Below are 55895 nucleotides of genomic sequence, written 5' to 3'. Positions count from 1 at the left end.
CAGTTCGGGATTGCCGAAGGCATTGCCCAGGGCGCTCATCAGTCCGACGGTGCCGTAGTACATCAGCAGCACCCAGAGCAGTTCCGGCACGCCACGGACCAGGGTCGAATAAGTGCCCCCCAGCCATTGCAGCGGTTTGTACGGTGAAGTCTTGGCCAATGCGCCGAGCAGCCCGAGCACCAGTCCCAGACACAGGGCACAGAGCGCAAGCTTGACGGTCATCAGCGCGCCGGCGGCAAGCGCCGGGCCGAATCCGAAGAGATCAATATTCATGGGCAAGGCAGGCTTTGCTTGGGGACGACCGGCACCTTGCGTCGAGGTGCCGGCCATCGGGGCAGGTCAGAGGATGCTGAACGGGAAATACTTGTCGTTGATCTTCTTGTAGGTGCCGTCGGCGATGATTTCCTTCAGCGCGGCGTTCAGCTTCTCGCGCAGCGGGTCTTTCTTGCGTACGGCGATACCGATCTTGTCGCTTTCTTCCACCGGGTCGCCCTTGAATTCATAAGCCTTTCCGGCGTCGCTTTTCAGCCATTCGTAGTTGACGTACTTGTCGGCGAGGATGCCGTCCAGGCGACCGGCCTGCAGGTCGAGATAGGCGTTTTCCTGGGTGTCGTACAGCTTGATGCTGATGTCGTCACCGAAGTGGTCTTCCAGGAAGGTGCCGGCCAGGGTCGCACGTTGGGCGCCGATCACTTTGCCTTTGAGCGAGGCCTTGTCGGTCTTGAAGTCGACGTTTTTCGGGGCGATGAATTGCAGCTTGTTGGAATAGTACGGGTCGGTGAAGTCCACGGCGTTCTTGCGATCAGCGGTGATCGACATCGAGGAGATCAGGAAGTCGAACTTATTGGTGTTCAGGGCCGGAATGATGCCGTCCCAGTCCGAGGTCACGACGGTGCATTCGACTTTCATCTTGGCGCACAGGGCGTCGCCGATGTCCTTGTCGAAGCCCACGACCTGGCCGCTGGCGTCCTTGTTGTTGAACGGCGGGTAAGCGGCCTCGATGCCCATTTTCAGGGGCTCGGCGAAGGCACTGGCGCTGAAGGCCATGGAGACGGCAGCGGCCAGGAGGATTTTCTTGTAGGTCTGCATTCGGGTTGCTCCGTTAGCGGTTGCTGGACATGAATTGTTTGCAGCGTGCCGAAAGCGGGTTCTCGAAAACCTGCTGTGGCGTTCCTTGCTCTTCGACCAGGCCCTGGTGCAGGAATACTACTTCACTGGAAACCTGGCGGGCGAAGCCCATTTCATGGGTGACCAGTAGCATGGTGCGGCCTTCTTCGGCCAGGGCGCGGATCACGTTGAGGACTTCCTGGACCATCTCGGGGTCGAGGGCCGAGGTCGGCTCGTCGAACAGGATGACCTTGGGTTGCATGGCCAGCGTGCGGGCGATGGCCGCGCGTTGTTGCTGACCACCGGAAAGCTGGGCGGGGTAGGCGTGGCGCTTGTCGGCGATGCCGACCTTGGCCAGCAGGGCCTCGGCGACTTCGATGGCCTCGCTCTTGCTCTGGCCGAGGACGCGGCGCGGGGCCTCGATGATGTTGTCGAGGATGCTCATGTGCGGCCAGAGGTTGAAGTTCTGGAACACGAAGCCGATTTCGCTGCGCAGGCGGTTGATCTGCCGGCCGTCGGCGGCCACCAGTTCGCCGTTCTTCGCGGCCTTGAGCTTGAGTTCTTCACCGTTGACCAGGATCTGGCCCTGGTGCGGGTTTTCCAGCAGGTTGATGCAACGTAGGAACGTGGACTTGCCGGAACCGGAGGAACCGAGGATCGAGATCACATCACCGTCGCGGGCAGTCAGCGAGATACCCTTGAGTACCTCCAGCTCACCGTAGCGTTTGTGCAAGTTGCGGATTTCAAGCGCGGGCGTGGCCTCAGCCATGTGCGTTCCTCATTGTTCTGTTGCGCTCCTGCTGTTGGCGGCCTTCCTGGCGAGCGCCAAGCTAGCATAGGGTTCGGACGGGAGAGGGCGGTGCCGTGGCAGGTTGTCGCATCGGCACAGCTGACTGTCGCCCCATCAACAACCGAACACCCGTTTGACCCGTCTTCAGCGCGGCAGTCGCGTCAAAAAGGGCGCGATGTTGCCAGCTTTGGCCGAGGGTTGGAAGGGTAAACCGGCTCTACGGGCATTGGCTCGCCCTTAAATGGGGCGTAACGATTGTTTTTGCCTGTTTCCGGTGCGCCTGAGTGGGGAGCGATCTGGGTGGCTCGGTAACGTTCTGGCGAATTGCCATTAATCTCAATGACTTGCGATTTCCCTTCGGTCGGATGTGTGGGCCCCGGCAGCCGGGAGCTTGTAACATTTTGGCGCAAATCTTGCGTAAAAAATAAAATACGCCCCCGTTGAGTTCCTTTTACAAGGTTGCCAGTGACGAGGGGCGGAATGAATAGCTCTTCATTGCATAGGTAGTCCTCAATGAGCGGTACGCATAATTCCAACAATCTGGAGCAAGGGCTCAAGCCCCGGCATGTGACAATGTTGTCGATTGCCGGGGTGATCGGTGCCGGGCTGTTCGTCGGCTCCGGGCACGCGATTGCCGAGGCCGGTCCCGCCGTGCTGCTGGCATACGCCGCGGCCGGTACGCTGGTGGTACTGGTGATGCGCATGCTGGCCGAAATGGCCGTGGCGTCGCCGGATACCGGTTCCTTCTCGACCTACGCCGACCGTGCCATCGGGCATTGGGCCGGTTTCACCATCGGCTGGCTGTACTGGTGGTTCTGGGTCCTGGTGATCCCGCTGGAGGCCAACGCCGCGGCGACCATCCTGCATGCCTGGTTCCCCGGTGTGGCGATCTGGGCCTTTACCCTGGTCATCACCCTGCTGCTGACCGCGACCAACCTGTTCAGTGTGAAGAACTACGGCGAGTTCGAGTTCTGGTTCGCGCTGATCAAGGTGATCGCGATCATCGGCTTCGTGGTCCTCGGCCTGCTGGCTATCTTCGGCCTGTTGCCGACCAGCCAGGTCAGTGGCGTGTCGCACCTGGTGGATACCGTGGGCTTCATGCCGAACGGCATGGGCGCTGTGCTGGCGGCCATGCTGACCACCATGTTCTCGTTCATGGGGACCGAGATCGTGACCATCGCCGCGGCCGAGTCGAAAGATCCGGGCAAGCAGATCTCCAAGGCCACCAACTCGGTGATCTGGCGGATCGGCCTGTTCTACCTGGTGTCGATCTTTATCGTGGTGTCGCTGGTGCCGTGGAATGACCCGACCCTGGCGGCTGTCGGTTCCTACCAGACCGTGCTGGACCGCATGGGCATTCCGAACGCCAAGCTGATCGTCGACCTGGTAGTGCTGGTGGCGGTGACCAGTTGCCTGAATTCGGCGCTGTATACCGCTTCGCGGATGCTCTTCTCCCTAGGCAAGCGCGGTGACGCACCGGCGGTGTCCCGGCGCACCAACGCCAGCGGCACGCCTTACTGGGCGGTGATGCTGTCGACGGCGGCGGCATTCCTGGCGGTCTTCGCCAACTACGTCGCGCCGGCGGCGGTGTTCGAATTCCTGCTGGCCAGCTCTGGCGCCATTGCGTTGCTGGTGTACCTGGTGATCGCGGTATCGCAGCTGCGCATGCGTCGTCAGCGCATGGCGAAAGGCGAGAAGATCGACTTCAAGATGTGGCTGTTCCCGGGCCTGACCTGGGCGGTGATCGGGTTTATCGTCGTGGTGCTGACGGTGATGCTGTTCCAGGAAGCCCATCGCATCGAAATCCTCGCCACGGGCTTGCTCAGCGTGCTGGTGGTCGCGGCCGGCCTGCTGGTGGCGCGTCGTCGGCGGCTTGAGAAAGCCGGGCGGGTGGTGATGAGCTGATAGGGCTGGCGTGGTTTGTCAGTGGGGCTTTCGTGGGTCATGAAGGCCTCATCGCCAGCAAGCCGGCTCCCACAAGGTTGGTGTCATGCACCGGCAAGCCGGCTTCCACAAGGTTGGTGTCATGCACCGGAAAGCCTGCTCCCACAAGGCTGGTGTCATGCACCAGCAAGATTGGCGTCATGCACCAGGCTGTGGGAGCCGGCTTGCCGGCGATGATCGTGAACGATGATGCGGGGTATCCGATACCCCGACATTGCTAGTCGGCGGCTTTCTGCAGGGCTTGCGAGGCGGCGACATAGTCGGCCTGGAAGGCCGGGCTCTCGATCCAGGCCAGGGCGGCTTCTTCGCTGGCTTCGGTGGCCCACTGGCGATATTCGATCAGGGCGGACAGGATGAAATCCGTCGCCCCTTCCTCGCCTTCCTGCTCCAGTACCAGTTCCAGCAGCGGGTCTTCCAGGAAGACGCCGCACATGGCCTGCTGGCTGGTGGCTTCGGCGTTGCGCATGCGCTTGAAGAGGTCGGTCAGGTCGACCGATTCGAAATCGATCCGATCGTCGTCCACCGGCAGCGACTCGGCCGGCTCGGCGCGACGGGTACGGTTCTGCTTGGCCTTGGCTTTCGCCCGCTGCGCGCGTTTGTGTTGCTTGTTCTCGGATGCCATGGGCTCAGGTGCTTTCGGGAGGAGATAAGTGGGGAATTATCCCTGTGAACCGGCGCAATGCCAAAGCGCATTTTTCCCGGGCCCCAGGACGATAGCGGGCGCGGTTCCACCCATGACGCGGTGCCTCACGCCTCAACGCGCAACGATCTGCCCTGGCGTCTGCGTCATCAGCTCTCCTTTCCTCAGCCAGTGCAGCGCAATCGGCCAAAGCTTTTCCTGGTACTGGCTACGAAAGAACGCGAAATGCCCCACTTCGGTTTCGGCAATCTCTTCAGGGGCGATTCGCAGGTGGGTCCGTTCGCTGCTGGTGAAGTAACCCAGGAGGCGCTCTATGGCCGCTATCGTGCCGAAAGGATCGTCTGTGAGGCTGATGGCGAGGATTTTCGCCTGTACGCGGGAAAACGGCAGGGCGGCGAGCTTTCGTGCGCTGGGGCGTTTCTCGTAGGCCGCCGTCGGGGTGCTCCAGTCCGCCACCACGCCGGCGGGGGTGTCTTCCAGCCAGCCGAGGCGCTTGCCCGGGAAGTAGCCGTAGAGGCGGGTCAGCAGCGGCATCGCCACGTGCCACTTGGCGAACATCTTCCAGCGGGAGGCGGATGCGTAGTCGCGCCAGTAGGCGAATTGCGCGCCGACGGTCACCAGGTGCCGGATCAACTGTCCCGATGCCGCCAGTCCCGCGCCGCAGCCGCCGAAGCTGTGGGCGACGACATCGATCGGCTGGCCGGGGAATTCGCGACTGGCCCGCAGCAGCATCGATTCGAAATCCAGCGCGCCCCAATCGGTCCACGACGCGTCGAGTCCGCGCATGGAGGCGGGGCGCGATTCGCCGATGCCGCGATAGTCGTAGGTGATCACGTCGAAGTCATTGGCGAACAGATAGTCGGCAAAGCGCGAGTAGTAGCGGCAGCGCAACGAGGTGGCGGCGCTGATGATGACCACCGGGCGCCCGGCCTTGTGCTCGCCGTGGCGCCAGGTGAAGCCACCCAGTACAAAACCATCGACCGCGGCCTCGATAAAGGGCACGGCAATGCAGTCTGCGGGGGAAAGGGCGGATGGGCACTCGGAGGTGGTCATTGGGCAGGTTCCTTGCGTTTGCAGCGAGGCTTGCAGGCATGCCTCGTCACCGCTTTTATCAGAACCCGACGCTACCAAATTCCAGGCAATAAAAAACCCGCGCTTGGCGGGTTTTTCAGTTTTCAGATGCTTTTGACACCACCTGAAAGTAATTAGTGGTGCCCAGAGACGGAATCGAACCGCCGACACGGGGATTTTCAATCCCCTGCTCTACCGACTGAGCTATCTGGGCAACGGGGCGCATTAAAAGGGTTTTTCGAGGAGTCGTCAAGCACGATTTCAAAAAAAATTTAATTATTACCGTCGCTTACGACTCCAACCGCGAAAACACAGGGTCATTCGGCCGGTGGAACGTAGCCTTCGGCCTTGGCGTATTCCTCGCCGGAAAAGAACTTGTCCATCTCGCCCTGGATGTATTTGCGGTCTTCGGCATTCATCATGTTCAGGCGCTTTTCGTTGATCAGCAGGGTCTGGTGCTTCAACCAGTCGCCCCAGGCCTTCTGGGACACGTGATCGTAGATATCCTGGCCCTTGGCGCCCGGATACGGAGGGCGCTCCAGGCCCGGCAGTTCTTCCTGGTACTTGCGGCACATCACGGTGCGGGTCATTGCAACTCTCCTGCATTCAATACGTCGGCTGCGCGTTTGAGCAGCTTTTTCACCGGGGCGGCAAGGCCCAGGCGCGGCGGGGTGGCGAGGTTATACCAGAGCCAGTCGGCCTCGGCCACGTGATGGGCCGACTCTTCGACCCGCACCAGCCACGGCTCGATGGCCAGCTGGAAGTGGCTGAAGGTGTGCGTCAGGCTCGGCAGTTCCTGCTGGCGCCCCAGTTCCAGCGAGTGTTGCAGGGCAAGATGCGGCAGGTCGTCGAGGCCATCCAGCTCCGGCAGGCTCCACAAACCGCCCCAGAGACCGCTGGAAGGCCTGCGGTAAAGCAGGATGGCGCCTTCGCGGTTGGCCAGCAGTGGCATCAGCGTGCGCTTCTGCGGCACGCTCTTGCGCGGCTTGGGAATCGGGTAGCGGGTCTCCAGGCCATATTTGTGCGCTTCGCAGCCGCTTTCCAGCGGGCACAGCAGGCAACTGGGCTTGCTGCGGGTGCAGAGCGTCGCTCCCAGGTCCATCATCGCCTGGGTGTAGTTGTTCACCCGGGCGTGGGGCGTGAAGCGCTCGGCGTTGGCCCAGAGCTGTCTGGCGACCTTCGGCTCGCCGGGGTAGCCCTCCTGGGCGGTATAACGCGCCAGCACCCGCTTGACGTTGCCGTCGAGGATCGGTGCGCGCAGGCCCATGCTGATGCTGGCGATGGCGCCGGCGGTGGACAGGCCGATCCCCGGCAGTTCGGTGAGCTTCTCGACATCCCGCGGGAATTCGCCGCCGTGTTCGGCGACGACGATCTTCGCGGTCTTCTGCAGATTGCGCGCGCGGGTGTAGTAGCCCAGGCCGGTCCACAGGTGCAGCACTTCGTCTTCCGGTGCGGCGGCCAGGGCTTCGACCGTCGGCAGGGACGCCATGAACCGGTCGAAATAGTTCAGCACGGTGCTGACCTGGGTCTGCTGCAACATGATTTCCGAGACCCACACCCGGTATGGCGTGATGCCCTGTTGCCAGGGCAGGTCGTGGCGGCCGTGACGGTCATACCAATCCAGTACCGCCGTTGAAAACTGTTCGGCTCTCATCGCTTGAACAGCCCCTTGAGTGCGTTTTTCAGTTCCGGGCTGACCTTGTCGCCGAGCTTTTCGTCGATCTTTTCACTCAGCTTGTTGCCGGCCATGCGCGCGGCCACCTGGCCGAGGCCGTCCTTGTCGATACGGCAGGCCTTGGCCCCGAGTTCCAGGGGGCCGCGGCAGCGCAGCGGCCATTCGATCCCGGCGAAGTTCTCGCCGACCTGGCAGGCCGGGTCCGGCATGTCGCTCTTGTCGCCTTCGACGACGATACCCAGGCGGTAGTCCATGCCCAGCACGCGCAGGTCGATATCGCCATTGCCGTTGGCGGTGAGGCCGGGAATGCGCACCTTCATGTCCGGGTTGCTGGCGACGCCGTTGCGGATCGTCAGGCTGCCCTTGAGCTCCTGGAACGGGGTGTCCTTGCCACGCGGCTCGCTGCTCAGGGTCTTGCGGTTGAGCAGGGCGATGCCGGTGCAGAGCTGTTGTTCCAGGTTGGCATTGAGCAGCACGCCGTCATTGAGGACGAAGCTGGCGGTGCCGTTGAGGCTGTCGATCAGGGCTTTTTCGCTGTTGCCGGTGCCGCTCAGGTCGCTGGTGAGGGTCAGCGCGCCCTTGACCGGTGGCTTCTGTCCCTGGGCCTGCAGTACGCGCTCGACCGGCACCTTGTTCAACCGGGTCTGCAGGTTCAGGCGTGGCTGGTCGTTGCGTACGTCGAGGCTGCCCTTGGTGTCGAAACTGCCGTTGTAGAGATCGCCGCGCAGGCTGGCGAGGGTCAGCAGGCCGCCCTGGCCGGTGGCCTTGATGGCGGCGTTGTCGATCGGCAGCTTTTTCAGGATCAACTGGTCGAAGTTCAGGTCGGCGTCCACGTCCAGGCTGCGCAGGCGTTCGATGGGCAACAGTTTGTCATTGCTCCAGGCGCCCTTGGTCGGTGCGTCGGGCAGTGGCGTGGTGCCGGCGACGGCATTGGCTTCGCTGCTCATGACTTCGGCCTGGCGGACTTTCGAGGCGCTGTCGGCATCCGCCGACTTGGGCGGCAGGTAGCGATCGGCGTCGAACTTGTCGGCCTTGAGCTGGACGCGCAGGGACTGCTTGGCGAAGTCCTCGACGGCGATCCGCCCGCTGATGCTGCTGTCGTCGAGTTTCAGGTTGATGTTGTCCAGTGCGAGGCTGGTCGGCGTACCGCTCAGGCGGGTCACCAGCTCGACCTTGCTCAGGCTGCCGTCGGCCACCGGTGGCAGCGGCTGGCCGACGCTGTCGAGGAATTTCATCAGGTCGAACTGGGCAATCGACAGGCCGCCGTTGATCTGGGGCGTCTTGTCGAGGTCGTTGGCTTTCAGCTCGCCGATGGCGCGCAACTGGTTGGCCGACAGCTTGAGGTTGGTCCATTCGGCGACGTTCGCCGCCATATCCACCAGTAGTTGCCCCTGGACCGAGAAGGTCAGGCTCTTGCCCTGCAACGGGTCGCCCGAGGCTTCGCCGGTCAGGCGCATGTCGGCGAGCTGGTAGCGCTTGAGCGCGCGGTCGAAGCGCAGTTCGCCGTTGAGTTCGGTCCTGGCCCGCAGCACCGGCTGGTTGGTGCCGAAGAAGGCGGTCAGCTTGACCGAGATGTCCTTGCCTTCATGAACGGCGCCGGTACTCAGCTGGATGCTTTCCGAGGTGATCTGGCGTCCGGTCTTTTCATCGCTGAATTCGACCCGGGCGTTGTTCACGGTCAGGCTGTCGATATCCAGGCGGATCGGCTGCGAAGGTTTTTCCGCTTCGGCATTGCCGGCCACCTCGGGCGCACCCGAGGCCTGGCCGGTTGCCCCGGCCGGTGTGGCGCCCGGCAGTGGGCGACCGATGTCTTCCCAGTTGCCGTGGCCGTCCTTGTCGCGGTTGAGCATCAGGTTCAGGCCTTCGACGCGCACGTCGCTCATCTGCACTTCGCGGCGCAGCAGCGGCAGCACGCGGACCGACAGGCCGAGCATCTGCAGGTCGGCAAAGGGCTTGGTCGGATTGGCCAGGGTCGCGACGCTGGCGTCGTGCAGCTCCAGGCCCAGCCATGGGAACAGACTCCAGCCGATGTCGCCATTGAGCGTCAGCTCAATGTGGGCCTTGTCGCGGGCCATCTGGCGAATCTCGTTTTTATAGTCGTTGGGATCGAACCAGTGGGTGAGGGCGAAGCCCAGTGCCACGATGATCAGCAACAACCCGAGAAGTACCAGACCCAGGATTTTGCCGAACGCTTTCATGGGCGAGTCCTTGTAGTCAGTCGAATATGAAGTTAGCCCGCAAGTATAACGCCGCGGGGCAGATGGCAGAGCATGGATACTACCTGCAGCGTCCGCGCAGGCAAATGAAGCCTGGTTGCCGGCACCCGGTTCCCGAGATGGCCTGCCTGCGTGGCCCGACGCCCGCTGGTTAGGGGCACTGGCGAATTTTCTGTCACAGGCTGCTCTGCTGCGTCGGGGTTCAGGGTAAATTTTCGCACGCACAATTCAGATGGCTGCCAAACATCCGCCTGCCGTTCCGGGGCGCCGGCAGGCGCTCTGCACGCTTTCAATGCAGTTGGATTACAAAAGACGATATCAGTTTGGTTTTTCTGTCACGAGCAAATGGTAATCTTCCGACGTTCGTCAGCCCCTCTGCGACGTATTGTCGCGTTTCTGAGCTTTACTCGATAAAACGACCATGCCTGTGTGCACCAAAAGGTCGGAGTGAAGTGTTGCTGTCGAACCATTATTCCAATGGGGGAAACACCAATGAGCACTAGCACCACGGCTGGCAGCCTCGCCACCGAGCCAGCGTTCCTGTCAAAAGAACGCATCATCGCCAAGCCAGGCTTCAATCGCTGGCTGGTCCCACCGGCCGCCCTGGCCATCCACCTGTGCATCGGCATGGCCTACGGCTTCTCGGTGTTCTGGTTGCCGCTGTCCAAGGCCCTGGGCATTACCGCACCGGTCGCCTGCGCACCGGACATGAGCTTCATCGCACAAGTGTTCTCGTCGCAATGTGACTGGCCGATCTCGATGCTCGGCTGGATCTACACCCTGTTCTTCATCTTCCTCGGCTGCTCGGCAGCGATCTGGGGCGGCTGGCTGGAACACGCCGGGCCGCGCAAGGCCGGTGTGGTGTCTGCACTGTGCTGGTGCGGTGGCCTGCTGATTTCGGCACTGGGGGTCTATACCCACCAGATCTGGCTGATGTGGATCGGTTCCGGCGTGATCGGTGGTATCGGGCTGGGCCTGGGCTATATCTCGCCGGTGTCGACCCTGATCAAGTGGTTCCCGGACAAGCGCGGCATGGCGACCGGCATGGCGATCATGGGCTTCGGTGGTGGCGCGATGGTCGGTGCTCCGCTGGCGGCGGCGCTGATGGGCCACTTCGCTTCGCCGACCAGTGTCGGCGTATGGCAGAGCTTCGTGGTGATGGCGGTGATCTACTTCATCTTCATGATCGGTGGCGCGCTGTCGTACCGCGTACCGCCGACCGGCTGGAAGCCTGAAGGCTGGACCGCGCCGGTGAAGAAGGCGACCAACGCGATGATTACCCATCGTCACGTGCATGTGAACGTGGCCTGGAAGACCCCGCAGTTCCGCCTGGTGTGGCTGGTGCTGTGCCTGAACGTTTCCGCCGGTATCGGTATCCTCGGCATGGCTTCGCCGCTGCTGCAGGAAGTCTTCGCCGGCAAGTTGCTCGGCAACGGCCTGACCTTCGGTCAGCTGGACGCCGGTCAGTTGGGCCAGATCGCCGCCATCGCGGCCGGCTTCACCGGTCTGCTGAGCCTGTTCAACATCGGTGGCCGCTTCTTCTGGGCCTCGTTCTCCGACTATATCGGCCGCAAGGCGACCTACTTCGTGTTCTTCGCCCTGGGCTTCGCGCTCTATGCGTCGGTACCGAGCCTCGGTCACCTGGGCAGCATCGCCCTGTTCGTGGCGGCGTTCTGCGTGATCCTGTCGATGTACGGCGGCGGCTTCGCCACGGTCCCAGCCTACCTGGCGGACCTGTTCGGTACACAGATGGTCGGTGCAATCCACGGTCGCCTGCTGACCGCCTGGGCCGCGGCCGGCGTGCTCGGTCCGGTGCTGGTGAACTACCTGCGTGAGTATCAGCTGAGCATCGGCGTGGAACGCGCCGCGGCCTATGACATCACCCTGTACATCCTCGCCGGCCTGCTGGTGCTGGGTTTCATCTGCAACCTGCTGGTGCGTCCGGTGGCCGACAAGTACTTCATGACCGACGCCGAACTGGCCGCCGAACAGGCGCTGGGTCATGACAAGGGCGCCGACAGCACCACCGTGCTGGAGTGGAAAGCTTCCCCTGGCAGCAAGCCGATGGCGATCGCCGCCTGGCTGGTCGTGGGCATTCCTCTGGCGTGGGGTGTGTGGGTCACGCTGCAAAAGACTGCTGTGCTGTTCCACTGATCATCGTCTCGCAGGAGCTGGCTGGCTGGCGATGGCGGTGTGTCAGGCGACGAACAGGTCGCTTGTCCAATCGCCATCGCCAGCAAGCCGGCTCCTACACAGCGGTACAGTGCCAAGGTATTGCGATTCTCTTCGGACAACGTTTCTGCTTGTCCTGACAGGTACATCCCTGGCGGTGCTGGTTCCAGCCCGTCAGGGAGTTCACCTTCCGTGTTTCTGTTTGCCGTCCGCGCCCCTATAATGGTTGCCTTTTTCGCCCAATGATTTTGCGGAGCTGGTGATGGCCGAACGTAAGGCGTCCGTCGAGCGCGACACTCTGGAAACCCAGATCAAAGCCTCGATCAACCTGGATGGCACCGGAAAGGCCCGATTTGATATCGGAGTCCCTTTTCTTGAACACATGCTCGACCAGATCGCCCGTCACGGGCTGATCGACCTGGATATCGAGTGCAAGGGCGACCTGCATATCGACGACCACCACACCGTGGAAGACGTCGGTATCACCCTGGGCCAGGCCTTCGCCAAAGCCATCGGCGACAAGAAGGGCATCCGTCGCTACGGCCACGCCTATGTGCCGCTCGATGAAGCGCTGTCGCGCGTGGTCATCGACTTCTCCGGCCGTCCTGGCCTGCAGATGCACGTGCCCTATACCCGCGCCACCGTCGGCGGCTTCGACGTCGACCTGTTCCAGGAATTCTTCCAGGGCTTCGTCAACCACGCGCTGGTCAGCCTGCACATCGACAACCTGCGTGGCACCAACACCCACCACCAGATCGAAACCGTGTTCAAGGCCTTCGGTCGTGCCCTGCGCATGGCCGTCGAACTGGATGAGCGCATGGCCGGGCAGATGCCATCGACCAAGGGCGTCCTGTAATGCAGACGGTCGCGGTTATCGATTACGGCATGGGCAACCTGCACTCGGTGGCGAAAGCCCTCGAGCACGTCGGTGCCGGCAAGGTGCTGATCACCAGCGATGCCGCGGTGATTCGCGAAGCGGACCGGGTGGTGTTCCCCGGTGTTGGCGCGATTCGCGACTGCATGGCGGAGATTCGTCGCCTGGGCTTCGACTCGCTGGTGCGTGAAGTCAGCCAGGATCGTCCGTTCCTCGGCATCTGCGTGGGCATGCAGGCCTTGCTCGAACGCAGCGAAGAGAATGACGGCGTCGACTGCATCGGCCTGTTCCCCGGCCAGGTGAAGTTCTTCGGCAAGGACCTGCACGAGGCGGGCGAGCACCTGAAAGTGCCGCACATGGGCTGGAACGAAGTGAAGCAGGCGGTGGACCACCCGCTGTGGCACAACATCCCGGACCTGGCGCGTTTCTACTTCGTGCACAGCTACTACATCACCGCCGGCAATCCGCGGCAGGTGGTGGGCAACGGTCACTACGGCGTCGACTTCGCCGCGGCGCTGGCCGAGGGCTCGCGCTTCGCCGTGCAGTTCCACCCGGAGAAGAGCCATACCCACGGCCTGCAACTGCTGCAGAATTTCGCCGCCTGGGACGGGCGCTGGTAAATGGCCGCGAAGAAGAGCAAGCCGCCGATCCTGACCCTCACTCCCGAACAGGAGAGCGAGGCCAATCACAAGATCAAGCGCTTCATGGAAGATCGCTTCGAACTGAACCTGGGTTCGTTCGAAGCGGCTGAAATCCTCGACCTGTTTACCCGCGAAATTGCTCCGCACTATTACAACAGGGCGATTTTCGATGTGCAGACGCACCTTAAGGAAAGGTTCGAGAGCATCGAAAGCGACCTGTGGGCGCTCGAGAAAAACTGATTTCCGAGTGAAGCTGAAAAAACGACTTTAAGGTTTGCCAGATGCTGATTATTCCCGCTATCGATCTCAAAGACGGTGCCTGCGTACGTCTGCGCCAGGGCCGCATGGAAGATTCCACGGTGTTCTCCGAAGACCCGGTGAGCATGGCTGCCAAGTGGGTAGAGGGCGGCTGCCGCCGTCTGCATCTGGTCGACCTCAATGGCGCCTTCGAAGGCCAGCCGGTCAACGGCGAAGTGGTCACCGCGATCGCCAGGCGCTACCCGAACCTGCCGATCCAGATCGGCGGCGGCATCCGTTCGCTGGAAACCATCGAGCACTACGTCAAGGCGGGCGTGAGCTACGTGATCATCGGCACCAAAGCCGTGAAAGATCCGGCGTTCGTCGCTGAAGCCTGCCGTGCGTTCCCGGGCAAGATCATCGTCGGTCTGGATGCCAAGGACGGGTTCGTCGCCACCGATGGCTGGGCTGAAATCAGCACCGTGCAGGTCATCGACCTGGCCAGGCAGTTTGAAGCCGACGGCGTGTCCTCGATCGTTTATACCGACATCGCCAAGGACGGCATGATGCAGGGCTGCAACGTGCCTTTCACCGCCGCCCTGGCCGCTGCGACGAAGATTCCGGTGATCGCTTCCGGCGGCATCCACAACCTGGGTGACATCAAGTCGCTGCTCGACGCCAAGGCGCCGGGCATCATCGGCGCAATCACTGGCCGGGCGATCTACGAAGGCACTCTCGACGTCGCCGAGGCGCAAGCCTTCTGCGATTCGTACACAGGCTGAGGACTGACCATGGCGCTGGCCAAACGCATCATCCCTTGCCTGGACGTCGACAACGGTCGCGTGGTCAAGGGCGTCAAGTTCGAGAATATCCGCGATGCCGGCGACCCGGTGGAAATCGCCCGGCGCTACGATGAGCAGGGTGCCGACGAGATCACCTTCCTGGATATCACCGCCAGCGTCGATGGCCGTGACACCACGCTGCATACCGTCGAACGCATGGCCAGCCAGGTCTTCATCCCGTTGACCGTGGGCGGTGGCGTGCGCACCGTGCAGGACATCCGCAACCTGCTCAATGCCGGTGCCGACAAGGTCTCGATCAACACCGCGGCGGTGTTCAATCCCGAGTTCGTCGGCGAAGCGGCGCAGCACTTCGGTTCGCAGTGCATCGTGGTTGCCATCGATGCGAAGAAGGTTTCGCTGCCGGGCGAAACCCCGCGCTGGGAAATCTTCACCCACGGCGGCCGCAAGCCTACCGGGCTGGATGCGGTGGAGTGGGCGAAGAAGATGGAAGGCCTGGGGGCCGGCGAGATACTGCTGACCAGCATGGACCAGGACGGCATGAAGAACGGTTTCGACCTCGGCGTCACCCGCGCCATCAGCGATGCCCTGGGCATTCCGGTGATCGCCTCCGGCGGTGTCGGCAATCTCCAGCACCTGGCCGACGGGATCCTCGAAGGCCATGCCAGCGCCGTGCTCGCGGCGAGCATCTTCCACTTCGGCGAGTACACCGTGCCGGAAGCCAAGGCCTACATGGCCGCGCGCGGTATCGTGGTGCGCTGAGCCCAACAGACCGCTGGACAGCATGACGGCCCCAAGTCACTCTTGAGGCCGCTATGGATTCCGGTTACCCACTATGTCTAAACGCTTTTTCCTCGCGCTTTCCTGCCTGATCGGGCTGTTCTCGGGCGCGGCAGTCGCCGCGGACACCGCCGATGGCGGAATTGTCCTGCTGACGGAAAACTTCCCGCCCTACAACATGGCGAAAAACGGCAAGAACTTCGCCCAGGACGAGAATATCGAAGGCATCGCCGCCGATATCGTGCGCGAAACCTTCAAGCGTGCCGGCATCCCCTACAGCCTGACCCTGCGCTTCCCCTGGGAGCGGATCTACAAGCTTGCCCTGGAAAAGCCCGGTTATGGCGTATTCGTCATGGCCCGCCTGCCCGAGCGCGAAACGCTGTTCAAGTGGGTCGGTCCCATCGGTCCGGACGATTGGGTGCTGCTGGCCAAGGGTGACAGCAAGATCGCCCTGGCCGGTGTCGAGCAGGCTCACCGCTACAGGATCGGCGCCTACAAGGGCGACGCCATCGCCGAGTACCTGGAGCAGCACGGCTTCAACCCGGTGATCGCCCTGCGTGACCAGGATAACGCGAGGAAGCTGATGGACGGCCAGATCGACCTGTGGGCCTCGGGCGATCCCGCCGGGCGCTACCTGGCGCGGCAGGAGGGGGTTTCCGGGCTCAAGACGGTCCTGCGCTTCAACAGCGCGTCGCTCTACCTGGCCCTCAACAAGGACGTCCCCGATGCCGTCGTCGCCCGCTTGCAGGCCGCCCTCGACCAACTGCGCCGCGAAGGTGGCGTGGATCTGATCTTCGCTCGCTACCTGTAGGGGCGTTCAGCCGGGGATTAGTGGTACACGCCCTGCTTGCCATGGGCTTCGGTCGCCTGGTTGCCGCGCAGGGCGATCATCGACCTGATATCGATCCACTCGATGCCCTGTTCCTTGAGCCGCGGCAGCTCGCGTTCCAGGACCGCCAGGGTCTGCGGGTACGGGTGGCCGATGACCACGACCGTGCCCTGCTTGCGTGCCAGCCTGATCGCCGTTTCCAGCTGGGCGGTGATGGCCGGCTCGGTGCGCTCGTTGTCGAGGAATACGTCCCGCGAGACGCTCGCCAGGCCGATCTTCTGTGCTTCGGAGGCGGCGACGGTGCGGGCGCTGGTGCGGCTGTCGACAAAGAACTTGTTGCGTCGTTGCAGTTCGCCCATCAGCCAGGCCATGGCCACCGGTTCGGCGGTCATGCGGCTGCCTTCGTGGTTGTTCACGCCACTGGTATAGGGCACCGCCTTGAACGCCGCGGCGAGGCGCTTCTGCAACTCGTCCAGGGGCAGTTCAGGATGCCAGGCGAAGGGGCCGGTTGCCGGGTCCATGGGCATGTGCAGCATGACGATCTTGCCGGCCTTGTGCGCCTCGCGGGCAAACTCGGCGGCGTGCGGGGTGTCGGGCATGATCGATGGCGTGGCCGGGCCGGGCAGGGCAAGCACGCGACGGTCCCGGGGCAGGTTCTGCCCCAGGTCGTCGATGATCAGCGTGAGATAGGCTTTCGGCGGCTTGGGCGCGTCGACCGGCGTTGCGTGGGCAACGCCGATCAGGCAGGCGAACAGCCATCCGAACAGAGCAGGCAGTGACCAGCGCGGCATCTCAATTGCCGCGCGTGACGCTCAGGCCCTTGAGCAGGCTCAGGGCCTGCCCCAGTTGGTAGTCGTCGTCCTGCAGGCGCGCCTTGCCCTTGACCGGCTTGACGCTCGGCTTGTCGGCGCCGCCGTTGCCATTGCCCAGGTGGCCCTGCAGATCGGCTTCCTTGAAGGTTTCGTCATCCTGGGCGCCGGTGACCTTGGCCTGGCGCACTTCGATGTCCGGAACGATGCCCTGGGCCTGGATCGAGCGGCCGTTCGGCGTGAAGTACAGCGCCGTGGTGATCTTCAGCGCGCGATCATTGCTCAGCGGCAGCACGGTCTGCACCGAGCCCTTGCCGAAACTGGTGGTGCCCATCAGCACGGCACGTTTCTGGTCCTGCAGGGCGCCGGCGACGATTTCCGATGCCGAGGCGCTGCCGCCGTTGATCAGCGTCACCATCGGCACGCCTTCGCTCTCGTCGTGGCCGGTGGCCGAGAAGCGCAGCTCGGAGTTGGCGATGCGGCCCTTGGTGTAGACGATCAGGCCCTTGGTGATGAAGTGGTCGACCACTTCCACCGCCGCCTGCAGCACGCCGCCCGGGTTGTTGCGCAGGTCGAGGACGATGCCGTTGAGCTTCTTGCCGTTTTCCTTGCGCAGGGCCGCGAGGGCCTTGGAGACCTCTTCGCCGGTCTTGACCTGGAACTGGGTGATGCGGATATAGCCGTAGCCGTTTTCCAGCAACTGGCTGCGCACGCTCTTGGTGCGGATGATCGCCCGGGTCAGGGTCACGTCGAACGGCGCGCCGCCGTTGCGTACGAGGGTCAGGGTGATCTTCTGCCCGACCTTGCCGCGCATCTTGTCGACGGCTTCGGTCATGGTCTGGCCGCGGGTCGGCTGGCCGTTGATCTTGACGATCAGGTCGCCGGCTTCGATGCCGGCCTTGGATGCCGGTGTGTCATCGATCGGCGAGACGACCTTGACGATACCTTCCTCGCCGGCACCGACTTCGATGCCCAGGCCACCGAACTCGCCGCTGGTGTCTTCCTGCAACTGGGCGAAATCTTCCGGCCCCAGGTAGGCGGAGTGCGGGTCGAGGTTGCTGAGCATGCCCTTGATGGCATTCTCCAGCAGGGTCTTGTCGTCCACGGGTTCGACATAGGCGGCTTTGATCCGGTCCATGACCTCGGCGAAGGTGCGCAGCTCGTCGAGCGGCAGCGGAGCCTTGGCGGTGACGGCAGGAGCGGCCGCCGGTGCGGGCTGGGCAGGTTGCGCAGCGAACGCGTGGGGCGCGCCGATCACAAGGGCGATCGTCAGGGCCAGCGAGGTGAGGCGGGACAAATGCAGCATGTCGAACGAACTCCTAAATAAGGTACGGCGCCTATCCTTGCGCGCGACACCATTGTGCTGGATCACTCGGGTGACCCTGCTGACGTATAGCGAAATACAACGCTGGTGCGTCCTGACCGCCACTGTTGCCTACAGTAGAGATCGACTCACCGGCTTTTACCACATCGCCCGCTGATTTGAGCAGCGTCTGGTTGTGGCCGTACAAACTCAGGTAGCCGTTGCCGTGATCGAGAATCACCAGCAGGCCGGCCCCCCGCAACCAGTCGGCGAACACCACGCGACCGCCGTGCACGGCGTGCACCTGGCTGCCGGCGGCGGCGCTGATCATCACGCCGTCCCACTTGGTCCGGGCGTCATCACCACGGGTTTCTCCGAAGCGCGCAAGCAATCGACCATCAACTGGCCATGGAAGTTTGCCGCGCGCTGAAGCAAAAGGGCCGCCGAAGGATTCTCCTGCGCTGGAAACCAGGGGGCCGGGCGCCGATCTGGGCGGTTTGCGCGGGCTGTCATCGCCTTTGCTGGCCAGGGCCTCGGCCTCACGCTGGCGCTTTTTTTCCGCTTCCTGCTGGGCGAGCAGCGCTTTCTGGCGCGCCTCTTCCGCCTCGCGGGCCTGGCGTGCCAGGGTTTCTTCGATGGTTTTCAGGACTTTCGACAGATCGGCCTGGTCCTGTTCGCGGGCGGCGAGCTTCTGGTCGCGGGCCTTCACGTCTTCGTTGAGCTTGGCGAGGGCGGCCTGGCGTTCCTTGCGGACCTTGTCCAGTTCGTCGCGCTGGCTGTCGAGGCTGCTTTTCTGCACCAGCAACTGGGCCTGCTGCAGATTGATGTCGTTTTCGACATTGGCCAGCTGGCGCAGGGTTTCGTTGAAGTTCTTCAGCTGTTCCAGGCGGGCCTGGCTCAGATAGTCGTAATAGGTGAGGGTGCGGGCGAATTTTTCCGGGTTCTGCTGGTTGAGCAGCAGCTTGAGGTATTCCTGGCGACCGCTCTGGTAGGCGGCACGGGCCTGGATGGCGATCAGTCGCTGTTGTTCAGTGCGCGCGCTCTGGAGTTTTTTTTTCTCTCCATCGAGCCGCTGCAGTTCGCTTTCGCTCTTTTTCAGCTCTTTCTGCAGGGTTTCGACCTGCTTCTCCAGCTTGCCCATCTCGGTTTCGGTGCCGCGCAGGTCTTTCTGCACGCCGGACTTTTCTTCCTGCAGCTTGCCCAACAGCTTCTTCAGTTCGGCAATGTCCTGACGCGTAGCGTCCAACTGTTGTTGGGTTTGCGCGCGCTCGTCGGCGAAGGCCGGTTGGAGCAGGCAGATCAGAGCTAGGGCGATAAGGGCGCGAAGCATGGGGCGGGCGACACCTGGGAACGGGACGGCCTAGTATGCCCGCCACGCGCTGCAAAAAAAACGTCCAAAAGCGGTTGCTTTCAGGCGTTTCCGATAAAGAGGTAGGCCGACAACCCGCTGTCGGCCTGATTTTTGGCTTTTAGCGGTCCGTCAGGATCGATGTGCCGGTCATCTCTTCTGGCTGCTTCAGGCCCAGAAGCTTGAGCATGGTCGGTGCGACGTCGGCCAATACCCCGCCTTCACGGACTTTCAGCTCGCGCTTGCCGACGTAGATGAACGGTACCGGCTCGGTGGTGTGGGCGGTATGGGCCTGGCCGGTGGATTCGTCTTCCATCTGCTCGACGTTGCCATGGTCGGCGGTAATCAGTGCTTCGCCGCCGACCTTGTCCAGGGCCTCGACGATACGTCCTACACACAAATCCAGGCATTCCACGGCCTTGACGGCCGCGTCGAACACGCCGCTGTGGCCGACCATGTCGCCGTTGGCGTAGTTGACCACGATCACGTCATAGCGCTGGTGCTCGATGGCGTCGACGATCCTGTCCGTGACTTCCGGGGCGCTCATCTCCGGTTGCAGGTCGTAGGTGGCGACTTTTGGCGACGGGATCAGGATGCGTTCCTCGCCCGGGAAGGGTTCTTCCCGGCCGCCGGAGAAGAAAAAGGTCACGTGGGCGTATTTTTCGGTCTCGGCGATACGCAGCTGGGTCTTGCCGTTTTTCGCCAGGTAGTCGCCCAGCACGTTTTCCAGGCTGCCCGGGGCGAAGGCCGAAGGGGCGGGAATGCTGGCGGCGTACTGGGTCAGCATGATGAAGCCGGCCAGTTTCGGCTGGCGGGCGCGTTCGAAGTCGTTGAAGTCGTCTTCGACGAACACGCGGGTCAGTTCGCGGGCGCGGTCGGCGCGGAAGTTCATGAAGACCACGGCGTCGCCATCTTCGACCCGGACTTTTTCGCCGATGCTGGTGGCCTTGACGAATTCATCGCTTTCGCCGCGCTCGTAGGCGGCCCGCAGGCCGTCCTGGGCGGTGGCGGCCTGGAATTCGGCCTGGCCGTCGACGATCAGGTTGTAGGCCTGGGCCACGCGGTCCCAGCGGTTGTCACGGTCCATGGCGAAATAACGCCCCACCAGGCTGGCGATACGGCCCTTGCCCAGGGTGCGGAAGGTTTCATCCAGCAGCTCGATGGACGACTGCGCGCTTTTCGGCGGGGTGTCGCGACCGTCGAGGAAGGCGTGCAGGTAGATCTTCTGCGCGCCGCGCTTGAATGCCAGCTCGGCCATGGCGACCAGGTGGTCCTGGTGGCTGTGCACGCCACCGTCGGACAGCAGGCCAAGGATATGTACCGCCTTGTCGGCGGCCACGGCCTTGTCCACGGCGGCGCAGATGGTCGGGTTTTCGAAGAATTCGCCGTCACGGATGGCCTTGGTGACGCGGGTGAAGTCCTGGTACACCACCCGGCCGGCGCCGAGGTTCATGTGACCGACTTCCGAGTTGCCCATCTGCCCGTCCGGCAGGCCGACATCCATGCCGGAGCCCGAGATCAGGCCGTTGGGCATGGTCGCGGTGAGGCGGTCGAGTACCGGCTTGCTGGCCGAATAGACGGCGTTGTAGTCATGGCTCTCACTGTGACCGAAGCCATCCAGGATGATCAGGACCAAAGGTTTAGGCGTGGTAGTCATGGATGGCTCTCGCGGCGGGATTGAAAGGACATGGAAAAAAGAGTCGCAGTTTAAAGCCAAGTTCAAACGCAGTCACCGCCGGGCGGGGTTTGGCCCACCTTGACGGCTGTGTATACTGGCCGACATTTTAACGCCCTGGAACCTCCTGATGGTTGCTCACCTGATTGAATTTGCCTCTAGCCACTATTTGTTAGCCGGTGCCTTCGTGCTGCTGCTGGCATTGCTGATCGCTCATGAAATGAGCCGTGGGGGCGCGAGCCTCAGCACGGGCCAGCTGACCGCGCTGGTCAACAAAGACCAGGGCGTGGTCATCGACCTGCGTCCGAGCAAGGATTTTGCTGCCGGTCACATCGTCGGCGCGCTGAACATTCCCCAGGACAAGCTGATGGCTCGTGTCGGCGAACTGGAAAAACACAAGGCCAAGACCCTGATTCTGGTCGACGCCCAGGGCCAGCACTCCGGGACCCACGCCCGCGAACTGCTCAAGTCCGGCTTCACCGCGGCCAAGCTGTCCGGTGGTATTTCCAGCTGGAAAGCCGACAATCTGCCATTGGTGAAGTGATATGACCCAGGTTGTCGTCTACTCCAGCGATTATTGCCCGTACTGCTCGCGTGCCAAGCACCTGCTGGCGAGCAAGCAGATTGCCTTCGAAGAGATCAAGGTCGATGGCAAGCCGCAAGTGCGTGCTGAAATGGCTCACAAAGCCGGGCGTACGTCCGTGCCGCAGATCTGGATCGGCAGCAAGCACATCGGTGGTTGCGACGACCTGTTCGCTCTCGAGCGCGCCGGTAAACTGGACGCACTGCTCAACGTCTGACTCTGAAACCCTAAAGACCTGAAGATCAAGAAGGATCTGCGATGACTGACCAACAGAACACAGCTGCCGGCGACGAAGAAAGCCAACCGCAATTCTCCCTGCAGCGCATCTATGTGCGTGACCTGTCCTTCGAAGCTCCGAAAAGCCCGGCGATCTTCCGCCAGCAGTGGGAGCCAAGCGTCGGCCTGGACCTCAACACCCGCCAGAAAGCCCTGGAAGGCGACTTCCACGAAGTGGTGCTGACCCTGTCGGTTACCGTCAAGAACGGTGAAGAAGTTGCGTTTATCGCCGAAGTTCAACAGGCAGGCATCTTCCTGATCAAGAACCTCGACGCGGCTTCCATGAGCCACACCCTGGGCGCGTTCTGCCCGAACATCCTGTTCCCGTACGCCCGCGAGACCCTGGACAGCCTGGTGACCCGTGGTTCGTTCCCGGCGCTGATGCTGGCCCCGGTGAACTTCGATGCCCTGTACGCGCAAGAGCTGCAGCGCCTGCAGGAAGAAGGTTCGCAGACCGTTCAGTAATGCTGAACCTGTAGGAGCTGGCTTGCCAGCGAAGGGGCCCTCAAGAACGCCAAGAGCTTCGCGGGCAAGCCCGGCTCCCACGAGGCACCCAGGCTCTGATGGAGTGTGCAAACGCTCCAGGCTCCTGTAAAAAAAGCGCCGTCACCGGCGCTTTTTTTATTCAGGCGAAACCCAGCTGGCGCCAGCCCTCGTAGACTGCCACCGCTACCGTATTCGACAGGTTCAAGCTCCGGCAGCCTTCGCGCATCGGCAGGCGCAGGCGTTGCTCGCCGGGCAGCGCGTCCAGCACCTCGGCCGGCAGTCCACGGCTTTCCGGGCCGAAGAGAAAGGCATCGCCCTCGGCGAACCGGGCATCGTGGAACAAGCGCGAGCCCTTTGTGGTGAAGGCAAACAGCCGTGGATGGCCCAGGCTTTCCAGGCAACTGGCGAGGTCCGGGTGGGTCTTGAGCGTGGCGTACTCGTGATAGTCGAGACCGGCCCGGCGCAGGCGCTTGTCGTCCAGTTCAAAGCCGATGGGTTCGATCAAATGCAGGTGGCAGCCGCTGTTGGCGCACAGCCTGATAACGTTGCCGGTATTCGGCGGAATTTCTGGTTGAAAAAGGATGACGTGAAACATGCACGGCTCCGAAGATGAAGATGGGCAGCATTCTACCCCCGAAGAGGACCCGCGACCGAAGCTATTGCCGCGGGTGCTGGGATCCCTGGCGATTGTCGGCCTGATGGTGGGCCTGATGATCGGTCGCCTGACCGCGCCCGAGCCCTTGCTGTTGCAGCAGGTCGAGGCGGCGCCGGATACGCTGGTGCTGTGGTTCAGTGCCGAGCCGAAGATCCATGGCGAGCAGGTCGATGGCACCGTGGCGCTGTTGATCGATGCCGAGGGCAAGGCGCAGAACGGTCGCCTGACGGTGGCCGGCAGGGACGCCAACTGGCGGGTGCGCCTGAGTGACAAGGGGTTGTTGGTGACGCTGCTGGCCGCGCGTCCCCTGCAGGGCGAGTGGGCCGGTGCGGAGGTCGATGGGCGCTGGAGATTGGTGGTCAATCTCCGTGAGGAATAAAAGAGGGAATCTCCGGCCTGCCTGTACCAAAGCTCCCAAAACGGTATCGGACTCGTCGCTTCGAGCGGTGTGAGTCGCGGCTGTAAAGAAGGGGATTCCCGGCCTGCCTGTACCAAGGTCCCCAAAACGGTTTGGGATTCGTCGCTGTGAGCGGTATGAATCCCGGCTGTTAAAGAGGGAATCCCCGGCCTGCCTGTACCAAGGTTCCCGAAACGGTTTGGAACTCGTCGCTGTGAGCGGTATGAGTTCCGGGTGTAAAGAAGGGGATTCCCCGGCCTGCCTGTACCAAGGTCCCCAAAACTGGGTTGTACCAGGGGTATTGCAGGGGGCGTGCCAGCTTTTGCAAAGCGCCAATGCCTGGCTCAATAATTTCCAGGATCCAGCTGAAAGCCCCGGAATACGGGCGGTTCCCGGTGGGGCAGGCAAAAGCGGGTGACGCTGGCGCCACCCGGATTCCTGCCCGATAGCGGTTCAATGTGCATTGTCGTGGTGCATGCCTCTCCCTTGCAGGAGCCGGCTTGCGGGCGATGAGGCCAGTAAGTCCTGCATCGACCTTGCCGACGTCATCGCCAGCAAGCCGGCTCCTACAGGGGGGCACGTATCTGTCTGCCGGGCAATAAAAAACCCCCTGCAACCGGGCTGCAGGGGGTTTGGCTTGAGGCGGGGGGTCAGCCCTCGTCGCTTTCGTCGTCGTCCGCGCCATCGACCTTCATGCCCAGCTCCTTGATCTTGCGGGTCAAGGTGTTGCGGCCCCAGCCCAGCAGCACGGCGGCGTCGCGACGGCGGCCGGCGGTGTGCTTGAGGGCGGTCTCGATCATGATCCGCTCGAAACTCGGCACGGCGCTGTCCAGCAGGCTCGATTGGCCACGGGCGAGGGCCTGGTCCGCCCACTGGCGCAGGGCCTGCTCCCAGTTGGTCACCGGGGCCGAGTCCTGCGGCAGGTTCAACAGCTCCGGCGGCAGGTCGCTGATATGCACTTCGCGACCGGAGGCCATGACCGTGATCCAGCGGCAGGTGTTTTCCAACTGGCGCACGTTGCCGGGCCACGGCAGGTTCTTCAGGTATTCCTCGGTTTCCGACTTCAGCAGCTTCGGCTCGACCGACAGTTCCTGTGCCGCACGGGCGAGGAAGTGCTTGGCCAGGGTCGGGATGTCTTCGCGACGGTCCGACATCCGCGGGATATGGATGCGGATCACGTTCAGGCGATGGAACAGGTCTTCGCGGAATTTGCCGGCGTGGACCAGGGTTTCCAGGTTCTGGTGGGTCGCCGCAATGATCCGCACATCGACCTTGACCGGCGTATGGCCGCCGACCCGGTAGAACTCGCCATCGGCCAGCACCCGCAGCAGGCGGGTCTGGGTGTCGGCCGGCATATCGCCGATTTCGTCGAGGAACAGGGTTCCGCCGTCGGCCTGTTCGAAGCGTCCACGGCGCAGGTTGGCCGCGCCGGTGAAGGCGCCTTTCTCATGGCCGAACAGCTCCGACTCCATCAGGTCCTTGGGGATCGCCGCCATGTTCAGCGCGATGAACGGCGAAGCCGCGCGTGGGCTGTGGCGGTGCAGGGCGTGGGCCACCAGTTCCTTGCCGGTACCGGACTCGCCGTTGATCAGCACGGTGATATTGGAGTGGCTCAGGCGCCCGATGGCGCGAAACACTTCCTGCATCGCCGGCGCTTCGCCGATGATTTCTGGGGTTCGGGTCAGCGTCGGCGGCACGTCCAGGCCTTGCTGTTCCTGGGCGTGCTGGTTAGCGCGCTTGACCAGCGATACCGCTTCGTCGACGTCGAACGGCTTGGGCAGGTACTCGAAGGCACCGCCCTGGTACGACGCCACGGCGCTGTCGAGGTCGGAATGGGCGGTCATGATGATCACCGGCAGGCGCGGGTGCTGCTCGCGAATCCGCGCCAGCAGGTCCAGGCCACTGGCGCCGGGCATGCGGATATCGGAAATGATCACGTCCGGCTGCTGACGGGCCAGGCGGCTCATCACGCCGTCGGCACTGTCGAAGCTCTGGGTGGTCATGCCTTCCTGTTGCAGGGCTTTTTCCAGGACCCAGCGGATAGAACGGTCGTCATCGACGATCCACACGGTTTCACTACGGCTCATGTCGATGCGGCTCCTTGTTCCAGGGGCAGGAAGATCGAGAAGGTGGTATGGCCAGGATGGCTCTCACACTCGATCAGGCCCTGGTGCTGGCTGATGATGTTCTGGGTAATGGCCAGGCCCAGTCCGGTACCGTCCGGACGACCACTGACCATTGGATAGAAGATGGTTTCCTGAAGTTCGGCAGGAATGCCCGGACCGTTGTCGATGATCTCGATCTTGGTCACCAGGCGGTGGCGGACGTGGCCGATGGTGAACTGGCGGATGGCCCGGGTGCGCAGGCTGATGCGGCCCAGGCGCAACTCGTTCTGGCTGCTGATGGCCTGCATGGCGTTGCGCACGATATTGAGCACGGCCTGGATCATCTGTTCACGGTCGATCAAAACGTCGGGGATGCTCGGGTCGTAGTCGCGCACCAGGGTGATGCAGCCCTGGCTTTCCGCTTCCACCAGGCTGCTGACCCGCTCCAGGACTTCATGGACGTTGGTCATGGACAGCGATGGCAACTTGTTCGAGCCGAGCATGCGGTCCACCAGGTTTCGCAGGCGGTCGGCTTCCTCGATGATGACGTTGGTGTAGTCCTTGAGGCTTTCTTCCGGCAGTTCGCGGGCCAGCAACTGGGCGGCGCCGCGAATCCCGCCGAGGGGGTTCTTGATCTCGTGGGCCAGGCCGCGCACCAGCATCTTGGTGGTTTCCTGCTTGGACAGCTGGGCCTCTTCCTTGGTGATGCGCAGCAGGCGATCACGGGGATGGACTTCCAGCAGCAGCATGGTTTCACCCTGGCTGAGAATCGGTGTCACGGCGTAGTCGACGGTCAGGGTCTGGCCGGTCAGCGCCGTCAGCATGGCTTCGCGCTTGGTGAACGGGTGCGCCTGCTCGACGGCCTGGCGCAGGGAGTTCAGGGCCTCGGTCGATTCGGTGAACAGCTCGCTGATGAACTGACCATGGCTGCGCTGGCCGCTGATGGCGAGCAACATTTCGGCCGCCGGATTCATGTACTCAAGGCGCAGTTCGGCATTGAGCAGGATGGTCGCGGTGGTCAGGTTGTCGAGTAGCAGTCTGTGCAGGGCGTCGCTGATGGTCATGGGGACCTCTTTTGGAGCATGGCAAACGGGGCCGGTCCCGATTTGCGCGCGCGAACAAGGCGCCGATACGGGGAAAATGCAAAAACCAAACCAAGGCTCCGAAAAGAAGCGCGAATTGCCTGAAATGGGCGTTTCAGGCTCGATTGAGTGGCGTTCTGCCAGTTCCGGCGGGTACTTTCGAACCAAAATGGGCTTCGGTTCGGGTAGGTGTGCAGTTTAGTGCACCAGCATGGTGCTTTTGTGTCGCGAGGCTACAGAAACGGCAGGAAGCTGCTTTTTTCTTCCTTGGGCTTGTCCGCCAGCGGGCATTCCGGCCGCTGGCCGTAGTCGGCGAGCTGGCAGGGTTGTGCCTGGCGCTTCTGGCTGAGGGACATGCGCACCATATGGAACGGCTGGTTGGCGGTACGCTCGGCGATGCGCCCCTGTTCGTCGAGGATTTCCACGGCGAGCTGGTGGCTGCCGCGATCGATGTTGTTCAATGCGAACACCGGGCTGGGGCCGGGAGCGCCGGTGGGCTGGCCGTCCAGCAGCAGGCGGTAGCCATGGCCGGGCTGCAGGCCCGGTTCGCTGGTGACGCTGACGATCAGGTCGCCCTCGGTGCTGCGGACCGTGGCATCCGGATCGGGCACCAGGATGCGCACCATCTGGTAGTGGAAGATCGGTTTCGGCTTGGCCTTGGCCGTGCTGCTGGCGGGCGTCGGCGTCGGGCTGCCGGGGTTGGCCGACATGCGGTTGCTCGGCGCCAGCGGCACTCGCTGGGCACCCTTGCGGGGCTGGTCGGTGAAGACCCGGTTACCCTGGTTGTCGATATAGGTGTAGACCTCGGCCAGCGCCGGCAGGGCCAGCAGTGGCAGGGCCAGGCATAGCGCCCGTGGGAACAATCGAATCATGAACAGCTCAAGGTTTATGCACCCGTTGGACGGTGAACGGCACGGTAGGGCTTTGCTGAACCACCTGCTCGCCGGCGAGGGCTTGCACGCTGAGGGTGTGATCGCCACGGTCGACGTTCACCAGTTGCAGGCGCGGGACATTGCCGGGCTGGCCATAGGGATTGCCGTCGAGTACCAGTCGCAGCAGATGCTGGCGCTGTAGCCGTGGCTCCATCTTCACGCCGACGGTAAAGGTCCCGTTGTTGGCGCGCAGGGCTTCCTGGGTGGGAATGTCGGTCAGTTCGAACACGCTGTAGGGCGCGATATCTGCCGCGGCTTTCGTCGGCTGCGCGGTTGCCGGCTGGACAGCGGCCGGTTGGCTCGGCTTCTGTATCTCGACGCTGTTGAGCGGCGGCAGCTCCACGGCCTGGGCGGCGGTGCCGTCGGGCGGCTGGTTGCTGTAGGCGGTATTGCCGTTGGCATCGGTGTATTTGTAGATCTGCGCCGATACGGGCAGCGCCAAGGCCAGCAGCAGGTAAAGCAGAGGTCGACCCATGGAGACTCCCGGTGATGGTCCTGGCCGGGGCGCGTCGTTCAACGGCGTCCCGCTGTCAGCATAGAGCACAATCCCGGGGCTTTTCACTGTGGCTTCAGGCACAGCTCGCCCGTGGCGCGGATCAGCGCCAGGTCGTGGACGGTGTCCGAGGCCAGGGCGTCGCGGGTCTGGCTCAGCCAGGCCGGGCATTGCGGGTCCTGCCGGTAAGGGGCGAAGGCCGCATAGTGTTGCAACAGCCGGGTCTGCAACTGATCCAGCGCCGGGCGGATCTGCGTGACGAGGTCGGGCCTGGGGATGACCGGGGCCTTGTCGGCCGCTCGCCATTCGGCCAGCAGCGCGTACTGGACCAGCTTGTTGGCTTCGATCTGCGCCGCGACGAACTCGCCGATGTCTTCGGTCTGGAGCTTGTAGGTTGCCGCCTGCTGCCGGGCATTGGCGATCACCTGCTGTTCGCGCGGGGTATCCTGGATCGGCTTGCCGCTGTCCCATTTGGTCAGGGCCACCTGGTCGGCGATGCTCAGGCGCTCGCTGATGGCCTGCAGCAGGGGCGCCAGGGCATCGGGAGCTTTCGCGGGGGCAGGGGCGGCGAGGACGTTGGCACTCAGAAGGCTGGCAAGCAGCAGGCTCACAATACGGTTGTTCGGCAGCATGGCGGGCTTCGACTTTTTCGGTGGCGGATGCAGGCCCAGAGTTAACGTCACAAGGCCCTGCGAGCGCCAGCGCATTTTCATGAAAAAGCGTATTCCCACGGCTGTCGTATCCAGCCGTGGGGCGCGCGCCATCCATGTCGGGTCAGTCCGGCCCGGTCGCCTCCGACAGCGCCATGCCTTCGCTGCCGGCATAGAACACCATCAGGTCCACCGGGACGGCCCCGGTCCTGGCGCGATGCTCGACATTGACCACGGCGGCGATCGTATCGCCGGATTTCAGCAGGGTCTGCTTGTTGCCTTGCCGCGTCTCGACCAGCACTTCACCGGAGATGATGTAGGCGGCGCTGGGGATGGGGTGGATATGCCAGTTCAGTTCGGTATCGGCGGGGATGTTGATCCTCAGCAGGGTCAGTTCCGGCGGTCCGGCGGGATAGGCTTCATAGGGGGTGCCGTCCCAGCCGCTGCTGGCGCGCAGCAGGACTTCGGCGGTCGGGGTGGCGGGTGTCTTCGGTTCGCTGCTGTCGAGCTGTTCGGCAATGGTGCTTGAAGGAAACGTCATGGGTTAACTCTCCGTGTCGGGTTGCATTCGCCGTCCGTGCGTGGCGGTTTCCGTAGGATTTGGATCCAATCCCGGAGAGGATAGTCAACGCTGGTCTGAACGCCTTGGCTAGTGCCTAAACATTGCAAGAAATCTCGAATCGCCCCGTCGTCGGCCCCGAAAAACCTCGCCCATGAAAAATGCCCCGGACCTTTCGATACGGGGCATTTTCTGAAAGCAGCGCCTGCTCGCGCAGGCGCAACCGGATCAGCAGCTGTAGTACAGCTCGTATTCCAGTGGGTGTACGAAGGTACGGACCTTGATTTCTTCTTCGCTTTTCAGCTCGATGTAGGCATCGATGAAGTCGTCGCTGAAAACGCCGCCCTTGGTCAGGAACGCACGACCTTTGTCCAGCTCTTCCAGGGCTTCTTTCAGGCTGCCGCAAACTTGTGGGATCTCTTTGGCCTCTTCAGGCGGCAGGTCGTACAGGTTCTTGTCGGCAGCATCGCCAGGGTGGATCTTGTTCTGGATACCGTCCAGGCCGGCCATCATCAGTGCGGCGAAGGCCAGGTAAGGGTTGGCAGCCGGATCCGGGAAGCGGGCTTCGATACGACGGGCTTTTGGGCTGTTGACGTAAGGAATACGGATCGAGGCGGAACGGTTGCGAGCCGAGTAGGCCAGCATTACCGGAGCTTCGAAACCTGGGACCAGACGCTTGTAGGAGTTGGTCGACGGGTTGGTGAAGCCGTTCAGGGCCTTACCGTGCTTGATGATACCGCCGATGAAGTACAGGGCGGTGTCGGACAGGCCGGCATAACCTTCGCCGGCGAAGGTGTTCTTGCCATCCTTGGAGATGGACATGTGAACGTGCATACCCGAGCCGTTGTCGCCGTACAGCGGTTTTGGCATGAAGGTAGCGGTACGGCCGTAGGCATCAGCCACGTTGTGTACGCAGTACTTCAGGGTCTGGACTTCGTCAGCCTTGGCAACCAGGGTGTTGAACTTCACGCCGATTTCGTTCTGGCCGGCAGTCGCCACTTCGTGGTGGTGAACTTCGACGGTCTGGCCCATCTCTTCCAGCGCGTTGCACATGGAAGTACGGATTTCGTGGTCGTGGTCGAACGGAGGAACCGGGAAGTAGCCGCCCTTGATACCTGGACGGTGGCCCTTGTTGCCGCCTTCCACGTCCTGGTCGGACATCCACGAACCTTGTTCGGAGAAGATCTTGAACATGGAGCCGGAGATGTCGGACTTGAACTTGACCGAATCGAAGATGAAGAACTCGGGCTCTGGACCGAAGAAAGCGGTGTCGCCGATACCGGTGGACTTCAGGTACTCCTCGGCGCGACGGGCGATTGCACGTGGGTCGCGGTCGTAGCCTTGCATGGTCGACGGCTCGATCACGTCGCAGACCAGGATCAGGGTCGGCTCTTCGGTGAACGGGTCGAGCACGGCAGTGCTGTCGTCCGGCATCAGGATCATGTCGGAAGCTTCGATGCCTTTCCAGCCGGAGATGGAGGAACCGTCGAACATCTTGCCGATTTCGAAGAATTCGTCGTCCAGCGCATCGCGAGCCGGCATGGTCACGTGGTGCTGAGTACCTTTGGTGTCCGTGAAGCGCAGATCAATCCACTTAACGTCATGATCTTTGATGAGTTGAACCGACTTCGACATGGTGTCCTCCGGGTGGCTTCGGGCTGGGTAGTGGAGTTAGCCCTGAAATAGTGGTGATGCCGGCGCGAATACTCGGCCAAGGCAACCTGCCTCACAAGGGAGCAAATTGCATGCCAGTGCCCCGTGATGGGTTTTTTGCCCCAATCTCAAGCGTTCCAGCCAGCATAGGAGAATTTCGGTGCATGGAATGCACCTTTATGGTGCTGAAAAATGCATTGGCGGTCTTTTTTGGTGCGATAAAACCGTCTGTACAATAACTGGTTAAACCTTGAGCAATTTCCGCTATAATCCGCGCCCCCCTTTTTCGGCCGGCCCTTCGCGCGCTGTTTTCATGAAACTAATCGTAAAAGTCTTCCCCGAAATCACCATTAAGAGCCGCCCTGTCCGGATGCGTTTCATCCGCCAGCTGGCCAAGAACATCCGTGCCGTGCTCCGTGACCTGGACCCGGCCGTGGTGGTGAATGGCGTGTGGGACAACCTCGAGCTGCAAACCGCGCTGACCGACCCGAAGGCCCTGCACGAGCTGACCGCGCGCTTGTGCAATACCCCGGGGATCGCCCATTTGCTGCAGGTCGACGAGTACCCGCTGGGCGACTTCGACGACATCACCGCCAAGTGCCGCCAGCACTACGGCGACGTGTTGCCGGGCAAGGTCTTTTCCGTGCGCTGCAAGCGCGCCGGCAAGCACGTCTTTACCTCGATGGAGGTGGAGAAATACGTCGGCAGCCAGCTGCGCCGCCAGTGCAACGCCGCCGGGATTTCCCTGAAAGAGCCGGAAATCGAAGTGCGGATGGAAATTCGCGACCAACGGTTGTTTGTCATCCACAGCCAGCACGACGGCCTCGGCGGTTACCCGCTGGGTTCGGTCGAGCAGACCCTGGTGCTGATGTCCGGCGGCTTCGACTCCACCGTTGCCGCCTACCAGATGATGCGTCGCGGCCTGATCAGCCATTTCTGCTTCTTCAACCTCGGCGGGCGCGCCCACGAACTGGGGGTGATGGAAGTCGCCCATTACCTGTGGAAGAAGTACGGCAGCTCGCATCGGGTGCTGTTCATCAGCGTGCCGTTCGAGGAAGTTCTGGGAGAAATTCTCGGAAAAGTCGATAACAGTCATATGGGCGTAGTATTGAAGCGTATGATGTTGCGCGCGGCCGAAGTCATGGCCGATCGGTTGCACATCGATGCGCTGGTCACCGGCGAGGCGATTTCCCAGGTTTCCAGCCAGACGCTGCCGAACCTGTCGGTGATCGACTGCGTGACCGAGAAGCTGGTGATCCGCCCGCTGATCGCCAGCCACAAGCAGGACATCATCGACCTGGCGACCCGGATCGGCACGGCCGACTTCGCCAAGCACATGCCCGAATACTGCGGGGTGATTTCGGTCAACCCCAAGACCCACGCCAAGCGCGGTCGCGTGGAACACGAAGAGAAAGAGTTCGACATGGCGATCCTCGAGCGTGCGCTCGAGCGAGCCAAACTGGTGCCGATCGATCGGGTGATCGACGAATTGGGCCAGGACTTGCAGATCGAAGAAGTCAGCGAAGCGCTGGCGGGTCATATCGTGATCGACATCCGGCATCCGGATGCCGTGGACGATGAGCCGCTGGAACTCGCTGGCATCGAGGTACAAGCGATGCCGTTTTATGCACTGAACGCTCGTTTCAAGGAACTGGACCCTACTCGCCAGTACCTGCTGTATTGCGACAAAGGCGTGATGAGTCGCCTGCATGCCCACCATTTGCTCAGTGAGGGGCATGCCAATGTGCGCGTTTATCGACCGAGCTAAGTGCCCGGGGCTGTTTGCCTGTGGCCTGCGTCACCGGCCCCCCGACGCCGCCGTCAAGCTGTAACGGCCACGCCGGACACTACTGTCAATCGCTGCCAAGACTTGTCAGCACACCGAATCCTCTGATCGAGATACACAAGTGATCGAAAATCTACGCAACATCGCCATCATTGCTCACGTTGACCATGGCAAGACCACCCTGGTAGACAAACTCCTGCGTCAATCCGGCACCCTGGAGCGCAACGAGCTCAACGACGAGCGCGTGATGGACTCCAACGACCAGGAAAAAGAGCGCGGTATTACCATCCTGGCGAAAAACACCGCCATCAACTGGAACGGCTACCACATCAACATCGTGGACACCCCGGGCCACGCCGACTTCGGCGGCGAAGTAGAACGCGTGATGTCGATGGTCGACTCCGTTCTGCTGCTGGTTGACGCTCAGGACGGCCCTATGCCGCAAACCCGTTTCGTGACCAAGAAGGCTTTCGAAGCCGGCCTGCGTCCGATCGTGGTAATCAACAAGGTCGACCGTCCGGGCGCGCGTCCGGACTGGGTTCTGGACCAGATCTTCGATCTGTTCGACAACCTGGGCGCCACCGAAGAACAGCTGGACTTCCAGGTCGTCTACGCCTCGGCCCTGAACGGCATTGCCGGTCTGGACCACACCGAAATGGCGGAAGACATGACCCCGCTGTACCAGGCGGTCGTCGATCACGTTCCGGCGCCGAAAGTCGACCGTGACGGTCCGTTCCAGATGCAGATTTCCGCACTGGACTACAACAGCTTCCTGGGTGTGATCGGCGTTGGCCGTATCGCTCGTGGTCGCGTCAAGCCGAACACTCCGGTCGTGGCCATCGACGCCGACGGCAAGCGCCGCAACGGTCGTATCCTGAAGCTGATGGGTCACCACGGCCTGCACCGCGTCGACGTTGAAGAAGCTTCTGCCGGCGACATCGTCTGCATCAGCGGCTTCGACCAGCTGTTCATCTCCGACACTCTGTGCGACCCACTGAACGTCGAAGCGATGAAGCCGCTGACCGTTGACGAACCGACCGTATCCATGACCTTCCAGGTCAACGATTCGCCGTTCTGCGGTAAAGAAGGCAAGTTCGTGACTTCCCGTAACATCAAGGAACGTCTGGACAAAGAGCTGCTGTACAACGTGGCACTGCGCGTTGAAGAAGGCGACTCGGCCGACAAGTTCAAGGTTTCCGGCCGTGGTGAGCTGCACCTCTCGGTTCTGATCGAAACCATGCGTCGCGAAGGCTTCGAAATGGGCGTTGGCCGTCCGGAAGTGATCATCCGCATGGTAGACGGCGTGAAGCACGAACCGTACGAGAACGTCACCATCGACCTGCCGGAAGAGTCGCAGGGCGCAATCATGGAGCAGATGGGTCTGCGCAAGGGCGACCTGACCAACATGGTTCCGGATGGCAAGGGCCGTGTGCGCCTTGAGTACAACATCCCTGCCCGTGGCCTGATCGGCTTCCGTAACGAGTTCCTGACCCTGACTTCCGGTGCTGGCATCCTGACTTCGATCTTCGATCGTTACGACGTGATGAAGTCCGGCGACATGTCCGGCCGTCAGAACGGCGTACTGGTTTCGGTCGAAACCGGCAAGGCGCTGACCTACTCGCTGGAAACCCTGCAGGCGCGTGGCAAGCTGTTCGTCGAACACGGCCAGGAAATCTACAACGGTCAGATCGTTGGTCTGAACAGCCGTGACAACGACCTGGGCGTCAACCCTACCAAGGGCAAGAAGCTCGACAACATGCGTGCTTCGGGTAAAGACGAAACCATCGCCCTGGTTCCACCTGTTCGCTTCACCCTGGAACAGGCTCTGGAATTCATCCAGGACGACGAGCTGTGCGAAGTCACTCCGAAGTCCATCCGTCTTCGCAAGAAGATCCTGGACGAAAGCGAGCGTACCCGCGCTGCCAAGAAAGCCAAGGCTTGATCATCTAGCCCCGGCTGAATGAAAAACGCCCCCGACCGCAAGGTCGGGGGCGTTTTTGTTTGTCTGGCCGAAATGCTGATGCAACCCCTGGCTCAAGACTGTCGCAAAACCTGTAGGAGCCGGCTTGCTGGCGATGAGGCCAGTGAGCTTTGCATCGCCTGATCGGCCGTCATCGCCAGCAAGCCGGCTCCCACAAAGAGGCGCCCCGCAGTCTGGCGCCCTCTGTGGGAGCGGGCTTGCCCGCGAATGGCCGGTCAGAACCGTTCCAGCGTCCTGATCGGTGCCTGGGGCGCGGCGGGTTTTGGCTTGTAGGCGCAATACCCCGGGCGTGGCCCGATTTTTGGATGGTTACGGCAGGTGTCCGGACGTTTTTCGTAGATGGTGCACAGCCGTGACTTGCGATCCAGGTACAGGCAATCGTTGTTGCTCATGCGCTGCAGGGTGAAGATCTCGCTCTTCTGGTTGTAGCGCTCGACGATCCCTTCCTTCTGCAGGCGCTTGGCGATGTTCTTCGGCGGGTCGCCGCGCTCGAACTCGTCGACGATGCCGATGCGGATCAGGTCCTTGATCTTCACCTCGACGGGCAGGGTGCAGCAGCTGGACATGCAGCCTCCGCACATATGGCTGGAGTATTTCTGCCAGGTTTCGAGGCGGTCGAGTTCCGCGGCGGCGATCAGGGTGGGTTTCATCCGGCTGTTGTCCAGGGTGTATCAGGGCGCGCGATGATACCGGGGCTGGTGGATTTGTGAACAACCTTTTGACGGTTTTTCCCACAACCGCACGTTTGAAGGGAGTTTGCCGCATGGTTGCATCTTTTTGGAGCATTCCGGATTTATCGGGCCTTTCCCGCGATGGTCGGAAAAAAGCCCGAACCAGAGCCATCGCTCTGTGTCGAACCGACTAGGCTCAGACAACTTGCCTTTTAAATCGTCCATCTCGCTAGAGGTCGCATCGATGTCTCAGGAACCGCTTGTCCGTGACGCTGAGGTGGCTGCCTTTCGTGCCGCCGTCCTTGCCAAACTCACCTACGCGGTGGGTAAAGATCCCGACCACGCGTTCGATCACGACTGGTTCGAGGCGATTGCCCTGGCCGCCCGCGACCATATGGTCGAACACTGGATGGATCACACGCGACAGATCTATCGCAAGGGCCAGAAGCGCGTCTATTACCTCTCCCTGGAATTCCTGATCGGCCGGCTGCTGTACGACAGCCTGAGCAACCTCGGCCTGCTGGATATCGCCCGCGAGGCGCTGGTGGATCTCGGCGTGGACCTGGAGCGCATCCGCCTGCTGGAGCCCGACGCGGCCCTGGGCAACGGTGGCCTGGGGCGTCTGGCGGCGTGTTTCATGGAGAGCATGTCGACCTTGGGCATCGCCGGCCATGGTTATGGCATTCGCTATGAGCACGGTCTGTTCCGCCAGGCCATCGTCGACGGCTGGCAGCAGGAGCAGACCGAGAACTGGCTGGACTTCGGCAACCCCTGGGAGTTCGAGCGCGCCGAAGTGATCTACCCGGTGGGCTTCGGCGGCAGCGTCGAAACCGTGCAGGACGAGACCGGCCTGAGCCGGCAGGTCTGGTGGCCGGCGGAAACCGTGCGGGCGGTGGCCTACGATACGCCAGTGGTCGGCTGGCGCGGCGCCAGCGTCAACACCCTGCGGCTGTGGCGGGCACGGGCAACGGAAGAGCTGCACCTGGAGCGCTTCAATGCCGGTGACCACCTGGGAGCGGTGGCCGAAGTGGCCAGGGCCGAAAGCATCTCCCGCGTGCTCTACCCGGCGGACAGCACCGAGGCCGGCCAGGAACTGCGGCTGCGCCAGGAATACTTCTTTGTCTCCGCGTCCCTGCAGGACCTGCTGCGCCGGCACAAGAACATGCATGACTCGGTGCTCAGCCTCGGCGAGCACGCGGCGATCCAGCTCAATGACACCCACCCGTCGATTGCCGTCGCCGAGCTGATGCGGCAACTGGTCGACCTGCACGGCGTGACCTGGGATGCGGCCTGGCAGGTCACGGTCGAGACGCTGTCCTACACCAACCACACCCTGCTGCCCGAGGCCCTGGAAACCTGGCCGGTGGGGCTGATGGAACGCATGCTGCCGCGGCATATGCAGATCATCTATCTGATCAACGCCCAGCATATCGACGCGCTGCGGTCCAAGGGCATCCACGATTTCGACGTGCTGCGCGCGGTATCGCTGATCGAGGAAGACAACGGGCGTCGGGTACGCATGGGTAACCTGGCGTTCCTCGGCTCCCACAGCGTCAACGGCGTGTCCGGCCTGCACACGCAACTGATGCGCAGCACGGTATTCTCCGAGCTGCACAAGCTCTACCCGGAGCGGATCAATAACAAGACCAACGGCATCACCTTCCGCCGCTGGCTGTACCAGGCCAACTCGAAACTCACCGAGATGATGGTCGATGCCCTTGGCCCGGAACTGCTCGACAATCCCGAGGAGCTGTTGCTGGGATTGGAGCCGTTCGCCGAGAAGGCGGGCTTTCGCAAGCAGTTCGCCGAGCAGCGCCTGCACAGCAAGCGGGCCCTGGCGGCGCTGATCCAGGATCGCCTGGGGATCGCGATCAACCCGGCGGCGATGTTCGATGTGCAGGTCAAGCGGATCCACGAGTACAAGCGCCAGTTGCTCAACCTGCTGCATACCGTGGCCCTGTACCAGGCGATCCGTGCCGAGCCGGAAACCGACTGGGTGCCGCGGGTGAAGATCTTCGCCGGCAAGGCCGCCGCCAGTTATCACCAGGCCAAGCTGATTATCAAGCTGACCAACGATATCGCCCGCACCGTCAACAACGACCCGACCGTGCGCGGCCTGCTTAAGGTGGTGTTCCTGCCCAACTACAACGTCAGCCTGGCGGAAAGCATCATCCCGGCGGCCGACCTGTCGGAGCAGATCTCCACCGCCGGCTTCGAGGCCTCGGGTACCAGCAACATGAAGTTCGGCCTCAATGGCGCGCTGACCATCGGCACCCTGGACGGGGCCAACGTGGAGATGTGCGAGCGGGTAGGCCAGGAGCACATGTTCATCTTCGGTCTCAGCGCCCAGCAGGTGGAGTCGCGCAAGCGCAACGGCGAGTTCAGCGCGGCGCCGGATGTGGCCGCCTCCCATCGTCTCAACGATGTGCTGCAGGCCATTCGTGGCGGTGTGTTCTCCCCGGACGATCCGGCCCGTTATGTCGGCCTGATCGATTCGCTGATCGACTACGACCGCTTCCTGGTCTGCGCCGACTTCGATGCCTACTGGGCCGCCCAGGCCCGGGTCGAGGCGCACTGGCATGACAGCAAGGAATGGTGGCGTTCTGCCGTACTTAACAGCGCGCGCATGGGCTGGTTTTCTTCGGACCGGACCATCCGCGAATACGCCACCGATATCTGGAAAGCGCTGGAGTAATCTTTTGCAATAAGTTGTGAGGCCGACCCCACTCCCGTGGGGCCGGATCGATATACTACGCGGCAGATCGGCCGGGGCATCAGTTCCCGGCCCCGTCACGCCGCTTAGGGATATCGCGCATGCAATGGATTCTGATGCTGGTCGGATTGGCGTTGGGCTGGATGGTCGACGAGGCCGTTGCCGACGCCCTGATCGGTGCGCTGCTCGGACTGGGAATCGGCCAGGCGTTTCGCCTGGCCAGCCTGGGTCGGCAGGCGGCCGAGCAGTTGAGCCAGTTGCAAGGGGCGAAAACCGCCCTGGCGAATGTCGAGGCGCGTGTGCGCCAGCTCGAAATCTCCGGCACGAGGGCGCCCGAAGAAGCCCCAGCGGCATCCGCCGCCGTCGAACCTTCACCGCAGATGGTCGAGCAGGCACCAGCTCCGGCCCAGACCGCCGAGCCGATTGCGCAGCCGGTTCCCGAGGCGCTGCGCGCCGTCCCCGAACTGATCTGGGAACTGCCCCCCGAGCTTCACGAGCCTGTGCGGCGCGATGAACCGCAAGCCCTGCGCCCCGAAGTGGAGGCCTGGGCACCGGAACCGATGCAGGCCGAGGCACGCCAACCGGCCCCGCCGCGGGTTCCGCGTGAGCCCAACCTGATCGAACGTGCCCTGGCAGGTGCGCGCAACTGGCTGTTTGGCGGCAACACCGTGTTGCGGGTCGGCGTGCTGCTGCTGTTCCTCGGCCTGGCGTTCCTGCTGCGCTACGCCACCGAGGGCATGGTGGTGCCGATCGAAGTGCGCTACGCCGGGGTGGCCGCCTGTGCCCTCGGCCTGCTGGGCCTGGGCTGGTGGCTGCGCCTGCGCAACAGCAACTATGGCCTGATGCTGCAAGGCACCGGGATCGCGGTGCTGTACCTGACGGTCTTTGCCGCGATGCGCCTGCACCCGTTGCTCGATCCTTCCGCCGCGCTGGGCCTGCTGGTGGCGGTCACGGTGTTCTCGGCGATTCTCGCGGTAACCCAGGACGCCCTCGGCCTGGCCGCCGCTGCCGCCCTGGGCGGCTTCGCGGCACCGATCCTGACATCCACCGGCTCCGGCAACCATGTCGCGTTGTTCAGTTATTTCGCCCTGTTGAATGCCGGGATCCTCGCCATCGCCTGGTTCAAGGCCTGGCGCCTGCTCAACCTGATCGGTTTCGTCGGCACCTTCGGCATCGGGTTCGCCTGGGGCCTGCGTTCCTATCAACCGCAATTGCTGTGGAGCACCGAGCCGTTCCTGGTGCTGTTCTTCCTGATGTACCTGGCGATCGGCCTGTTGTTCGCCCGACGCAAACTCCGTGAACTGGCGGTCGGACCGCAGGACGACAGTCGCGAGGGGCTGCTGCGCTGGTCGGCGCGCCAGGGCGACTATGTCGATGGCACGATGCTGTTCGGGCCGCCGCTGGTGGGCTTCGGCCTGCAGTTCGCATTGGTCCAGCACCTCGAGTTCGCGGCGGCGTTCAGCGCCCTGGCGCTGGGTATCGTCTATATGGGCCTGGCCCGTCTGCTGGTGGGTGGCCGCGCCTTGCTGCTGGGCGAGACCTGCCTGGCGCTGGGCGTGATCTTCGCCAGCCTGGCGATTCCCTTGGGCCTCGACGCCCGCTGGACCGCCGCGGCGTGGGCGGTGGAGGGCGCGGGCATTTTCTGGCTCGGCCTGCGCCAGCAACGGCCGTTCGCCCGGGCCTTTGCCTTGCTGCTGCAAGTGGGGTCGGCGCTGGCGTTCCTCGATACCCTGCAAGGCGGTGAAACCAGTCTGCTCGATGGCGCGCCGCTGGGGGCCTTGTTGTTGGGACTGGCGCTGCTGTTCAGCTTCCAGCAGTTGCGCCAGGCCCCGGCGGACCAGACGGAGGCCTGGGAGCGCCGGACGATTCCGTTGCTGGCCTGCCTCGGCCTGACCTGCCTTTATCTGCTGGCCCCGCTGTTTTTCTTCACCCAGGGCACGGCCATCAGTTGGGCGCTGGCCGGACTGGTGACTCTGTTCGTGGGGCTGCGCCTGCAATCGCGCAGTTTCCTGTTCAGTGCCTTTGCCGTGCAGTTGCTCGGCGGCGCCTTGTTCCTGTTGCGCCTCAAGGGCGCCGAAGGAGACTCGACGGCCGTCTTCAGCGCGGGCTGGAATGGCCTGATGAGCGCTTCGCTGATCGGCCTGTCGCTGATTGCCGGGATGTTGCTGGCGGCGCGGGACGAGATGGTCCGCGGCGATACGCGCCTGTTGCGGGCATTGTCGGTGATCCTGCTGGCGGGCCTGGCGCTGATCAACCTGGCGGTGCTGTTTGTCCTGCCCTGGGCCACGGCCAGCGGCGTGTGGGCGGCCAGCGGCCTGCTGATCATCTGGCTGAGCCTGTATCTGCAACAGCGCCTGAGTTTTGTCTTCGGCCTAGTGTTGCAGGTGGTGGGTGGCACGGCCTTTCTGCTGGCGGATCGGCCGCATCCCGGTTCCCTGGAGGAGAGCGCCTTGCCGCTGCTGGCCAATAGCGGTTTCTGGACGCCGATGGTCCTCGGCATCGTGGCCTTGATCGGCGCCTGGCGCCTGCAAGCGGGCAAGACCGCGACGGCGTTCGATGGCTTGCACCTGCGGCGCCTCTCGCAAGTGCTGCTGACCTGGGGCGCGCTCTGGTGGTTTGGCGCCCTGTGGTATGAAGTGATGCGGGCGACCGGGAATGACGGCTGGCAATTCTGGATGTTGCTGGTGCCGGCCGGCAGCGTTGCGCTCTGGAGCGTGTTGGCCGCGCGCCTGCGCTGGCCGGACATGGCCCTGCTCTGCACGGTGCTGGTGCCCGCCTCGGCACTGGTGCTGCTGATGAGCTGGTCGAGCCGCTACCACCCGGCGGCGAACTTCGGCTGGCTCGCCTGGCTGGCGGTGTTCGTCGTGCATCTGCTGTCCTTGCGCAAGCTGGCGCCGCAACTGCCGGCCCGTGCCTTGAGCATCGCCCATGTGCTGGGCTGCTGGTTGATCCTCGGCGTGCTGGCGCTGGAACTGCGCTACGGCCTGCTGCTGTTGTCCGAACACTACAACGCCTGGCGCTGGCTGGGTTACGCGGTGTTGCCGAGCCTGTACCTGGTGCTGATGGCGGCGCCGCGCAACGGGCCATGGCCGATTGCCGCCCATCCGCGCGAATACCGTCTGTACGCGGCCCTGCCACTGGCGTTGCTGATGCTTGCCTGGTTCTGGCTGGCCAACACCTTCAGTGATGGCAGTGCCGAGCCACTGCCCTATGTGCCGCTGCTCAACCCGCTGGAACTGGGGCTGCTGTTCGCCCTGATGGGGATCTATATCTGGTCGCGCAGCGCGGTGCCGCAGTTCGGTATCCGCGCCGGCCAAGCCGAATGGGCGACCCAGGCGGTGGCGGGGCTGTCGTTGTTCGCCTTCGTCACCGCGCTGGTCATGCGGGCCGCGCACCATTGGGGCGGCGTGCCGTTCCAGCTCGATGCGCTGCTGGAGTCGATGCTGGTGCAGGCCGGGCTGTCGATTGCCTGGAGCCTGATCGCCCTGAGCCTGATGATCGGCGGGCACCTGCGTCATCGTCGCGAAGTCTGGCTGATCGGTGCGGTGTTGATCGCGCTGGTGGTGGCCAAGTTGTTCTTTGTCGAGCTGAGCAACCGTGGCGGACTGGCGCGGATCGTCTCGTTCATCGGCGTGGGCGTGCTGATGCTGGTGGTCGGGTATTTCGCCCCGCTGCCGCCGAAGCGCCCGGATGTCGAACCGCCGCAAGTGCAAAATGAAGGAGTGTCATCTTGATTCGTAAGCTGAGCCCGGGCTGCCTGGGCATTCTGCTGCTGTGTGTCGGCGCGTCGTTGGCGGCCCAGGAAAAACCGGCCGACTACGGCACGCTGGTGCCCCTGACCCTCGGCGGCGAAGGGCCCTGGTATCGCGTGGAGCTGCCATTGACCTTGCAGGCGCAATCGCGCCAGCCCGAGCTGAACGATGTGCGGGTGTTCAATGCCGCGGGCGAAGCCCAGGCCTATGCCTTGCTCAAGGAGCAGGCGCAGTCGACGGAACAGCGCCATCAGGTCGATGTGAAGTGGTTCCCGCTCTACAGCTCGGCCGACGCGCCCCAGGCGACGCCCAGCGTGCGCGTGCAATCGACCACCAGCGGGACCCTGGTCGAAGTAACCCCGTCCAGCCAGCTGGAGGTCGGCGAGGAAGTACTGCGTGGCTGGTTGCTCGATGCCAGTGCGATCAAGGCGCCGTTGCAGCAACTGGTCCTCGACTGGACCAGCGAGCGCGACGGCTTCCAGCGTTTCAGCATCGAAGCCAGTGACGATTTGCAGCACTGGCAGTCCTGGGGCGATGGACAGGTCGCACGGCTGTCGTTCGCCGACGAACGGATCGAGCAGCGCGAAGTGACCCTGCCCGGTCAGTCGGCGCGTTACCTGCGCCTGTTGTGGCAGGCGCCGCAGTCGGCGCCGGTACTGAATGCCGCGCAGTTGGTGAGCAGCACCAGCAGCCTGTCGTTGCCGCTGGCCTGGTCGCAACCGCTGGCGGGCAGCAGTGCCAAGGCCGGCGAGTACACCTGGGCCGTGCCGGCCGGGCTGAACCTGGAACAGGTGCGGATCGACCTGGCCCAGCCCAACAGCCTGGCGCCGGTGCGCCTGTATGGGCGGCGCAACGCCAATGAGGCCTGGCAGGCGCTGACCAGCGGCCTGCTCTATCGCTTGACGCAGAATGGTCAGGACGTGGTGCAGGACAGACTCGAGCTGTCCGGTTACGCGGTGGCGCAATTGAAACTGGCGGTCGATGAACGTGGTGGCGGTCTCGGTGCGACGGCGCCGGCCCTGAGTTATGCGGTACGACCGACGCAGCTGGTGTTTCTGGCGCGCGGCAATGCACCGTTCTCCCTGGCGCTGGGCAATGCGACGGTCGCCGCGGCGAACCTGCCGCTGTCGACGCTGATTCCGGATTACAGCCCGCAACGCCTGGCCGGGTTGGGCAAGGCGACACCGGGTTCGGCGGTGGTGGTCGCGGCGCAACCGCCGGCGGTCGTGGCGCCGCCGGGCACCGACTGGAAGAAGATCGGCTTGTGGGCGGTCCTGCTGCTGGGCGTGGCGGCGCTGGCGGGGATGGCCTTCAGCCTGTTGCGCAAGCCACAGGCCTGAAGACTGCCCCCGGCTTGCCGCGTCCCCTATGGGAGCCGGCTTGCCGGCGATGAGGCCCTTGAGAGCTGCCTCGCCCCTGCGACCGCCATCGCCGGCAAGCCGGCTCCTACAGGGTGGGGGGCGTCAGTGCTGGCCGACCACCGGGTCTTGTCTGCCCTGGGCGCCTGACGGCGCTTTTGGGCTACGCTGAATCCGACCTGTGAACTCTCTGTGCGCCATCCGAGTCTGATCAGGAGGATTTGCAACGCAACTCGCGTTAAACTGCGCGGGTTTTCAGACCCCCCCTTTCTCCGGAGCCATCCATGTCCCGCGTTACCCTGAGTCGCTATTTGATTGAGCAGACCCGCAGCAACAACACGCCTGCCGATCTGCGTTTCCTGATCGAAGTGGTCGCGCGTGCCTGCAAGGAAATCAGCCATGCCGTCTCCAAGGGCGCGCTGGGTGGGGTGCTGGGCAGCATGGGCACCGAGAACGTGCAGGGCGAAGTGCAGAAGAAGCTCGACGTGCTTTCCAACGAGATCCTGCTCGAAGCCAACGAATGGGGCGGTCACCTGGCCGGCATGGCGTCCGAGGAAATGGACAATGCCTACCAGATCCCCGGCAAATATCCGAAAGGCGCCTACCTGCTGGTATTCGACCCGCTGGACGGTTCGTCGAACATCGATATCAACGCCCCGGTGGGGACGATCTTCTCGGTGCTGCGCTGCCCGAACGAATACCTGAGCCAGAACGAAGCCCTGAACGAAAAGGCCTTCCTGCAGCCAGGTACCCAGCAGGTCGCCGCCGGTTATGCCATCTACGGCCCGCAGACCATGCTGGTGCTGACCCTGGGCGATGGCGTGAAAGGCTTCACCCTTGACCGTGAAATGGGCAGCTTCGTGCTGACCCACGAAGACATCACGATCCCAGCTTCCACCCAGGAATTCGCGATCAACATGTCCAACCAGCGTCACTGGGAAGCGCCGGTACAACGCTATGTCGGCGAATTGCTGGCCGGCGAAGAAGGCCCGTTGAAAAAGAACTACAACATGCGCTGGGTCGCCGCGATGGTTGCGGACGTGCACCGCATCCTGACCCGGGGTGGCCTGTTCATGTACCCGCGCGACAGCCGCGAGCCGTCCAAGCCGGGCAAGCTGCGTCTGATGTACGAAGCCAACCCGATGTCGTTCCTGGTGGAGCAGGCGGGCGGTGCGTCCACCGACGGTCACCAGCGCATCCTCGATATCCAGCCCGAAGGCCTGCACCAGCGTGTGGCCGTGTTCCTCGGCTCGAAGGAAGAAGTGGCCCGGGTCACCGGCTACCACAAGGAGTAAATCCATGTCCGCGCCCTGGCAGCCGTTACTCGATTGGTGGTTCGGTTCTGCCGGGACGCCGGTCGCGATAGTGGCCGACAAGGGACGGTTGTGGTTCGGCAAGCGTGACAGCCAGGACCTCGAGGCGCGCGAGCGTTTCGGGGACCAGGTCGAGCAGGCCCTGGCCGGCGGACTGGTCGAGTGGACGCAATGTCCCGAAGGCTGGCTGGCCGTGGTGCTCCTGCTCGATCAGTTGCCACGGATGATCTTTCGCGATACCCCGCACGCTTTCTCCGGAGACGCTCGCGCCCAGGCGCTGGTGGCCCAGGGCATTGCCGCGGATTTCGACCGGCAGCTGCCGGCGATGCAGCGGGTGTTTATCTACCTGGTGTTCGAACACTGCGAGAACCTGGCCGTGCAGAACGAAGCGGTGTCGCGCTTTGCGGCATTGCTTCGGGAGCAGCCGGCGGAGCAACAGGCGGTGTTTGCCGACAACCTGGACTATGCCGAACGGCATCAGCAAGTGATTGCCCGGTTCGGGCGCTTTCCCCATCGCAATGCCATTCTCGGCCGTGAGTCCACGGATGAGGAAGTGGCGTTTTTGCGGGAGCCCGGTTCACGGTTCTAAGAGGTGCTGTACGGCGGATGGCCCTTTCGCGGGCAAGCCCGCTCCCACAGTACGGCATCGATCACGGATTTTGTGTACGAGCCAAACCTGCAGGAGCCGGCTTGCGGCGATGAGGCCGGTACATCCGTCGCATCATCTGCGTCATGGATATCGCCATCGCCAGCCAGCCGGCTCCCACGGGTTTTGCGCTGTGCTTCAGATCCGGAAACTGCCGACCAACTGCTTCAAGCGTGCCGCCTGCTGTTCCAGGTCTGCGCAGGCGCGCAAGGTCGACTGCAGGTTTTCCACGCCTTCCTGGTTCAGCGTATTGATCTCGGTGATATCGACGTTGATCGATTCCACCACCGCGGTCTGTTCCTCGGTCGCGGTCGCCACCGACTGGTTCATGCCGTCGATCTCGCCGATCCGCTGGGTCACGCTGCCCAGCCGCTCGCCGGCCTGGTTGGCGATGCCGACGCTGCTTTCGCTCTGACGCTGACTGTCGGTCATGATGCTCACCGCTTCCCGGGCGCCGACCTGCAACTCCTCGATCATCTTCTGCACTTGCTGCGCCGAGTCCTGGGTGCGGTGCGCCAGGTTGCGCACTTCGTCGGCCACCACGGCAAAGCCGCGGCCGGCTTCACCGGCCCGTGCCGCTTCGATGGCGGCGTTGAGCGCCAGCAGGTTGGTCTGCTGGGAAATGCTGGTGATCACTTCGAGAATCTGCCCGATATTCACGGTGTTGCTGTTCAGGGTCTCGATATTGCCGCAGGAATCGCTGATCTTCGCCGACAACTGCTGCATCGCGACGATGGTCTTGTCCACCACTTGCTGGCCGTCTTCGGCGAGGCTGCGGGCGTCGCTGGAATGCTGCGAGGCGAGGGCGGCGTTCTGGGCGATTTCCTGGGCCGCGGCGCCGAGCTGGTTGATCGCCGCCGCGACGCTGCTGGTGCGGCTGGCCTGCTGGTCGGAGTTGAGCATCGACGAGTTGGAGGCGCTGACCACCCGCAGGGCGACCTCGTTGACCTGGCCGGTGGCCGACGCCACTTCGCGGATCGAGGTGTGGATACGCTCCACGAAACGGTTGAACGACATGCCCAGGGTGCCGAATTCGTCATGGCCGTGGATGGTCAGGCGCTTGGTCAGGTCGCCTTCGCCTTCGGCGATGTCGTGCATGGCCCGGCCCATCAGGTGCAGCGGCTGCATCAGCACGCGGATCAGCATGCCCAGCAGGGCGATGATGATGACCACGGCGATCACCATGGCGATGATCGCCGAGGTGCGGAATTCGCTGAGCATCGAGAACGCGGTGTCCTGGTCGAGCACCAGCGCCACGTACCAGTCGGCCGAAGGCAGGCCGTTGACATGGGTGAAGGAGATGAACTGGGTCTTGCCGTCCACCGCGACTTCCTTCAGGCCGGCGCTGATCTTCGGCGTGTCGTTCGGATAGGCCTCGGCGAGGTTCTTGAGAATCAGCTTGCTGTCCGGGTGAACCAGGATCTTGCCGTCGGCGCTGACGATAAAGGCGTGGCCGTGGCCGCCGAAATTCAGCGAGTTGATGATCGCGCTGACGCTGCCCAGGTCGATGTCCGCGCCGGTCACGCCGATGAACTTGCCGTCGTGCTGCACCGGGGTCGCCAGGGTGATCACCAGCTTGCCCGAGGAGGCGGCGATGTAGGGTTCGGTGACGATGGTCTGCTGGGCGGCGGTGGCGGCCTTGTACCAGCCACGGGCGCGCGGGTCGTAGTCGGCGGCGCGGTTGCCCGCCGGGACCGAGAACATCACGCCTTCCTGGCTGCCGAAATAGCTCAGCTGGAAGTTGCCGGTGTAGGCGGGCAGGCCGACGGCGCGCTTGAGGCTGTCGGCGGAATTGCCGTCCACGGCGATCTGCTGCGACAGCGACTGCAACAGCTGGATACGGCTTTCCACCCAGGTCTGGATGTTGCTGGTGGTCAGGCTGCCCAGTTCCTGCATCGAGGCTTCGGTGCTGCTGCGCAGGGCTTCGCGCTGGCGATAGTCGTTGAACAGGATAAAGCAGGCGAACGCCACCGCGACCACCAGGGCCGCAGCCAGGAGGATCTTGTGACTGAACTTGAAGTTTTTGGTCATCGAATGGCTGTCCGCAAGAGGCTGGTCAACGAGGGGGCGACAATTTGCCACGTTTGATGGCATGACGCCTCTATATCTCGACACAGTCTTGTTAAATATTAGTTTCTTGACGGTAAAGCCGACGAAATGCCGGTTTTCCTCGCAAAAGCGCTGATCTGCAACGGAAAGTGCCGTAAGAAAAGGTCGTAGGGTCGGGAACCAGATGGCCCTTTTCTCTTCTAAGCTTGCGGTAGGCCCCCGTGCCGACCTTTCCGTCCCCAGGAGTTTCCCCCCATGTCGTTGCGCTCTCTCGCTCTGCTGTCGTTTTGCGTGTTGTTGGTCGCTTGCAGCAAGGTCAACCAGGAAAACTACTCGAAGCTGTCCACGGGCATGCCCAAGGCCGAAGTCGAGTCGTTGCTCGGCAGTCCCTCTGACTGTTCCGGCGCGCTGGGCATGTCCAGTTGTACCTGGGGTAACAAGAACAGCTTTATCAGCGTGCAGTACGCCGGTGACAAAGTCCTGATGTTTTCCGGGCAAGGCCTGAAGTAAACCGGGGCGCAAGCCCTCGGGAGAAGAATAATGTTGCGTTTAGTGGTCACTCTTTTGGCCGGCCTGTTGCTGGCTGGTTGCGCTACGTCGGGCGATGACCTGGCGCCTAAAACCGCAGGTCATGTCGACCTCAAGCGTTACCAGGGCACCTGGTACGAGCTGGCGCGAATGCCGATGTATTTCCAGCGCAACTGCGCCCAGTCCGAAGCCCGCTACAGCCTGATGCCCGACGGCAGGATGGCGGTATTCAATCGCTGCCTGACCGAGCAATGGAAGTGGGAGGAGGCCAAGGGGACGGCGACGCCGCAAGTGCCGGGGCAGACCGACAAGCTGTGGGTACGCTTCGACAACTGGTTCACCGCCTTGCTGCCGGGCCTGGCCAAGGGCAACTACTGGGTGCTGTATGTCAGCGATGACTACCACACCGCGATTGTCGGTGATCCGAGCCGACGCTACCTGTGGCTGCTGTCACGCTCGACCAAGGTCAATGCGGACGTGCGCGAGGACCTGCTGAGCCGGGCGCGCCAGCAGGGTTACGACACCACACGGCTGATCTGGCGTACGCCGGACTCGAAGATGCCGCACTGATTCAGGCTGACCGGCGTTGATGATCGTGCCCACGCTCTGCGTGGGCACGCCGCGCTGGGTGACGCGGAGCGTCACGGGATGCATTCCCACGCGGAGCGTGGGAACGATCATGGGGTAGTTCCTACAGGTTTGTGGCGGGCTTGTCCGCTCAGTTCAGCAGATCACGCAAGACCTGGGTAAATGCCTGCGCGCTCTCTTCCTCGCCCGCATGCCGTCCACCCCGTACCGCCCACTGACCGTTGACCATGACGTCACGGACCTGACGGTCGCCGCCGGCGAACAGCCAGCGATTGAGAATGCCATCGTCCTGGGCGGTTGCCAGGTACGGGTCGCTGCCGTCGAGCACCAGCCAGTCGGCGCGCTTGCCCGCTTCCAGCTTGCCGATCGATTGCCCGAGCGCCTGGGCGCCACCGTCCAGCGCCGCGTCATAGAGAGTGCGACCGACCATCGGCTGGTCGGCGCGATACAGGCGGTTACGCCGCTGATCGCGCAGGCGCTGGCCGTATTCCAGCCAGCGCAGTTCCTCGACCACGCTCAGTGACACATGGCTGTCGGAACCGATACCCATGCGGCCGCCTTGGGCGAGGAAGTCCACCGCCGGGAAGATCCCGTCGCCCAGATTCGCTTCGGTGGTCAGGCACAGCCCGGCGATCGCCCGGCTGCGGGCCATGCGCGTGACTTCCCCGGCGTCGGCGTGGGTCGCGTGCACCAGGCACCAGCGCTCGTCCACCTCGACATTGTCGTACAGCCATTGCAGCGGCCGCTTGCCGCTCCAGGTCAGGCAGTCGTCGACTTCCTTCTGCTGCTCGGCGATATGGATGTGCACCGGGCACTGCCGGTCGCTGGCGGCCAGTACTTCGCTGATCTGCCCGGGCGTCACCGCTCGCAGCGAGTGGAAGCACAGGCCCAGGGCCTGGGCCGGTTGCCGGGCCAGCAGCGGCTGCAGGCGGGCTTGCAGTTTCAGGTAATTCTCGGTGCTGTTGATAAAGCGCCGCTGGCCGTCATTCGGGGTCTGGCCGCCAAAGCCGGAGTGGCTGTAGAGCACCGGCAACAGGGTCAGGCCGATGCCCGCGTCCGCGGCCGCCTGGCTGATGCGCAAGCCCAGCTCCGCCGGATCGGCGTAGGGCTGGCCATTGGTGTCATGGTGCACGTAGTGGAATTCGGCCACCGAGGTGTAACCGGCCTTGAGCATCTCGATATAGAGCTGGCGGGCGATGACGCCCATCTGCTCCGGGCTGATCTTGCCCACCAGTCGGTACATCAGGTCGCGCCAGGTCCAGAAGCTGTCGTTCGGATTGCCGGCCACTTCCGCCAGGCCGCCCATCGCCCGCTGGAAAGCGTGGGAATGCAGGTTCGGCATGCCCGGCAACAGCGGGCCGCTCAGCCGTTCGGCGCCTTCTGCATGGGAATCGGCCTGGACCTGGGCCAGCACGCCCGCGGCGTTGACCTCAAGGCGTACGTTTTTGGCCCATCCACTGGGCAGCAGCGCGCGTTCGGCAAAGAAGGCGGACATGGTTCAGCACCCCATCGTGTGTTATTTGTATATACATATACAGACGTTTGCCTGCCCGGTAAACTCCGGCAAGCTAGCAACCTTTAAAATCGAACAAGGATTTCCTGTGCCGACTCCGCCTGCCAACAACCCGCTGGCTGCCCACATGGGTGACAGTCCGGCGCCGTTATATGCCCGCGTCAAGCAGATGATCACCCAGCAGATCGACAGTGGAAACTGGCCGCCGCATTACCGCGTGCCGTCCGAAAGCGAGCTGGTGGAACAACTGGGCTACAGCCGCATGACCATCAATCGTGCCCTGCGGGAAATGACCGCCGAAGGCCTGCTGGTGCGCATGCAGGGCGTCGGCACCTTTGTCGCCGAGCCCAAGAGCCAGTCGGCGCTGTTCGAGGTGCACAACATTGCCGATGAGATCGCCTCGCGCGGCCATCGCCATACCTGCCAGATCATCACCCTGGGCGAAGAAGCCGCCGGCTCTGAACGCGCCGTGGCCCTGGACATGCGCGAAGGGCAGAAGGTCTTCCACTCGCTGATCGTGCATTTCGAGAACGATATCCCGGTGCAGATCGAAGACCGCTTCGTCAATGCACTGGTGGCGCCGGACTACCTCAAGCAGGACTTCACCCTGCAGACGCCGTACGCCTACCTGTCCCAGGTCGCGCCGCTGACCGAAGGCGAGCATGTGGTCGAAGCCATCCTCGCCGACGCCACCGAATGCAAGCTGCTGCAGATCGAGCCGGGCGAGCCGTGCCTGATGATCCGTCGCCGCACCTGGTCCGGTCGCCAGCCGGTGACCGCCGCCCGTCTGATCCACCCTGGTTCCCGTCATCGCCTGGAAGGACGCTTTACCAAATGAGTTCACTGAAAGTCTTGCGCGCGGCGGATTACCCGCGCATGCCGTGGAAAAACGGCGGCGGCAGCACCGAGGAAATCACCCGCGACGCCGGCGAGGGCCTGGACGGTTTCGGCTGGCGCCTGTCGATTGCCGATATCGGCGAGTCGGGCGGCTTTTCCAGCTTCGCCGGCTACGAACGGATCATCACCGTGCTGCAGGGCGCGGGCATGACCCTGCAGGTCGACGGCGAGCGCACCCGCGCGCTGCTGCCGCTGGACCCGTTTGCCTTCAGTGGCGCGAGCCAGGTCAGTTGCACCCTGCTCGACGGGCCGATCCGCGACTTCAACCTGATCTATGCCCCGGATCGCTACAACGCCCGCCTGCAATGGCTGGATGCCGCGCAGCCGAAGCGTTTCTTCAGCTCGGCGGCGGTGCTGCTGATCTTCAGTGTCAGCGATCAACTGCATGTCGGCCTGGGCAGTACCGGCTACGAAGTCCTGGGCCGCCACGACTGCCTGCAACTGGACAGCAACGAGCAGTTGCTGGAAGTGTCGGTGACCGGCCGTTGCTGTGTGATCGAACTGACGCCCGCCTGACCCGGTGAGTGGGCGCGCCCACTCATTGATCGTTCCCACGCTCTGCGTGGTAACGCCTCACTGGACGCTCCGCGTCCGCTTTGTGACGCAGAGCGTCACGGGCTGCATGCCCACGCAGAGCGTGGGAACGATCAGCCCTTTCGCGCACCAACTTGTTACCGAACGCCCCAGCATGGCGCAAAACCTTCTTCCGGTAACAGCTTCCTACCCGCAGCTTCTCTTCGTCCTACAATTTCATTTTCCGCTCCAAGCCCCGTCCCACGGCGTTCGCCGACTATTCTGAAAAATTCTTCAGCACCTGATTCTCAAGTTGGCCGCTTGATTGCATATGCTTGTATGTACAAGTAAAGATGTGTGCGTATGAGTCACCAGGGACAGTGATGCGCCACCCTAATTTTTCCGCTTGTGAGGGCCTCGCCCGCACAAGCTCGCTTGCCCACTGCCTGGGCGGGTTTGGACGATCGCAGAGGAGTTTTTTCGTGACTGAGAATACCCAGAAACCTACCGCCACTTTTACCAAGCGCCGTGACGTCGAAATCCGTGCCGCCCGTGGCAACAAGCTGACCGCCAAGAGCTGGCTGACCGAAGCGCCACTGCGGATGCTGATGAACAACCTCGACCCGCAAGTGGCCGAGAACCCCAAGGAACTGGTGGTCTACGGCGGTATCGGCCGGGCCGCGCGGAACTGGGAGTGCTACGACAAGATCGTCGAGAGCCTGACCAACCTGAATGACGACGAGACCCTGCTGGTGCAATCCGGCAAGCCGGTCGGCGTGTTCAAGACCCACAGCAACGCGCCGCGCGTACTGATCGCCAACTCCAACCTGGTGCCGCACTGGGCCACCTGGGAACATTTCAACGAACTGGATGCCAAGGGCCTGGCCATGTACGGCCAGATGACCGCCGGCAGCTGGATCTATATCGGCAGCCAGGGCATCGTCCAGGGCACCTATGAAACCTTCGTCGAAGCCGGTCGCCAGCACTATGACAACAACCTGAAAGGTCGTTGGGTGCTGACCGCGGGCCTGGGTGGCATGGGCGGCGCACAACCCCTGGCGGCCACCCTCGCCGGCGCCTGCTCGCTGAACATCGAATGCCAGCAGGTCAGCATCGATTTCCGCCTGAACAGCCGTTATGTCGATGAACAGGCCACCGACCTCGACGACGCCCTGGCGCGTATCGCCAAATACACCAAGGAAGGCAAGGCGATTTCCATTGCCCTGCTCGGCAACGCGGCGGAAATCCTTCCGGAACTGGTCAAGCGCGGCGTGCGCCCGGACATGGTCACCGACCAGACCAGCGCCCACGACCCGCTCAACGGCTACCTGCCGGCCGGCTGGACCTGGGAAGAGTACCGCGCTCGCGCCCTCACCGAACCTGCAGTGGTGGTGAAGGCCGCCAAGGCCTCCATGGCCGTGCACGTCAAGGCGATGCTCGACTTCCAGAAGCAAGGCATCCCGACCTTCGACTACGGCAACAACATCCGCCAGATGGCCCAGGAAGAAGGCGTCGAGAACGCGTTCGACTTCCCCGGCTTCGTCCCGGCCTATATCCGTCCGCTGTTCTGTCGCGGCATCGGTCCGTTCCGCTGGGCCGCGCTGTCGGGCGATCCGCAGGACATCTACAAGACCGACGCCAAGGTCAAGGAGCTGATCCCGGACGACGCCCACCTGCACAACTGGCTGGACATGGCGCGCGAGCGCATCAGCTTCCAGGGCCTGCCGGCGCGTATCTGCTGGGTTGGCCTGGGCCTGCGCGCCAAGCTGGGCCTGGCCTTCAACGAAATGGTCCGCAGCGGCGAGCTGTCGGCACCGATCGTGATCGGCCGTGACCACCTGGATTCCGGTTCCGTATCCAGCCCGAACCGCGAAACCGAATCGATGCAGGACGGTTCCGATGCCGTGTCCGACTGGCCACTGCTGAATGCCCTGCTCAACACCGCCAGCGGCGCGACCTGGGTTTCCCTGCACCACGGCGGCGGCGTCGGCATGGGCTTCTCCCAGCACTCGGGCATGGTGATCGTCTGCGACGGTACCGACGAAGCGGCCGAGCGTATCGCCCGCGTGCTGCACAACGACCCGGCGACCGGTGTCATGCGCCACGCCGATGCCGGTTACCAGATCGCCATCGACTGCGCAAAAGAACAGGGCCTGAACCTGCCCATGATTACCGGCAAATAAGCGGTTGCAGGCAACTCTTGTGGGGGCCGGCTTGCCGGCTCCTGCAAGCGCAGTGTTTCACCTGGAGCAGGTTTCACCAACGCTGTACCCCTAACGGAAACAATCCATAGAGGTTGAACAATGGCTGGGTCACATGATCGTGCAAGCAACAAACCGTTGATCGAAAGGCGTTCGATCGACTACATCCCGGAAGCGGAAAGACACGGTCGTCTACTCAGTCAGTTCACCCTGTGGTTGGGTGCCAACCTGCAGATCACGGCAATTGTCACCGGCGCGTTGGCGGTGGTGCTCGGCGGTGATGTGTACTGGTCGCTGGTCGGCCTGCTGCTCGGGCAATTGCTCGGCGGCGGGGTGATGGCGCTGCATGCCGCGCAAGGCCCGCAACTGGGCCTGCCGCAGATGATCTCCAGTCGCGTGCAGTTCGGTGTCTACGGTGCGGTGATTCCGCTGGTGCTGGTGTGCCTGATGTACATCGGCTTCTCGGCCAGCGGCTCGCTGCTGGCCGGGCAGGCGGTGGCGCAGTTGCTCCATGTCGAAGACTGGGTCGGCATCGTGCTGTTCGCCGCCTCCATCATGGTCTTCACCATCTTCGGCTACCGGGTGATCCACGGCATCGGCCGTATCGCCAGTGTGCTGGGGGTGATCGCCTTCATCTACCTGTTCTACAAATTGCTGGCCGGCAACGATATTTCCGCGCTGCTGGGCAACAAGCATTTCTCCCTGGCGAGTTTCCTGCTGGCGGTGTCGTTGTCGGCATCCTGGCAGATCGCGTTCGGGCCCTACGTGGCGGACTACTCGCGTTACCTGCCGCGCAGCACCTCGGCCTCGAAAACCTTCTGGGCCGTGGGCCTGGGTTCGGTGATCGGCGCCCAGGCCTCGATGGTCTTCGGCGTGTTCGCGGCGGCCCTGGCCGGCTCGCAATTCGCCCACCACGAGGTTTCGTTCATCGTCAGTCTCGGCGGTACCGGGATTGTCGCGGCGGCGCTGTACTTCGCCGTGGCCTTCGGCAAGGTCACCGTGACCACGCTGAACGCCTATGGCAGCTTCATGTCGATCGCCACCATCATCAGCGGTTTCCGTGGCAGCCGGCATATCTCCAGCGGCGTGCGCCTGCTGTACATCTTCATCATGGTGAGTATCGCCGCCGCCCTGGCGCTGCTCGGCAAGGACTCGTTCCTCAAGGACTTCTCCGCGTTCATCCTGTTCCTGCTGGCGTTCTTCACGCCCTGGAGCGCGATCAACCTGGTGGACTTCTACTGCATCACCAAGGAACGCTACGACATCCCTGCGTTGTCCGATCCCGACGCGCGCTACGGTCGCTGGAACATCATGGGCATCAGCATCTATGTGTTCGGCGTGCTGATCCAGATGCCGTTCATTTCCACGCACTTCTACACCGGTCCCCTGGTGGCGAGCCTGGGCGATACCGATATCTCCTGGATCATCGGCCTGGTGGTTCCGGCGGCGCTGTATTACTTCGCCGCGAAGAAGTGGCATGGCGCGGTTCCTGATCGCCTGATCCTGCCGGTAGAGCAGGGCGACGTTGCAGCACAAAAGGTGGGTGCCCGGGTCCAACCGTCGGCTGTCTAGCCGTCGGCCCCACCCGGTACCTGCATTGGAATACGTGGACAGGGCCTGCTTGCAGGCCAACCCGGGCCGGATGCCTCTTGACTGCCGTTAACCCATTCATGATTAGGAGCGTCACATAATGAAAATGACAAAGACCCTGCTGACCACGGCGTTATCCCTCGGCCTGTTGGCAGCTGCCGGCGCAAGCCAGGCCGCCGGCTGGTGCGAGTCCGGTAAACCGGTGAAGTTCGCAGGCCTCAACTGGGAAAGCGGCATGTTGCTGACCGACGTCCTGCAGTTCGTCCTGGAAAAAGGCTACGACTGCAAGACCGACAGCCTGCCAGGCAACTCCATCACCATGGAGAACGCCCTGAGCAGCAACGATATCCAGGTCTTCGCCGAGGAGTGGGTCGGCCGCAGTGAAGTCTGGAACAAGGCCGAGAAAGCCGGGAAGGTCGTCGGTGTCGGCGCTCCGGTGGTCGGTGCCATCGAAGGCTGGTACGTGCCGCGTTATGTGGTCGAAGGCGATGCCAAGCGCAAGATCGAAGCCAAGGCGCCCAACCTGAAGAAGATCTCCGACCTGGCGCAATACGCCTCGGTGTTCAAGGATCAGGAAGAGCCGAGCAAGGGTCGCTTCTACAACTGCCCGGCCGGCTGGACCTGCGAGCTGGACAACAGCGAGATGCTGAAAAGCTACGGTCTGGAAAGCACCTACACCAACTTCCGACCTGGCACCGGGCCGGCTCTGGATGCCGCGGTGCTGTCGAGCTACAAGCGTGGCGAACCGATTCTGTTCTACTACTGGTCGCCGACGCCGCTGATGGGCCAGGTGGACCTGGTCAAGCTGGAAGAAAAACCGGGTGTCGACAAGAGCGTGAGCATCAAGGTCGGTCTGTCCAAGACGTTCCACGACGAAGCACCTGAATTGGTCGCCGTGCTGGAAAAGGCTAATCTGCCGATCGATCTGCTCAACCAGAACCTGGGACGCATGACCAAGGAACGGATCGAATCGCCAAAGCTGGCGAAAATCTTCCTCAAGGAACACCCTGAGGT

The 55895-nt window shown here is 63.0% G+C and carries 49 protein-coding genes, 1 tRNA gene and 1 pseudogene (2 of these 51 running past the window's edge); 26 read left to right on the top strand and 25 right to left on the bottom strand.

What is annotated here, in order from left to right; genetic code table 11:
• From ACL9RJ_RS16615 to ACL9RJ_RS16605, 3 genes are all read right to left on the bottom strand, one after another.
• A protein-coding gene (locus ACL9RJ_RS16615; protein WP_177083566.1) for an ABC transporter permease crosses the window boundary here: on the bottom strand, positions 1 to 273 show its 5' portion. Its footprint begins 420 nt before the window's first position; 273 of the gene's 693 nt are visible here — the first part of the coding sequence; the start codon lies at positions 271 to 273; the stop codon falls past the left edge of the window.
• A 66-nt stretch (positions 274 to 339) separates the two neighbouring features.
• A complete protein-coding gene (locus ACL9RJ_RS16610) occupies positions 340 to 1089 on the bottom strand; it encodes an ABC transporter substrate-binding protein (protein ID WP_422765469.1) in 750 nt (249 codons plus the stop codon).
• Positions 1090 to 1102: 13 nt separating this feature from the next.
• The gene (locus ACL9RJ_RS16605) at positions 1103 to 1876 is read right to left on the bottom strand and encodes an ABC transporter ATP-binding protein (RefSeq protein ID WP_017126998.1); all 774 of its coding nucleotides are present in this window, start codon (positions 1874 to 1876) and stop codon (positions 1103 to 1105) included.
• A 534-nt stretch (positions 1877 to 2410) separates the two neighbouring features.
• Here ACL9RJ_RS16605 and gabP point away from each other — a divergent pair.
• Complete coding sequence (gene gabP / locus ACL9RJ_RS16600) at positions 2411 to 3802, top strand: GABA permease (protein WP_042935653.1); 1392 nt, start codon at positions 2411 to 2413, stop codon at positions 3800 to 3802.
• A gap of 256 nt (positions 3803 to 4058) precedes the next feature.
• Here gabP and ACL9RJ_RS16595 read toward each other — a convergent pair whose 3' ends face one another.
• From ACL9RJ_RS16595 to ACL9RJ_RS16570, 6 genes are all read right to left on the bottom strand, one after another.
• Positions 4059 to 4463 carry a hypothetical protein gene (locus ACL9RJ_RS16595; RefSeq protein WP_017126996.1) on the bottom strand — a complete coding sequence of 135 codons (405 nt, stop codon included), beginning with the start codon at positions 4461 to 4463 and terminating at the stop codon, positions 4059 to 4061.
• A 132-nt stretch (positions 4464 to 4595) separates the two neighbouring features.
• Positions 4596 to 5534 carry an alpha/beta fold hydrolase gene (locus ACL9RJ_RS16590; protein ID WP_422765468.1) on the bottom strand — a complete coding sequence of 313 codons (939 nt, stop codon included), beginning with the start codon at positions 5532 to 5534 and terminating at the stop codon, positions 4596 to 4598.
• 156 nt (positions 5535 to 5690) lie between these two features.
• Positions 5691 to 5766 (bottom strand) — tRNA-Phe (locus ACL9RJ_RS16585).
• 103 nt (positions 5767 to 5869) lie between these two features.
• Positions 5870 to 6142, bottom strand: coding sequence for an oxidative damage protection protein (locus ACL9RJ_RS16580; RefSeq protein ID WP_017126994.1), 273 nt, complete (start codon positions 6140 to 6142; stop codon positions 5870 to 5872).
• Positions 6139 to 7206, bottom strand: coding sequence for an A/G-specific adenine glycosylase (gene mutY, locus ACL9RJ_RS16575; RefSeq protein WP_017126993.1), 1068 nt, complete (start codon positions 7204 to 7206; stop codon positions 6139 to 6141). Before mutY ends, ACL9RJ_RS16580 begins: the two co-directional genes overlap by 4 nt.
• Complete coding sequence (locus ACL9RJ_RS16570; RefSeq protein ID WP_017126992.1) at positions 7203 to 9425, bottom strand: AsmA family protein; 2223 nt, start codon at positions 9423 to 9425, stop codon at positions 7203 to 7205. The genes mutY and ACL9RJ_RS16570 overlap by 4 nt, the downstream gene beginning before the upstream one ends.
• Positions 9426 to 9935: 510 nt before the next feature.
• Between ACL9RJ_RS16570 and ACL9RJ_RS16565 the strand changes: the two genes are divergently transcribed.
• The 7 genes from ACL9RJ_RS16565 (at position 9936) to ACL9RJ_RS16535 (ending at position 15758) form a co-directional block, all read left to right on the top strand.
• Positions 9936 to 11597: an OFA family MFS transporter gene (locus tag ACL9RJ_RS16565; protein ID WP_017126991.1), complete on the top strand. Its 1662-nt coding sequence runs from the start codon at positions 9936 to 9938 to the stop codon at positions 11595 to 11597.
• Positions 11598 to 11877: 280 nt separating this feature from the next.
• Positions 11878 to 12471 carry an imidazoleglycerol-phosphate dehydratase HisB gene (gene hisB, locus ACL9RJ_RS16560; RefSeq protein ID WP_007909204.1) on the top strand — a complete coding sequence of 198 codons (594 nt, stop codon included), beginning with the start codon at positions 11878 to 11880 and terminating at the stop codon, positions 12469 to 12471.
• Complete coding sequence (hisH, locus tag ACL9RJ_RS16555) at positions 12471 to 13109, top strand: imidazole glycerol phosphate synthase subunit HisH (RefSeq protein ID WP_017126990.1); 639 nt, start codon at positions 12471 to 12473, stop codon at positions 13107 to 13109. Before hisB ends, hisH begins: the two co-directional genes overlap by 1 nt.
• Positions 13110 to 13370 carry a DUF2164 domain-containing protein gene (locus ACL9RJ_RS16550; RefSeq protein WP_017126989.1) on the top strand — a complete coding sequence of 87 codons (261 nt, stop codon included), beginning with the start codon at positions 13110 to 13112 and terminating at the stop codon, positions 13368 to 13370.
• A 41-nt stretch (positions 13371 to 13411) separates the two neighbouring features.
• Positions 13412 to 14149, top strand: a complete 738-nt coding sequence (gene hisA, locus ACL9RJ_RS16545) for a 1-(5-phosphoribosyl)-5-[(5-phosphoribosylamino)methylideneamino]imidazole-4-carboxamide isomerase (RefSeq protein ID WP_017126988.1) — start codon at positions 13412 to 13414, stop codon at positions 14147 to 14149.
• 9 nt (positions 14150 to 14158) lie between these two features.
• Positions 14159 to 14929 (top strand): imidazole glycerol phosphate synthase subunit HisF, encoded by a 771-nt coding sequence (gene hisF / locus ACL9RJ_RS16540; protein ID WP_017126987.1) that lies wholly within the window; start codon positions 14159 to 14161, stop codon positions 14927 to 14929.
• A 73-nt stretch (positions 14930 to 15002) separates the two neighbouring features.
• The gene (locus ACL9RJ_RS16535) at positions 15003 to 15758 is read left to right on the top strand and encodes a substrate-binding periplasmic protein (RefSeq protein WP_177118544.1); all 756 of its coding nucleotides are present in this window, start codon (positions 15003 to 15005) and stop codon (positions 15756 to 15758) included.
• Positions 15759 to 15775: 17 nt separating this feature from the next.
• Here the strand turns inward: ACL9RJ_RS16535 and ACL9RJ_RS16530 are convergent, their stop codons facing one another.
• The 4 genes from ACL9RJ_RS16530 to gpmI all read right to left on the bottom strand — a co-directional run bounded on the left by ACL9RJ_RS16530 (position 15776) and on the right by gpmI (position 20893).
• Positions 15776 to 16567, bottom strand: a complete 792-nt coding sequence (locus ACL9RJ_RS16530) for a divergent polysaccharide deacetylase family protein (RefSeq protein WP_017126985.1) — start codon at positions 16565 to 16567, stop codon at positions 15776 to 15778.
• 1 nt (position 16568) lies between these two features.
• Entirely contained in the window at positions 16569 to 17891 is a 1323-nt protein-coding gene (locus ACL9RJ_RS16525; protein WP_017126984.1) for a S41 family peptidase, read from the bottom strand.
• Positions 17892 to 17922: 31 nt separating this feature from the next.
• A complete protein-coding gene (locus ACL9RJ_RS16520) occupies positions 17923 to 19218 on the bottom strand; it encodes a murein hydrolase activator EnvC family protein (RefSeq protein WP_017126983.1) in 1296 nt (431 codons plus the stop codon).
• 139 nt (positions 19219 to 19357) lie between these two features.
• On the bottom strand, positions 19358 to 20893 hold the full coding sequence (gpmI, locus tag ACL9RJ_RS16515; protein WP_422765466.1) for a 2,3-bisphosphoglycerate-independent phosphoglycerate mutase: 1536 nt from the start codon (positions 20891 to 20893) through the stop codon (positions 19358 to 19360).
• Between the two features lie 148 nt (positions 20894 to 21041).
• Between gpmI and ACL9RJ_RS16510 the strand changes: the two genes are divergently transcribed.
• The 3 genes from ACL9RJ_RS16510 to secB are packed head-to-tail and all read left to right on the top strand — an operon-like array spanning position 21042 to position 22235.
• A complete protein-coding gene (locus ACL9RJ_RS16510) occupies positions 21042 to 21455 on the top strand; it encodes a rhodanese-like domain-containing protein (RefSeq protein ID WP_017126981.1) in 414 nt (137 codons plus the stop codon).
• A gap of 1 nt (position 21456) precedes the next feature.
• Positions 21457 to 21711, top strand: a complete 255-nt coding sequence (gene grxC, locus ACL9RJ_RS16505; RefSeq protein ID WP_017126980.1) for a glutaredoxin 3 — start codon at positions 21457 to 21459, stop codon at positions 21709 to 21711.
• 41 nt (positions 21712 to 21752) lie between these two features.
• Entirely contained in the window at positions 21753 to 22235 is a 483-nt protein-coding gene (secB, locus tag ACL9RJ_RS16500) for a protein-export chaperone SecB (protein ID WP_017126979.1), read from the top strand.
• Positions 22236 to 22395: 160 nt separating this feature from the next.
• Here secB and ACL9RJ_RS16495 read toward each other — a convergent pair whose 3' ends face one another.
• Complete coding sequence (locus tag ACL9RJ_RS16495; protein ID WP_017126978.1) at positions 22396 to 22851, bottom strand: tRNA (cytidine(34)-2'-O)-methyltransferase; 456 nt, start codon at positions 22849 to 22851, stop codon at positions 22396 to 22398.
• Here ACL9RJ_RS16495 and ACL9RJ_RS16490 point away from each other — a divergent pair.
• Positions 22850 to 23290 carry a hypothetical protein gene (locus ACL9RJ_RS16490; protein WP_177083550.1) on the top strand — a complete coding sequence of 147 codons (441 nt, stop codon included), beginning with the start codon at positions 22850 to 22852 and terminating at the stop codon, positions 23288 to 23290. The two genes, ACL9RJ_RS16495 and ACL9RJ_RS16490, sit on opposite strands and share 2 nt — an antisense overlap.
• Before the next feature lie 668 nt (positions 23291 to 23958).
• Here the strand turns inward: ACL9RJ_RS16490 and ntrC are convergent.
• The 7 genes from ntrC to glnA form a co-directional block, all read right to left on the bottom strand.
• On the bottom strand, positions 23959 to 25395 hold the full coding sequence (gene ntrC, locus ACL9RJ_RS16485) for a nitrogen regulation protein NR(I) (RefSeq protein ID WP_017126976.1): 1437 nt from the start codon (positions 25393 to 25395) through the stop codon (positions 23959 to 23961).
• A complete protein-coding gene (glnL, locus tag ACL9RJ_RS16480; protein ID WP_017126975.1) occupies positions 25392 to 26477 on the bottom strand; it encodes a nitrogen regulation protein NR(II) in 1086 nt (361 codons plus the stop codon). Before glnL ends, ntrC begins: the two co-directional genes overlap by 4 nt.
• Before the next feature lie 251 nt (positions 26478 to 26728).
• Positions 26729 to 27367 (bottom strand): DUF4124 domain-containing protein, encoded by a 639-nt coding sequence (locus ACL9RJ_RS16475; RefSeq protein ID WP_017126974.1) that lies wholly within the window; start codon positions 27365 to 27367, stop codon positions 26729 to 26731.
• 7 nt (positions 27368 to 27374) lie between these two features.
• A complete protein-coding gene (locus tag ACL9RJ_RS16470) occupies positions 27375 to 27902 on the bottom strand; it encodes a DUF4124 domain-containing protein (protein ID WP_177127975.1) in 528 nt (175 codons plus the stop codon).
• Between the two features lie 83 nt (positions 27903 to 27985).
• Positions 27986 to 28552 carry a chorismate mutase gene (locus ACL9RJ_RS16465; RefSeq protein WP_017126972.1) on the bottom strand — a complete coding sequence of 189 codons (567 nt, stop codon included), beginning with the start codon at positions 28550 to 28552 and terminating at the stop codon, positions 27986 to 27988.
• 142 nt (positions 28553 to 28694) lie between these two features.
• Positions 28695 to 29111: a cupin domain-containing protein gene (locus ACL9RJ_RS16460; protein ID WP_017126971.1), complete on the bottom strand. Its 417-nt coding sequence runs from the start codon at positions 29109 to 29111 to the stop codon at positions 28695 to 28697.
• A 246-nt stretch (positions 29112 to 29357) separates the two neighbouring features.
• Entirely contained in the window at positions 29358 to 30764 is a 1407-nt protein-coding gene (gene glnA, locus ACL9RJ_RS16455) for a type I glutamate--ammonia ligase (protein ID WP_017126970.1), read from the bottom strand.
• A 331-nt stretch (positions 30765 to 31095) separates the two neighbouring features.
• On the opposite strand from glnA, the gene thiI reads away from it, so the two are divergent.
• Together thiI and typA are read left to right on the top strand one after the other, a co-directional pair.
• Positions 31096 to 32550, top strand: a complete 1455-nt coding sequence (gene thiI / locus ACL9RJ_RS16450) for a tRNA uracil 4-sulfurtransferase ThiI (protein WP_103032930.1) — start codon at positions 31096 to 31098, stop codon at positions 32548 to 32550.
• A gap of 139 nt (positions 32551 to 32689) precedes the next feature.
• Positions 32690 to 34510 (top strand): translational GTPase TypA, encoded by a 1821-nt coding sequence (typA, locus tag ACL9RJ_RS16445; protein WP_017126969.1) that lies wholly within the window; start codon positions 32690 to 32692, stop codon positions 34508 to 34510.
• A 254-nt stretch (positions 34511 to 34764) separates the two neighbouring features.
• Here typA and ACL9RJ_RS16440 read toward each other — a convergent pair whose 3' ends face one another.
• Complete coding sequence (locus ACL9RJ_RS16440; protein WP_017126968.1) at positions 34765 to 35199, bottom strand: YkgJ family cysteine cluster protein; 435 nt, start codon at positions 35197 to 35199, stop codon at positions 34765 to 34767.
• Between the two features lie 265 nt (positions 35200 to 35464).
• Between ACL9RJ_RS16440 and ACL9RJ_RS16435 the strand changes: the two genes are divergently transcribed.
• From ACL9RJ_RS16435 to ACL9RJ_RS16415, 5 genes are all read left to right on the top strand, one after another.
• A complete protein-coding gene (locus ACL9RJ_RS16435; protein WP_177106431.1) occupies positions 35465 to 37915 on the top strand; it encodes a glycogen/starch/alpha-glucan phosphorylase in 2451 nt (816 codons plus the stop codon).
• 119 nt (positions 37916 to 38034) lie between these two features.
• The gene (locus ACL9RJ_RS16430) at positions 38035 to 41667 is read left to right on the top strand and encodes a DUF2339 domain-containing protein (RefSeq protein ID WP_177118548.1); all 3633 of its coding nucleotides are present in this window, start codon (positions 38035 to 38037) and stop codon (positions 41665 to 41667) included.
• Entirely contained in the window at positions 41664 to 43025 is a 1362-nt protein-coding gene (locus ACL9RJ_RS16425) for a DUF3999 domain-containing protein (protein ID WP_422765465.1), read from the top strand. The genes ACL9RJ_RS16430 and ACL9RJ_RS16425 overlap by 4 nt, the downstream gene beginning before the upstream one ends.
• Before the next feature lie 302 nt (positions 43026 to 43327).
• Positions 43328 to 44338 (top strand): class 1 fructose-bisphosphatase, encoded by a 1011-nt coding sequence (locus tag ACL9RJ_RS16420; protein ID WP_017126964.1) that lies wholly within the window; start codon positions 43328 to 43330, stop codon positions 44336 to 44338.
• A gap of 4 nt (positions 44339 to 44342) precedes the next feature.
• Positions 44343 to 44945, top strand: a complete 603-nt coding sequence (locus ACL9RJ_RS16415; protein ID WP_017126963.1) for a DUF924 family protein — start codon at positions 44343 to 44345, stop codon at positions 44943 to 44945.
• Positions 44946 to 45140: 195 nt separating this feature from the next.
• On the opposite strand, the gene ACL9RJ_RS16410 is transcribed toward ACL9RJ_RS16415, so the two are convergent.
• Together ACL9RJ_RS16410 and ACL9RJ_RS16405 are read right to left on the bottom strand one after the other, a co-directional pair.
• Positions 45141 to 45905 carry a methyl-accepting chemotaxis protein gene (locus ACL9RJ_RS16410; RefSeq protein WP_377652951.1) on the bottom strand — a complete coding sequence of 255 codons (765 nt, stop codon included), beginning with the start codon at positions 45903 to 45905 and terminating at the stop codon, positions 45141 to 45143.
• Between the two features lie 93 nt (positions 45906 to 45998).
• Positions 45999 to 46898: pseudogene (locus tag ACL9RJ_RS16405) on the bottom strand (HAMP domain-containing protein); the annotation flags it as partial.
• 408 nt (positions 46899 to 47306) lie between these two features.
• On the opposite strand from ACL9RJ_RS16405, the gene bamE reads away from it, so the two are divergent.
• Entirely contained in the window at positions 47307 to 47561 is a 255-nt protein-coding gene (gene bamE / locus ACL9RJ_RS16400; protein WP_017126961.1) for an outer membrane protein assembly factor BamE domain-containing protein, read from the top strand.
• Between the two features lie 30 nt (positions 47562 to 47591).
• Positions 47592 to 48149, top strand: a complete 558-nt coding sequence (locus ACL9RJ_RS16395) for a lipocalin family protein (protein WP_177108487.1) — start codon at positions 47592 to 47594, stop codon at positions 48147 to 48149.
• A gap of 148 nt (positions 48150 to 48297) precedes the next feature.
• Here the strand turns inward: ACL9RJ_RS16395 and ACL9RJ_RS16390 are convergent, their stop codons facing one another.
• On the bottom strand, positions 48298 to 49662 hold the full coding sequence (locus ACL9RJ_RS16390; RefSeq protein WP_422765464.1) for a formimidoylglutamate deiminase: 1365 nt from the start codon (positions 49660 to 49662) through the stop codon (positions 48298 to 48300).
• A 145-nt stretch (positions 49663 to 49807) separates the two neighbouring features.
• Between ACL9RJ_RS16390 and hutC the strand changes: the two genes are divergently transcribed.
• The 5 genes from hutC to ACL9RJ_RS16365 all read left to right on the top strand — a co-directional run.
• A complete protein-coding gene (gene hutC, locus ACL9RJ_RS16385) occupies positions 49808 to 50518 on the top strand; it encodes a histidine utilization repressor (RefSeq protein ID WP_177083827.1) in 711 nt (236 codons plus the stop codon).
• Positions 50515 to 51093 carry a HutD family protein gene (locus tag ACL9RJ_RS16380; RefSeq protein WP_017126957.1) on the top strand — a complete coding sequence of 193 codons (579 nt, stop codon included), beginning with the start codon at positions 50515 to 50517 and terminating at the stop codon, positions 51091 to 51093. The genes hutC and ACL9RJ_RS16380 overlap by 4 nt, the downstream gene beginning before the upstream one ends.
• A 479-nt stretch (positions 51094 to 51572) precedes the next feature.
• Complete coding sequence (gene hutU, locus ACL9RJ_RS16375; RefSeq protein WP_017126956.1) at positions 51573 to 53273, top strand: urocanate hydratase; 1701 nt, start codon at positions 51573 to 51575, stop codon at positions 53271 to 53273.
• A gap of 120 nt (positions 53274 to 53393) precedes the next feature.
• A complete protein-coding gene (locus ACL9RJ_RS16370) occupies positions 53394 to 54863 on the top strand; it encodes a purine-cytosine permease family protein (RefSeq protein WP_103032933.1) in 1470 nt (489 codons plus the stop codon).
• A gap of 118 nt (positions 54864 to 54981) precedes the next feature.
• Positions 54982 to 55895: the 5' portion of an ABC transporter substrate-binding protein gene (locus tag ACL9RJ_RS16365; protein ID WP_017126955.1), read on the top strand. Its footprint extends 55 nt past the window's final position; the window shows 914 of its 969 coding nt (coding positions 1–914); the start codon lies at positions 54982 to 54984; the stop codon falls past the right edge of the window.

The organism is Pseudomonas sp. Mn2068, assembly GCF_049319725.1.
Classification (GTDB): domain Bacteria; phylum Pseudomonadota; class Gammaproteobacteria; order Pseudomonadales; family Pseudomonadaceae; genus Aquipseudomonas; species Aquipseudomonas gingeri.
The sequence above is the reverse complement of the archived record's forward strand: the minus strand, read 5'-3'. Positions and strand labels throughout refer to the sequence as shown.

Excerpts from the sequence above, each read along its gene's own strand:
- ACL9RJ_RS16380 (WP_017126957.1), top strand. The coding sequence starts at position 50,515 with ATGAGTTCACTGAAAGTCTTGCGCGCGGCGGATTACCCGCGCATGCCG.
- ACL9RJ_RS16390 (WP_422765464.1), bottom strand. The coding sequence starts at position 49,662 with ATGTCCGCCTTCTTTGCCGAACGCGCGCTGCTGCCCAGTGGATGGGCC.
- ACL9RJ_RS16420 (WP_017126964.1), top strand. The coding sequence starts at position 43,328 with ATGTCCCGCGTTACCCTGAGTCGCTATTTGATTGAGCAGACCCGCAGC.
- hisF (WP_017126987.1), top strand. The coding sequence starts at position 14,159 with ATGGCGCTGGCCAAACGCATCATCCCTTGCCTGGACGTCGACAACGGT.
- ACL9RJ_RS16580 (WP_017126994.1), bottom strand. The coding sequence starts at position 6,142 with ATGACCCGCACCGTGATGTGCCGCAAGTACCAGGAAGAACTGCCGGGC.
- ACL9RJ_RS16595 (WP_017126996.1), bottom strand. The coding sequence starts at position 4,463 with ATGGCATCCGAGAACAAGCAACACAAACGCGCGCAGCGGGCGAAAGCC.
- ACL9RJ_RS16525 (WP_017126984.1), bottom strand. The coding sequence starts at position 17,891 with ATGCTGCATTTGTCCCGCCTCACCTCGCTGGCCCTGACGATCGCCCTT.
- thiI (WP_103032930.1), top strand. The coding sequence starts at position 31,096 with ATGAAACTAATCGTAAAAGTCTTCCCCGAAATCACCATTAAGAGCCGC.
- grxC (WP_017126980.1), top strand. The coding sequence starts at position 21,457 with ATGACCCAGGTTGTCGTCTACTCCAGCGATTATTGCCCGTACTGCTCG.
- ntrC (WP_017126976.1), bottom strand. The coding sequence starts at position 25,395 with ATGAGCCGTAGTGAAACCGTGTGGATCGTCGATGACGACCGTTCTATC.
- ACL9RJ_RS16470 (WP_177127975.1), bottom strand. The coding sequence starts at position 27,902 with ATGGGTCGACCTCTGCTTTACCTGCTGCTGGCCTTGGCGCTGCCCGTA.
- glnL (WP_017126975.1), bottom strand. The coding sequence starts at position 26,477 with ATGACCATCAGCGACGCCCTGCACAGACTGCTACTCGACAACCTGACC.
- ACL9RJ_RS16430 (WP_177118548.1), top strand. The coding sequence starts at position 38,035 with ATGCAATGGATTCTGATGCTGGTCGGATTGGCGTTGGGCTGGATGGTC.
- secB (WP_017126979.1), top strand. The coding sequence starts at position 21,753 with ATGACTGACCAACAGAACACAGCTGCCGGCGACGAAGAAAGCCAACCG.
- ACL9RJ_RS16535 (WP_177118544.1), top strand. The coding sequence starts at position 15,003 with ATGTCTAAACGCTTTTTCCTCGCGCTTTCCTGCCTGATCGGGCTGTTC.
- ACL9RJ_RS16520 (WP_017126983.1), bottom strand. The coding sequence starts at position 19,218 with ATGCTTCGCGCCCTTATCGCCCTAGCTCTGATCTGCCTGCTCCAACCG.
- hisB (WP_007909204.1), top strand. The coding sequence starts at position 11,878 with ATGGCCGAACGTAAGGCGTCCGTCGAGCGCGACACTCTGGAAACCCAG.
- ACL9RJ_RS16495 (WP_017126978.1), bottom strand. The coding sequence starts at position 22,851 with ATGTTTCACGTCATCCTTTTTCAACCAGAAATTCCGCCGAATACCGGC.
- ACL9RJ_RS16490 (WP_177083550.1), top strand. The coding sequence starts at position 22,850 with ATGCACGGCTCCGAAGATGAAGATGGGCAGCATTCTACCCCCGAAGAG.
- ACL9RJ_RS16610 (WP_422765469.1), bottom strand. The coding sequence starts at position 1,089 with ATGCAGACCTACAAGAAAATCCTCCTGGCCGCTGCCGTCTCCATGGCC.
- hisA (WP_017126988.1), top strand. The coding sequence starts at position 13,412 with ATGCTGATTATTCCCGCTATCGATCTCAAAGACGGTGCCTGCGTACGT.
- ACL9RJ_RS16605 (WP_017126998.1), bottom strand. The coding sequence starts at position 1,876 with ATGGCTGAGGCCACGCCCGCGCTTGAAATCCGCAACTTGCACAAACGC.
- ACL9RJ_RS16440 (WP_017126968.1), bottom strand. The coding sequence starts at position 35,199 with ATGAAACCCACCCTGATCGCCGCCGCGGAACTCGACCGCCTCGAAACC.
- mutY (WP_017126993.1), bottom strand. The coding sequence starts at position 7,206 with ATGAGAGCCGAACAGTTTTCAACGGCGGTACTGGATTGGTATGACCGT.
- bamE (WP_017126961.1), top strand. The coding sequence starts at position 47,307 with ATGTCGTTGCGCTCTCTCGCTCTGCTGTCGTTTTGCGTGTTGTTGGTC.
- gpmI (WP_422765466.1), bottom strand. The coding sequence starts at position 20,893 with ATGACTACCACGCCTAAACCTTTGGTCCTGATCATCCTGGATGGCTTC.
- ACL9RJ_RS16590 (WP_422765468.1), bottom strand. The coding sequence starts at position 5,534 with ATGACCACCTCCGAGTGCCCATCCGCCCTTTCCCCCGCAGACTGCATT.
- ACL9RJ_RS16570 (WP_017126992.1), bottom strand. The coding sequence starts at position 9,425 with ATGAAAGCGTTCGGCAAAATCCTGGGTCTGGTACTTCTCGGGTTGTTG.
- ACL9RJ_RS16395 (WP_177108487.1), top strand. The coding sequence starts at position 47,592 with ATGTTGCGTTTAGTGGTCACTCTTTTGGCCGGCCTGTTGCTGGCTGGT.
- ACL9RJ_RS16460 (WP_017126971.1), bottom strand. The coding sequence starts at position 29,111 with ATGACGTTTCCTTCAAGCACCATTGCCGAACAGCTCGACAGCAGCGAA.
- ACL9RJ_RS16565 (WP_017126991.1), top strand. The coding sequence starts at position 9,936 with ATGAGCACTAGCACCACGGCTGGCAGCCTCGCCACCGAGCCAGCGTTC.
- ACL9RJ_RS16510 (WP_017126981.1), top strand. The coding sequence starts at position 21,042 with ATGGTTGCTCACCTGATTGAATTTGCCTCTAGCCACTATTTGTTAGCC.
- ACL9RJ_RS16475 (WP_017126974.1), bottom strand. The coding sequence starts at position 27,367 with ATGATTCGATTGTTCCCACGGGCGCTATGCCTGGCCCTGCCACTGCTG.
- glnA (WP_017126970.1), bottom strand. The coding sequence starts at position 30,764 with ATGTCGAAGTCGGTTCAACTCATCAAAGATCATGACGTTAAGTGGATT.
- ACL9RJ_RS16435 (WP_177106431.1), top strand. The coding sequence starts at position 35,465 with ATGTCTCAGGAACCGCTTGTCCGTGACGCTGAGGTGGCTGCCTTTCGT.
- ACL9RJ_RS16410 (WP_377652951.1), bottom strand. The coding sequence starts at position 45,905 with ATGCTCAACTCCGACCAGCAGGCCAGCCGCACCAGCAGCGTCGCGGCG.
- ACL9RJ_RS16415 (WP_017126963.1), top strand. The coding sequence starts at position 44,343 with ATGTCCGCGCCCTGGCAGCCGTTACTCGATTGGTGGTTCGGTTCTGCC.
- hisH (WP_017126990.1), top strand. The coding sequence starts at position 12,471 with ATGCAGACGGTCGCGGTTATCGATTACGGCATGGGCAACCTGCACTCG.
- hutC (WP_177083827.1), top strand. The coding sequence starts at position 49,808 with ATGGGTGACAGTCCGGCGCCGTTATATGCCCGCGTCAAGCAGATGATC.
- ACL9RJ_RS16465 (WP_017126972.1), bottom strand. The coding sequence starts at position 28,552 with ATGCTGCCGAACAACCGTATTGTGAGCCTGCTGCTTGCCAGCCTTCTG.
- ACL9RJ_RS16550 (WP_017126989.1), top strand. The coding sequence starts at position 13,110 with ATGGCCGCGAAGAAGAGCAAGCCGCCGATCCTGACCCTCACTCCCGAA.
- ACL9RJ_RS16370 (WP_103032933.1), top strand. The coding sequence starts at position 53,394 with ATGGCTGGGTCACATGATCGTGCAAGCAACAAACCGTTGATCGAAAGG.
- ACL9RJ_RS16530 (WP_017126985.1), bottom strand. The coding sequence starts at position 16,567 with ATGCCGCGCTGGTCACTGCCTGCTCTGTTCGGATGGCTGTTCGCCTGC.
- gabP (WP_042935653.1), top strand. The coding sequence starts at position 2,411 with ATGAGCGGTACGCATAATTCCAACAATCTGGAGCAAGGGCTCAAGCCC.